The sequence below is a fragment of the Corynebacterium sp. KPL3927 genome (assembly GCF_040225835.1).
Taxonomy (GTDB): Bacteria; Actinomycetota; Actinomycetes; order Mycobacteriales; family Mycobacteriaceae; genus Corynebacterium.
Genome location: NZ_JBEHGD010000010.1, coordinates 1 through 57,120, shown reverse-complemented (window position 1 = coordinate 57,120; position 57,120 = coordinate 1). Strand labels below are relative to the sequence as shown.

Genomic DNA, 57,120 nt, shown 5'->3' with positions numbered 1-57,120 from the left:
AACGCTGTCGGCTACTTTAGCGCATGAGCGCCCCAAAACGAAAATAGGGAACACGCGCAGTGGGTAGGCCGTTAAAATAGGTAGGACCAATTCCAGTAAAGAAAGCGATGATTGTTGTGGAACTCCTACTTCTTGTAGTCGTACTCGGTGGCGGCGCGTGGTACCTATCCTCGCGCAGCTCAAAAAAGAGCCGGGAGGAGCGAGAGGCGCAGCAGTTAGCGGATGCCCAGGCGGATGCGCGTCGGTGGATTGAGCGCCTGGGTGGCCAGGTCATGCAGATTTCCGGTACGGATACCGCCTCGCAGCAGGCGATGGCAGACGCATCGGAGCGCTTTACCGCGGCCAATTCCGCTATTTCGCGGGCCACTACGGTCAAGCAGGCCAACTTGGCCCGCGAATCGGCGCTTGAGGGCATGCATTACGTCAATGCTGCCCGCGAGATTATGGATATGAATCCGGGGCCGGAATTGCCACCGCTAGAAGGCCAGCGCGCCGCGGGCAAGGTCACCGAGAAGCGCACGGTGGATGCGAATGGCGAGCAGCTGACTGCGTCCCCATACGCCTCTGAGGAAACCCCGAACTATTACCCAGGCGGAACCGTGGCTGGGCGCCCCGTTCCGGCCGGTTGGTACTCCCGCCCGTGGTGGGCAGATGCCCTGCAAACGGGCGTGTGGATGATGGGTTATTCCATGATGTTTAACGCCATGTTTGCCGGCATGTCCGGCGTGGGCTATTCCGCAGCCGCCGCAGAAAACGGCGACTGGGGCGGCGCCGAGGGCAGCGAAGGCATGGACGGTGCTGATGGCGGCGGAGATGCAGGAGACGCAGGAGATGCCGGCGATATGGGCGGCGATGCCGGAGGAGGAGACGCCGGTGATGGTGGCGGATTCTTCGATGGATTATCTGACGGCGATGGTGGCGGATTTTTTGATGGCATGTTTGATTTCGATTTCTAAGTCAAGCGGCCAGAAATTATGCCGGTAACCTGCGTCTACGCCCTTAACAGGGGGTTGATTTAGGAGATTTAAATCCAACACGCTAAACTGTCTCAGGTATGCAACGCAGCCAAGGTAACTTGGTGGCCTACATACGGGGCGTGGCGCAGTTTGGTAGCGCACCTGCTTTGGGAGCAGGGGGTCGCAGGTTCAAATCCTGTCGCCCCGACGTATGGGGGTCTGAAAATGCCCTAATAAGGTTTTTCAGACCCCCTTTAATTTTTATGTACGTAGAAAAACAATGAAGCCAGGGAGATTCACTCGTGAAGACCACCGTAGACAAGCTGAGCGATACCCGCGTTAAGCTCACCGTCAACGTTCCGTTTGCGGAGCTAGACCAGGAAATCGATCAAGCTTACGCGGCAATCGCGCAGCAGGTTTCTATTCCAGGTTTCCGTAAGGGCAAGGCCCCGCGCCAGCTGATCGACGCTCGCTTCGGCCGCGGCCCGATTCTGGAGCAGGTAGTCAATGACATGCTGCCTTCCCGCTACGAGCAGGCCGTTCAGTCCGAGGACCTGAAGGTCATCGGCCAGCCGGACGTAGATATTTCCAAGATCGAGGACAAGGACTTCGTCGAGTTCACCGCCGAAGTTGACGTCCGCCCTGAGTTCGAGGTTCCGGACTTCTCCGAAATCTCCATCACCGTCCCAGCCATCAAGGCCGGCGAGGAAGACGTGGACAAGGCCCTCGAGGACCTTGCAGAGCGCTTCGGTGAGCTGAAGGACACCAAGCGCAAGATGAAGACCGGTGACTACGCCATCATCGACATCACCGCAGAGGTTGACGGTGAGAAGATCGAGGAGGCTTCCACCGAAGGCCTGTCCTACTCCATCGGTGATGACAACCTCATCAAGGGTCTGGACACCGCACTGCGTGGCATGAAGACCGGCGAGGATAACGAGTTCACCTCCACCATTCAGTCCGGTGAGCACAAGGACGAAGAGGCTACCTTCAAGGTCCACGTGCAGCAGACCAAGGAGCGCAAGCTGCCGGACATGGATGATGAGTTTGCCCAGATGGCCTCCGAGTACGACACCATCGAGGAGCTGCGCGAAGCCACCAAGACCGAGGTTGAGGAGTCCAAGAAGGCTGAGCAGGCCGGCCAGATCCGCGATGAGGTTCTGAAGGCTGCGCTTGCCGGTGTCGAATTTGAACTGCCCCAGTCCGTCGTCGACGAGCAGGCTCACGCCCAGCTGCACCAGATCCTGGGCCAGCTGGCACACGATGAGAAGGCGCTGGCACAGCTGCTCGAGGCACAGGGCACCTCCCGCGAAGAGTTTGATCAGCAGACCCGCGAGCAGGCCGAAGAGTCCGTGCGCACGCAGATCTTCTTGGATGCCGTGGCAGAAAAGGAAGAGCCGGAAGTATCCCAGCAGGAGCTCTCGGACCACATCCTGTTCACCGCGCAGTCCTACGGCATGGACCCGAACCAGTTCATCCAGCAGCTGCAGTCCAACGGGCAGATTGCCAACCTGTTCTCTGACGTACGCCGCGGCAAGGCACTGGCTGCCGCCATTTGCCGTACCACCGTAAAGGACGAAGAAGGCAACGACGTTGACGTTGAGCAGTACTTCGGTGAGGTAGAAGAAGACGAGAACGAAGCTACCGACGCGGAGTAAATCTTCTCCTTAAAAGCCCAGCTTGGCCCCTCGCACCGGCGAGGAAGTCTGGCTGGGCTTTTCTCATCGCCGGGTCGAAAAAGCAGACAAAGATCGGTGCAAACGCTGATAGCGAACAGACCCCACAATTATCGCCACATTAAGTAGTGTGGTGGCATTAGAGATTAACCGTCCTCAAGGAGACTTTTCGAATGTCTAAGAAATCTGACCAGCTTCAGATGACCACCCCAGCAGGCTCCGGCCTGAACTTGGGTGACAGCGTCTACGAGCGCCTGCTGCACGAGCGCATTATCTTTTTGGGCACCCAGGTAGACGATGAAATTGCCAATAAGTTGTGCGCGCAGATCCTGCTGCTTTCCGCAGAGGATCCCACGCGCGATATTTCGCTCTACATCAATTCCCCGGGTGGCTCCGTGACCGCGGGCATGGCCATTTATGACACGATGAAGTACTCGCCCTGCGATATCTCCACCTACGGCATGGGCTTGGCTGCTTCCATGGGCCAGTTCCTGCTCTCCGGTGGCACGAAGGGCAAGCGCTATGCGCTGCCACACGCTCGCATCATGATGCACCAGCCTTCCGCTGGCGTGGGCGGTACCGCTGCCGATATCGCCATCCAGGCGGAGCAATTCGCACAGACCAAGCGCGAGATGGCCGAGCTCATTGCAGAGCACACCGGCCAAACCTTCGAGCAGATCACCAAGGACTCTGACCGCGACCGCTGGATGACTGCGCAGCAAGCCAAGGACTACGGCATTGTTGACCACGTTATCGAGTCCGTGAACGGCCCACTGAGCAACTAGGGAATAAGGAGAAAATCATTATGAATAAGTCGCAGATGCCAAGTTCCCGTTACGTACTGCCTTCCTTTATTGAGCAGTCCGCTCAGGGGACGAAGGAAACCAACCCGTACTCCAAGCTCTTTGAAGAGCGCATCATCTTCTTGGGCACCCAGGTCGATGACACCTCTGCCAATGACATCATGGCCCAGTTGCTGGTTCTTGAGAGCCAGGACCCAGACCGTGACATCACCATGTACATCAACTCGCCTGGTGGTTCCTTTACTGCCTTGATGGCAATTTATGACACCATGCGCTACGTGCGTCCTGATGTGCAGACCGTGTGCCTGGGCCAGGCGGCTTCTGCTGCCGCAGTGCTGTTGGCTGCTGGTGCTCCGGGCAAGCGTGCGGCGCTGCCGAACTCCCGCGTATTGATCCACCAGCCTGCAACCCAGGGCACCCAGGGTCAGGTCTCGGACTTGGAAATCCAGGCCGCAGAGATTGAGCGTATGCGCACCTTGATGGAAAACACCCTGGCGGAGCACACCGGCCGTACGGCCGAGCAAATCCGCATCGACACCGACCGCGATAAGATCCTGACCGCGGAAGATGCCGTGGAATACGGAATCATCGATACCGTCTTTGAGTACCGCAAGCTCAATTCTTAATACGGTCCTGATGGACTGAATCCATCAGTGGAGGCCCTGCGAGGCCGCTTCGAGAGGAGCGCTCGCAGGGCTTTTATTATTTGCGCATAAGTGACTGCAGTATATTCCTATGAGGGGTATGTCAGGGGAGCAACGGAGGGCGAACATCTACCCCAAACGGGGTGAATCTTTCAGAGAAATATCTGCAGGTCGTTAGGCAGATTAATATAGTGCGATGTTTCACGTATAATGGCCGATTTGTGAATTAGGCCTCTGAGTGGTCGTATTATGTTATGACAAATAAGGAACCAGAGGCGGAGGATCGAACCTCCGCACCCGCTGCTTCGAGCGGGGAGCGTACATTTTTCGGCCACCCGTGGGGGCTGGCTAACCTGTTCGGTGTGGAAATGTGGGAGCGCTTCAGCTTCTACGGCATGCAGTCCATCGTGCTGCTGTACATGTACTACGCCACCACCGATGGCGGCCTAGGCCTCGACCGCGGCGACGCGACGTCGATCGTCGGTGCCTACGGCGGCTTGGTGTACATGGCATGCCTGTTGGCATCGTTGGTAGCTGACCGCATCCTCGGTGCGGAGCGCACCCTGTTCTACTCCGCAATCATGGTGATGGCTGGTCACCTCGTCTTGGCCTTCATTCCTGCCGTAACCGGCCTGGCTATCGGCCTGATCCTCATCGCCGTTGGTTCCGGCGGTGTAAAGACTACCGCTTCGGTGGTGCTGGGCTCGCTGTATAGCCGCGACGATCCTCGCCGTGACGGCGGCTTCTCCGTCTTCTACATGGGCGTTAATATAGGTGCCCTCTTCGGACCGCTTCTTACCACCGCAATGTGGGGCTGGAAGGGCTTCCACTGGGGCTTCGGTATCGCTGCCGTCGGTATGGCCCTAGGCCTTATCCAGTACACTGCCATGCGTAAGACCACGATTAAGGACGCTGGCCACGAAATTCCTAATCCTGCAGATTTTAAACAGCGCATGCTGGGCTTGGGCGCGATTGTCGTCGCTGTCCTCGTCATGGTTATCGGCCTGGGTACTGGGATCATCAAGGTAGAGTGGCTGTCTAATATCGTCACCGCCGTTGCCCTGATCGCCGCCGTGTACTTCTGGATTCAGATGTACACCTCTGATTTGGTGACCCGGAAAGAAAAGAACCGCCTCTTGGGCTTTATTCCAATGTTCATCTCCGGTGTGCTGTTCTTCGGTATCTTCCAGCAGCAATTTACAGTGATGACCATCTACGCCGATGTGCGCCTGGACCGCCACATCTTTGGTATCGAGATTCCGCCGTCATTGGTGCAGTCCATTAACCCGATTTTCATCGTTATCTTCTCTGCAATCTTCGCGGCTATGTGGACGAAGCTCGGTGACCGTCAGTGGTCCACGCCGGTGAAGTTCGGCGTGGCCAATATCATCATCGGTATCTCGCTGTTCTTCTTCCTGCCATTCTCCGGCTCGGGCGCAAACTCCACGCCAATGTATGTCATTATCTGGATCCTCTTCCTATTCACCATGGGTGAGCTGATGTTGTCCCCAGTGGGCAACTCTCTGGCCACCAAGGTGGCACCTGAGGCGTTCCCATCGCGCATGATGGCCGTGTGGATGATGGCCGTGGCCATGGGTACCGCACTTGCCGGTTCGCTGGCTAGCTTCTACAACCCAGAGGATGCGGGTGCGGAAAACACCTTCTTTATTTCCTTAGGTGTCGTCTCCATCGCACTGGGCATCGTCCTACTCGTGCTGAGCCGCTGGGTGGTCAAGAAGTTTGCTACCTTCCGCTAAAAAGGGAAGCTAAAACCTTTATTTCGAGAGGTGTGTTGGTGTTAAGCCGGCGCACCTCTCTAAGTGTTTTCTGCCACGCTATTAAAGGGTGAAAATAGATTAGGTGTCTTAAAAATTGCTGGTAAACCGCAGATCTTTGGCAGGTGCCTAGCGCTCAGGCATATGTGGAAGGTTAACACTAGGCAAAGTGCAGTTTACTTCTTAGAAAAGCTATTGGCTCAACTTATTGTTGCGGAGTACGCTGCACTTCGTACGCGACGCGTGATGGCGCCGCAATAACACTTTCTTCTCATTTGTTAATTGCTTACAAGGGGCCAATGCTGTGACAGCGACTCTGATTATCTTGGGCATTGTGGTGTTTACCGCCTTAGCCTTCGACTTCACCAATGGTTTTCACGACACAGCCAATGCGATGGCAACCTCCATTGCTACTGGCGCGCTGAAGCCATTTACTGCGGTGGCGATTTCTGCCGTACTTAACCTCGTTGGCGCGTTCTTGTCCGTGAATGTCGCGGCAACGGTGGCCAAAGGCATCGTCAACCTCGATTCCTATGACCTTTCGGGTGCAGCCGCCGACTCGGATGGCCAAGCCCTGTTGATGGTGGTCTTTACCGGCCTTATCGGCGGTATTTTGTGGAACCTTTTCACTTGGTTGCTCGGGCTGCCGTCCAGCTCTTCCCACGCCCTTTTCGGCGGCCTTATCGGTGCAGGCTTTGCAGCGATGGGCACTGGGGGAGTGGAGTGGACCTCCATTATGGCCAAGATCATCATTCCGGCGGTGGCGTCCCCGATTATCGCCGCCTTGGTATCTGCGTGCGCCACCTTCCTCGTTTATTGGGTGACCAACACCATTCCGAATAAGGAAAAGAACGAGCACTTCCGCCATGGCCAGATTGTGACCGCCTGCTTGGTATCGCTGGCACACGGTGCCGGTGACGCTCAGAAAACCATGGGCGTTATCTTCCTCGCCCTCGTGGCTTCGGGCCACGCGGCTGCCGATGCCCGCATTCCAACCTGGGTCATCTTCGGCTGTGCGATTGCCATTGCGGCCGGTACCTTGTCCGGCGGTTGGCGCGTTATCCGCACCCTGGGTAAGGGCTTGGTGGAGATCGAATCCCCGCAAGGTATGGCAGCCGAGGCTACCTCCGCGGCCATCATCTTGACTTCCTCAGCCGGTGGTATGGCTCTGTCTACGACCCACGTGTCCACCGGCTCTATCCTTGGTACTGGTTTGGGCCGCCGTGGCGCGGAAGTGCGCTGGGGTGTTGCAATGCGCATGGTGGCTGCCTGGCTCATTACGCTGCCCTGTGCCGCCTTTGTTGGCTTCGCATCGTGGTGGTTGGCGCACGGCGTCTCTTCCGCTACCAATGTGGCAACCGGCGCTATCGTGGACTTCGTTCTACTCTTGGCCATGACGGCGCTCATCGTCATCCGCTCCCGTATGAACCCAGTTGATGCATCCAACGTTAATAATGACTGGGATGAGAACGCTGAGTCCGTGGATTCGTCCTTGGAGCCACGCGTTGGTGCGAAAGAGTCTGTCGCAGCTTCAGGGGGCATGACCCCGGTAGCGGCGGTCAACGGGGACAACGACTCCACCTCATCTACTCCACAAGAGGAGCGCTAAAACATGACTGTTGCAGAAATCTTCGAATCTATACTCCGCGTCGCTGGCCTGGCCCTCGTCTTCGGTGCTGGTATCCCGTTGCTCTTCGCCTTGGGCATGCGTTCCATGACGGGTGATCCCATTCGGGATGACAATGGTGTGGTGGTAGGAGATACTCCCGCTAGCCGCCAAATGAAGCTGCTGGGTTGGACCGTTTATGCCGTACTGGGTGTCATTATCGTGGTGGCAATCGCGTGGATCGCGCGCGATTCCCTGGACCACTACTTTGGTTTCGCACCATTTGGCGACCTTTAAGAATAACTCGCGGACTATATAGCAAGCCCGTGACCATGGAATATTCCTCAGAGCCACTTAAAGTTAACAAGAGATAAACTTTAAGTGGCTTAGGGGTTGCTTAGTGGGTAAGTACCAAGTATATTTGTAGCTATCAACAAAGCAACATTGAGAGGTGAGAGAGATGAACACGATGCGGACCTTCATTGGTGGCATTAGCGATATGTTCAAGGACTCCACCACGGGTACGGGTTTGGATACCGTGTCTCAGGCACCGGTTTCTGCCCGCGTAGCGGAAAATCTCGTTGTCGCGGGGCTTACCCCCGCGACGACCAAGGACGTCGCTGAGTCCTTCGCATTCGTTGTCGGCCATGCGCCAGATGAGCTGGAAATGCTCGATGTCGAGGCATTCTTGCTCGACTTTGACTGGCTGCAATAAAAACCGTACGAGATAACCCCGCCGCGCACCATAACGGTGTCGGCGGGGTTATCTGTGTCTTAGGGCAGGGCATCGGCAAGCGCTAGCCGGGCAGGCGCAGGCTAACGCGGCGGCAGGATGGCCTCGGGGGTTTCGGGCAAGAGCTGGCCCCCGTCAATAATGAGCGTTTGTCCGGTGATGTATCCGGCCTCGGTGGAAGCGAGGAAGGCCGCGGCATTGCCAATATCGCGGGGGCTGCCAAGCCGGTGCAGGGGAATGGAGCGCGTCATCTCATCCAGGTACTCCTGGCCCTGCGCCTCGAGGCCCTCGGTGAGGATATTTCCGGGCAATACGCCATTGATGGTGATGCCATCGCGGGCGATTTCCAGGGCTGCGGAGCGGATAAAGCCTTGTTGGGCCGCCTTGGAGGCGCCGTAATGCGCCCAGCCGGGAAAGCCGGTGTGCGAGCCAGTAATGGAGGTGGTGATGACGATGCGCCCATAGCCGCGCTCCTTCATATACGGCAGGGCTTCTTGCACGACCTTGAACGTGCCGTGGGTATTGATTTCAAACATGGTTTCCCACTGCTTATCCGTCATCTCTTCCAGTGGGCAGTTAGGAAAGACCCCGGCATTGGAACAGACGATGTCGATCGCCCCGTGCTCGGCGTGGACCTTGGCAAACATTTCTTTGATGGAGGCCCTATCGGTGACATCGACGGGGTAGGCGGTCGCGCCGAGCTCCGCGGCGGTGGCTTCGGCCTTATCGGTATCGATATCGGCAATGACGACGCTGGCGCCGGCTTCGCGCAGGGAGGCAACGATGCCCTTGCCGATGCCCGCAGCCCCGCCCGTGACAATCGCGGTACGGTTGGTGAGGTCAAACATGAATTGGCTCCTTCGACGGTGGTGGAGGAAGTAGAGGATCCAATCCCAAGTTTAGTGGTGTGGGCGGATAAAGATCTGCGAATTTCGCCACGCGGAGGGAATGAATAGGAGCCGTGTCGGGTTGATTTACTAAGGTAGATTTTTGAACAACCAACCGCGGGGACGGAAGTGAGCGAGCCTTCCTACCCACCTTTAAAAGCGGTAAACAAGAGCGAGTGTGAAAGTACTGAATGGCACGTATGCAAGAAAGCGCTGATCTCCTGAAGTGTTCCTTCTGCGGAAAGAGCCAAAAGCAGGTGAAAAAGCTCATCGCCGGTGGCGGGGTCTACATCTGCGATGAGTGCATCGAGCTCTGCAATGAGATTATTGAAGAAGAGCTCGGCCACGAGCAGGCCGAGGAGTCTTCCGAGGCGGAGGTGCGCCTGCCCAAGCCTTCGCAGATTTCTTCCTTTTTGGATAAGTACGTCATTGGCCAGGACAAGGCCAAGCGCGTGCTGTCGGTAGCGGTGTATAACCACTACAAGCGCATTAAGGCCGAAGAATCCGCCGCGCTAGATGCGCGCCGGAAGAAGGCCGAGGGCGAAGAGGTAGAGATCTCTAAATCCAATATTTTGATGCTGGGGCCCACCGGTTCCGGTAAGACCTACCTGGCGCAGACCTTGGCGCGCCTGCTGGATGTGCCTTTCGCAATCGCGGATGCCACCAGCTTGACCGAGGCCGGTTATGTGGGCGAAGACGTAGAAAACATCCTCTTGAAGCTGCTGCAGGCAGCGGACTTTGACGTGGAGCGTGCCCAGCGCGGCATCATCTACGTCGACGAGGTGGATAAGATTTCCCGCAAATCCGAAAACCCCTCCATTACCCGCGATGTCTCTGGCGAGGGTGTGCAGCAGGCGCTGCTGAAGATCCTGGAGGGAACCGTGGCCGCCATCCCGCCGCAAGGCGGGCGCAAGCACCCGAACCAGGAATTTATCCAGCTAGATACCTCCAATATCCTCTTCATCGTCGCCGGCGCGTTTGCCGGCCTCGATCAGGTAATCGCGGATCGCGTGGGCAAGAAGGGCGTTGGCTTTGGCGCGAAGCTGGGCACCGAAGACGAGCGGGAAAAGGTGGACCTATTCTCTCAGGTGCGCCCGGAAGACCTCGTGAAGTTCGGCTTGATCCCAGAATTTATCGGCCGCCTGCCCGTGGTGGCGACGGTGGATAACTTGGACCGCGAGGCCCTAGTTAAGGTGCTCACTGAGCCCAAGAACTCGCTGCTCAAGCAGTACAGCCGCCTATTTGAGATGGATGACTGCGAGCTGCACATGGAGGACGGGGCGCTGGATGCTATCGCGGAGCTCGCCCTCGAGCGCAAAACCGGCGCGCGCGGCCTGCGCGCGATCCTGGAAGAGCTGCTCGTTCCAGTGATGTTTGAGCTGCCGGACAGGGAAGATATTTCCGCCGTGCACATCACAGCGGAGTGCGTTACCCAAGGCGCAGAGCCCGAATTCACCTACAAGGATGAGGCGAAGGAATCGGCTTAGTGAGAAGGGGCATCGGCAAGCAGCCGGTGCCCCTACTTTTATGCCTCGCCGTAGATATCTTGCGGGGAGGCCTCATCGCCCTCGTCGGCATCAGAAGGTACCAAATAAGACTCGTGGCCGGAATCGGGGATATTGGCGGTGAGGAATGCCAGCACGGTATCGACGGTGAGCCGGTGCATGCCGTCGGTATTTGCCTGGCTGGACATATCCACGCCCAGCAGGTTGTCCATCATCGCCCGGTTGGTCACGCGGTACGAGGTGAGCGAGGCGATGATGGTGAAAATATCGTTGGTGGAAATGCCCGGGCGGAAGGCACCGGCGTCCTGGCCCAGCATGAGCAGGCGATCGAGGTGAAGGGCGACGCCGCTAAAATCCGCCACGGGATTGGTGGAAGAGCCCACGATGGACTGGGCGGTTTCCCAGGTCATCATGCGGATGGCCTCGGGGTGGTTGACGTACTGCCAAAAGATCCAGTCCACCAGCTTGCGCACGCCCTCGACCGGGACCGCGGAATCGAGCTCCAAGTCCTCTTCGTTGGGGCGGAGGCGCTCGGCGGCGGTGCTTAAAGCGCTCAAGTACAGGCCCTGCTTATCGCCAAAGTGGTAGTGAATCATGCGCTTAGACATGCCGGATTCCGCGGCGATGGTATCTAGCTTGGTTTCAGAAAAACCCCACGCGGAAAACTGGGAAATGGCGATATCCACCACGGCATCGGTGCTGATGGAATCCGCAGCGTGAGCGTCGGAGTCCTCCGCCTGCTCCGCAGCGTGCAGCGGTTCGGTGTGCTCAGTGCTCATAGCATGTGTCCTATCTCTGCTTCGCGGCGCCGATGTGGCGATGGTGGGTAGTGTCTTGGGAACTGCACGGCCGGCCTCATGCTGGTCCGGTGCGGTAGCGAGGTGACCAATATGTTGCCGCCCAAAAGCAGGGAATGTATCCCTGCACGCGCACTCCCCGGTGGGGCTGTGCCGCTTCCATCATGCCCGATTATTCCCACGTCGCGGGAGGAATGTGCACATTGGGGGCGTTAATTTGGAGGTAAACGGGGGTAATATCCGGAAATTCAGCGGCGTTTTCCCTCCGAAAGAGGGGGATAAATTTCACAACACGCTACCTCCGGATAGCGCTAAGCTAGGGGTTGATACATCCCGTGGAGGGTGGCGTGCATGAGGGGCGCTTACAACTCCACGACATACGAGGAGGAATGAGCATGACCCAGCCAGTAAAAGTAACCGTCACCGGCGCCGCCGGAAATATCGCCTACTCGCTGCTGTGGCGGATTGCCGCAGGCGACGTATTTGGCAAGGACACCCCGGTAGACCTTGCCCTATTGGAAATCCCAGCGGTAGTAGAAAAGGCCGAGGGCGTGGCCATGGAGCTGCGCGATTCCGCCCTGCCACTGGTTAACTCGATTACGGTGGCAGATGACCTCAAGGTCGCCTTCGAGGATGCCACCGCCGCATTCCTCGTCGGCTCCCGCCCGCGCAGCAAGGGCATGGAGCGCGCAGATCTACTCGAGGCCAATGGCGCCATCTTTACTGAGCAGGGCAAGGCCATCAATGACTATGCGGCGCGCGATGTTCGCGTGCTGGTGGTGGGCAACCCAGCCAATACCAACGCGCTGATTGCCGCGCATAGCGCGCCGGATCTGGATAACTCCCAGTTCAACGCACTCATGCGCCTAGACCACAACCGCGCCTTGGGCCAGCTGGCGGCCAAGACGGGCAAGGCCACCAAGGACTTTTCCAAGATTGCGGTCTGGGGCAACCACTCCGCCACCCAGTTCCCGGATATCGCTTTCTCCAACGCGGAGGTAGATGAGCAGTGGTACCGCGAGGAGATGATCCCCAAGGTGGCCAAGCGCGGCGCGGAGATCATTGAGGTGCGCGGCAGCTCGTCCGCGGCGTCGGCGGCATCTGCCGCCGTGGACCACATGCACGATTGGGTCCACGGCACCGAGGATTGGCGCACCGCCGCCGTGCCTTCGGATGGCTCCTATGGCGTGGACGAGGGCCTCGTCGCAGGTTTCCCCACCGTCTCCCGCGACGGCAAGTGGGAAATCGTCCAAGGCCTGGAGCTCAGCGATTTCCAGAAGGAGCGCATCGAGGCCTCCGTGCAGGAGCTGCGTGAGGAGCGCGAGGCCGTAGCCCACCTGCTGAAAGGTTAAGCCTCCAGCACCAAGTTATCGATGAGCCGCACCGGCCCCACATGCGCTGCTACCAGCGCCAAGGCGGGCCGGTGTTGTGCATCTACGGGCTCGAGCGTGGCCGGGTCCACCACGGTGAGGTAATCCACCGTCACGCCGGGGGAGGAAGCGAGCTGGGCCTCAGCTTCTTCACGTGAGGCGCCATCCTGCAGCGCGAAGAGTGCCTGGGATAAGGCGACCGCCTGCTCACGCTCGGCGGCACTGAGGCGCGCATTGCGGCTGGACTCGGCCACGCCGTCCGTTGCGCGCACGATGGGCACGCTGATGATGTCCAGCGGCAGGTCGAGGTCCGCCACCAGGCGGCGGATGATCGCTACTTGCTGCGCATCCTTTTGCCCAAAATAAGCGCGGTCTGGTGTGACAAGGTGAAACAGCTTGCTCACCACGGTGGCCACGCCGTCAAAGTGGCCGGGGCGCGAGGCACCTTCCAAGACCGAGCCCATCTCACCCGTGCGCACCCACACCCGCGGGGTGCCACCCGGGTACATTTCCTCCACGCTGGGGGCGAAGACCGCATCGACTCCCAACGAGTCCAGCAGTGCGGCATCCGCGTCGAGGGTGCGCGGGTAGGCGCGGTAGTCTTCGCAGTCGCCCAGGTCCGTGAACTGGAGGGGATTGACAAAGACCGAGCACACCACGGTGTCGTTGTCTTCGCGGGCGCGGCGAATGAGGGAAGCGTGGCCGTCGTGAAGCGCGCCCATCGTGGGCACCAAACCCACGGAACCGGACGCTGCCGCGCGGAAGGCACGGAGTTCGGATTTAGTTGTGAGGATCTGCATGGCTTAAGACCTTAGTCCTCGAAAGACTCCTCGGCGTTGGGGAAGGAACGTTCACCCACATCTGCGACATAGTCCTTCGCTCCTTCCAGCAGCGCGCCGCGCAGATTCGCGTAGCGGCGCACAAAACGCGGCGCCTTGGGACCTCCCAGGCCGAAGGCATCGGTCCACACCAGAATCTGACCGTCGGTCTGCGCGCCGGCGCCGATGCCGATGGTGGGGATGGGCAGCTCCTTGGTCACCTGCTCAGCAAGGGCTGCCGGTACCATCTCCAGCACCACGGCGAAGGCGCCGGCCTCGGCGAGGGCGCGGGCGTCGTCGTGAAGCTTCTCCGCACCGGCACCCCGGCCTTGGACCACGAAGCCGCCCAAGGCGTGGACCTGCTGGGGTGTAAAGCCAATGTGGGCGCAGACCGGGATGCCGGCGGCGACAAGCGCGGCAACAATGGGAGCGCGCTCCGCACCGCCCTCCAGCTTCACGGCCTGCGCGCCGGTTTCCTTCATGACGCGCACCGCGGTCTCCAGCGCCTGGGAGGGGCCGTCCTCATAGGAGCCGAAGGGAAGGTCCACCACCACGAAGGCGCGGGAGGTCGAAGCAACCACCGCGCGGGCCAGCGGGATCATCTCATCGAGGGTGAGCGAGAGCGTGGTTTCGCGGCCCAGCACCACGTTGGCCAGGGAATCGCCGACGAGCAGGAGATCGACCCCGGCTTCATCGAAGATTTCGGCGGTCAAGCAGTCGTAGCTCGTCAGGCACGCGAAGGCCTGAGAGTTGTCTTTGGCTTGGGTGAAGTAACGGGTGCGGAGGCGGGCGCGGTGGCCAGGGTTGTGAGACATGCCCTTACTCTAGACAGGCCGGTGGTGCCAGTTGACGCACAGGGTAGAGTTGGCCAGGTGACTGATCAGAATAAAGAGCAACTCGTTGGCACCAACCGCGCGGACCAGCTTCCCAAGTCCTGGGAGCCGCAGGCAGTAGAAAAAGACCTCTACGAAGGCTGGGTAAGCGCCGGTTACTTCACCCCGGATGCATCCTCGGAGGCGGAGCCCTATTCCATCGTGCTGCCGCCGCCGAACGTCACCGGCCAGCTGCACATGGGCCACGCCTTGGACCACACTCTGATCGACTCCATCATTCGCCGCAAGCGCATGCAGGGCTATGCCACCCTGTGGCTGCCGGGCGCTGACCACGCAGGCATCGCCACCCAGACCAAGGTGGAGGCCCGTCTGCGTGAGCAGGAGGGAAAGAAGCGCTGGGACTATGAGCGCGAGGAATTCATCAACAAGGTCTGGGAATGGAAGGAAGAATTCGGTGGCACCATCCAGAACCAGATGCGCGCCATCGGTGACTCCGTGGACTGGACCCGCGAGCGCTTTACCCTGGATGAGGGCCTGTCGCGCGCGGTGCAGACCATCTTTAAGAACCTCTACGATGAGGGCATGATTTACCGGGCTAATCGCCTGGTCAACTGGTCGCCGGTGCTGGAGACCGCCGTTTCTGATATCGAGGTCGTCTACAAGGACGTCGAGGGCGAGCTGGTCTCCATCCGCTATGGCTCGCTCAATGACGATGAGCCGCACCTCATTGTTGCCACTACGCGTGTGGAAACCATGCTTGGCGATGTCGCCATTGCCGTCCACCCCGACGATGAGCGCTACGCCCACCTCGTGGGCCAAGAATTGGATCACCCTTTCCGCGATGACCTGAAGCTGAAGATCATCGCCGATGATTACGTGGACATGGATTTTGGTACCGGTGCGGTAAAGATCACCCCGGCCCACGATCCCAATGACTACGCCATGGGTACCCGCCATAACTTGGATATGCCGACGGTCATGGATACCACCGGCCACATCGCGCATACCGGCACCCGTTTTGATGGCATGACGCGCGAAGAAGCGCGCGTGGAAATCCGCGAGGCGCTGCGGGAGCAGGGGCGCATCGTCAAAGAAATACGCCCCTATGTCCACTCCGTGGGCCACTCGGAGCGCTCCGGCGAGCCCATCGAGCCGCGCCTGTCGCTGCAGTGGTTCGTCGATGTAGCGCAGATGGCGAAGGCCTCTGGCGATGCCGTGCGCGAGGGCGATACCGTCTTGCACCCGCAGTCGCTGGAGCCGCGCTACTTCGAATGGGTCGATGACATGCACGATTGGTGCATCTCCCGCCAGCTGTGGTGGGGCCACCGCATCCCCATTTGGTACGGTCCGGAGCGCACGAACGAGTCTGGTGAGATTGAGCGGGACATCGTGTGCGTCGGCCCCGATGAGGAGCCGCCGGCAGGCTACGAGCAGGATCCGGATGTCCTCGATACCTGGTTCTCTTCGGCGCTGTGGCCATTTTCCACCCTGGGCTGGCCCGATAAGACCCCGGATCTGGAGAAGTTCTATCCCACCAACGTGCTGGTCACGGCCTATGACATCTTGTTCTTCTGGGTCGCGCGCATGATGATGTTCGGCACCTTTGCCGGCACCAAGACCCCAGAGCTTTTGGGTAAGGGCACCGATGGCCGCCCGCAGATTCCTTTCAAGGACCTCTACCTGCACGGCCTCGTGCGCGATGAGCAGGGCCGCAAGATGTCCAAGTCCCTGGGCAATGGCATTGACCCGATGGACTGGGTGCGCGATTACGGCGCCGATGCGCTGCGCTTTACCCTGGCCCGCGGCGCTAACCCGGGCGTGGATTTGCCGCTGGGCTCTGACGCCGCCGCGGCATCGCGCAACTTTGCCACCAAGCTCTTTAACGCCACCAAGTTCGCGCTGATGAACGGCGCCGGCGTGGCACCGCTGCCAAAACGCACGGAGCTTTCCGATGCCGACCGCTGGATCCTCGACCGCGCCGAAGAGGTGCGCACCCAGGTCGATGCCTACTTGGACGATTATCAATTTGCCAAGGCCAACGAGCTGCTCTACCACTTCACCTGGGACGAGCTCTGTGACTGGTACCTGGAGATTGCCAAGACGCAGATCCCGCGCGATGGCGAAACGGTAGAAGGCCGCAATACCCAGATCGTCCTGGGCCGCGTCATCGACGTCGTGCTGCGCCTTTTGCACCCCACCATGCCGTATGTGACCGAGGTGCTGTGGAAGGCATTGACCGGCGGGGAATCCATCGTCATCGCCCCATGGCCCACGGTGGCCGATACCAACGGCGGCGCCACCAAGGACGCGGTGGCCGCCCGCCGCATCGACGATGCCGATAAGCTCATCACCGAGCTGCGCCGCTTCCGCTCTGATCAGGGCGTTAAGCCTTCGCAAAAGGTACCGGGCCGCCTCGACTTCGCTGCGGCAGACCTGCAGGGCCAGGAGGAATTGGTGCGCAACCTGGCCAATACCACCGCGCCGGGCGAGGAGTTTAACCCCTCGGCCTCCATTGAGGTGCGCCTGTCCCAGGCCACCGTGGAGGTCACGCTGGATACCCACGGCGCGGTAGACGTCGAAGCCGAGCGCAAGCGCCTGGAAAAGGATTTGGCCAAGGCCAATAAGGAATTGGAACAGACCGGCAAGAAGCTGGGCAATGAGAACTTCCTGGCCAAGGCGCCGGAAGAGGTGGTCACTAAGATTCGGGCGCGCCAAGACATCGCGCGCGAGGAAGTCGAGCGCATTACCAGCCGTTTGGAGGGCCTTAAGTAGTGTCAGATCAGCGCTTCAATCACGACGCCAACGGCAATGGCGAGGCCACCGGGGAAGAGGACGATTTTGAGATCGTCGATGCCCTCAAGGAGGGTACCGAGGGCACCCCGGTGGAGATTACGGAATCGGGCCTGACCCTCAACCTGGGCATGGGCGAGGACGAAGAATATAACGACGCCGCGCCCCAAGAGGTATCCCCGGAGGAGCTGCAGGCGCTCGGCGAGGTGGAAGACGAGCTCAACCAGCGCTGGCCGGAGACCAAGATCGAGCCCACCCTGGAGCGCATCGAGATGCTCATGGATTTGCTGGGCCACCCCGAGCAGTCCTTTGACGTCATCCACATTGCGGGCACCAATGGCAAGTCTTCTACCGCCCGCATGGTCGATTCGCTGCTGCGTTCCTTCCACCGCCGCGTGGGTCTGGTCACCAGCCCGCACCTGCAGCGGGTTACCGAGCGCATCGGCATCGATGGTCGGCCCATCCACCCGCGCGACTACGTGCGCCTGTGGCACGAAATCAAGCCGTATGTGGAGATGGTGGATGCGCACTCAGACGTTCCCATGTCCAAGTTCGAGGTCCTAGTGGGCCTGTCCTATGCAGCGTTTGCCGATGCCCCCGTTGACGTCGCCGTCGTCGAGGTCGGCCTCGGCGGGTCGTGGGATGCCACGAACGTGGTCAATGCGGACGTCTCCGTAATTACCCCAGTGGGCCTGGACCACACGGATTACCTGGGCAGCGATATTCGGGAGATTGCGGGGGAGAAGGCGGGCATCATCAAGCGCCGCGCCGATGCCGAAAACCCGCTGACACCGAATGAAAACATCGCCATCATCGCCGAGCAAGACCCCGAGGCCATGCAGGTCATCCTGCAGCGCGCGGTGGATATGGATGCCGGCGTGGCGCGCTCCGGAGCGGAGTTCGCGGCCTTAGAATCCCGCATCGCGGTCGGTGGCCAGCAGGTCAATATCCAGGGCCTCGGCGGCATGTACGAGGATATTTTCTTGCCGCTGCACGGCGAGCACCAGGCCAAGAATGCGGCCGTTGCCCTTGCCGCGGTGGAAGCCTTCTTCGGTGCCTCTTCCGGGCATCCATTGGATATTGCCTCTGTGCGCAACGGTTTTGCCAAGACGATTTCCCCCGGCCGCCTCGAGCGCGTGCGTACTTCGCCTACGACGTTTATCGATGCCGCCCACAATCCCCACGGCGCCAAGGCACTCGGCGCGGCGCTCGACCGCGACTTCGATTTCGCCCGGCTTATCGGCGTGGTCTCCATCTTTGGTGATAAGGATGCCCAGGGCATCCTCGCCGCGCTGGAGCCGTATTTGAGCGAGGTAGTCATCTCCCAGAACTCCTCGCCGCGCGCGCTCGATGCCTATGAACTGGCGGAAACCGCCCGCGATATTTATGGCGAAGAACGCGTCTATGTGGCCGATGATCTGCCCGGCGCCTACGCGCAAGCCGTGGAGCTAGCCGAGGAATCCGAGGTGCAATCCGGCTCCGGTATTGTCATTACCGGTTCGGTGGTTACCGCCGGCGAAGCCCGCGCGATGTTTGGAAAGGAGCCCGCATGACCAGCCCCAATCCTAGGTCCCGCCCGCATCGTCCGCCTCGGCCGCCGCGCCGCGGTGATGAAGTCGCGGATAATGAAATCGGCCCATTGGGCTTGGGGCAGGATCCCGTCAAGGATCCGCTCAAGAGCTTTAATGGCATGGTCATCGCCAGCTCGCTCATCATGGAGTCGATCACGCTCGTATTGGCGCTGCCACTGTTGTACAAGCTGTATGACGGCACGCTGTGGACGCCGTTTAACTACGGCGTGGTCATAGGTGCCCTGATATTCCACCTGGGCATGATCGCGTTTATGAATAAGAAGTGGGCGCTGACCGTCATCGTGTGGGCGCAGCTATTGGGCCTCATCCTTGGCTTCATGGCGCACTGGTCCATCGCCGCGATCTTCATCATCTTTGGCATGGAGTGGCTCCTTGCGGCGTATTTGCGCAGTAACTTAATCGCCCGCATGAAGCGCGGTTACTTAACTACCCAGCACCTCAACCAGAAGTAGTGGCCATGCGCACCGTCTATCTCGTCCTCGCGGCCCTAGCCTGCATTGCCGCGGTCGCTGCCCGCGCAGCCACGGGCGCGCCGTGGCTGCCGCTGGTAGCACTCATCATCGCCGCCGTATTTTTGGCCCTGGCACTGCGCGCTAATTTTCAGCGGGCAGAAGAAGCCACTCTTGATGATTTGGATAAAAAGCAGCGCGCAGAGATTAAGCGCTTGCTGGGCAACGGCCAGTTCGGCACGGCGGTTAACCAAGTGCGCCTGTGGTTTAGGGGGACCTCGCATGAGCGCGCGACGGAGATAGTCCAGCAGCTTACTTAGTGTTTATTAAATGCCGCCCACTGCGCTGCCCCCGCTTATAGCCCTCGGGCGTGGACGAATTGTGGGTATTCGGTACAGTATGGGGCATGACTGAACGTACATTGATCCTCATTAAGCCGGACGGCGTAAAGAACGGCCACGTGGGCGAGATTATTGCCCGCATCGAGCGCAAGGGCCTCAAGCTGGCCGAGCTGGACCTGCGCGTGGCTGACCGTGAGACCGCAGAAAAGCACTACGAAGAGCACAAGGACAAGCCATTTTTCGGCGAGCTGGTGGACTTCATCACCTCCGCACCGTTGATTGCCGGCGTTGTTGAAGGCGAGCGCGCCATCGAGGCATGGCGCCAGCTGGCCGGTGGCACCGACCCAGTCTCCAAGGCTGCACCGGGTTCCATCCGCGGTGACTTCGCACTCAGCGTGGGCGAGAACATCGTGCACGGCTCCGACTCCCCAGAGTCCGCAGAGCGCGAGATCGGAATTTGGTTCCCCAACCTCTAAGCACTGACTCTACCTAGATTCCAAGGAAGCCCGAGCGTTAAGCTCGGGTCTTTTCCATTATGAGGGGGGATATATTGCGGAGTGAAATACTTTGATTGGCTCACAGTGTTGCAGACATATCAGGTCCAGATTTCATTGCTAGTGGCTGTTTAGTCGAAAGAGAGTAGCTCGCGAAGTGCAGTGAAAGCTTGCTTTTGCACTTCATGGGTGACGGTGCGGCCAGTCTGTCGTTTGGCTAAGAGGCCAGCATCCCGCAGTTTTGCAAGATGGTGAGACACCGTCGGCTGGGTGAGGCCGGATAATGTGGTCAATTCGGAAACGCTCATCGGGCCGCAGCCTTCATCGCACAAGATGGATAAAAGACGAAGTCGGGCGGGATCTGCAAGTACCTTGAATTGCTGGGCAAAGTGCACGGAATCGTCCTGGTCTAGGGGGCCGTTGTTGAGTGAACAACATTCGTTGATGTGAGGATTTTTGGTCATGCCGTGCGAAGAAACCATGCCTTTAGTATATGGGCGTTTGACATACCCTTTCATATTGACATCTATCGATATGAATGGTTACAGTGCTGCACGGTACGGTGCGACTTGGGTCAATGAAGGAGACAGGTATGGCTACCTCACAGAAGCCGCGTTTGGCTTTTCTCGATCGCTTTCTACCCCTGTGGATCATCCTAGCTATGGTCCTTGGCCTGCTCATAGGTCATTTCCTTCCAGGAATAGGGAACGCGCTCTCAGCTTTGGAAATTGGAGGTATTTCCCTCCCAATCGCTTTAGGACTGCTGGTGATGATGTATCCACCGCTTGCTAAAGTGCGCTATGAAAAGACTCGGGAGATTGCCACTGACAGACGGCTGATGACCGTGTCGATCGTTTTAAATTGGCTTGTAGGGCCAGCATTCATGTTCGTACTGGCTTGGCTATTCTTGGCGGATCAACCCGAGTTGCGCACGGGTCTTATTATTGTCGGCCTTGCCCGCTGCATCGCAATGGTCTTGGTATGGTCAGACCTATCCTGCGGTGACCGGGAAGCCACGGCAGTACTAGTAGCAATCAACTCCGTTTTCCAAGTTGCGATGTTCGGAGTCCTGGGTTGGTTCTATTTGCAGATACTACCGGGGTGGCTGGGCCTTGATACCACCTCTGTCGAATTTTCTTTCTGGTCCATTGTTACTTCGGTACTCGTATTCTTAGGAATTCCGCTTTTGCTTGGGATCATCTCCCGAGTATGGGCAGAGAAAACTAAAGGGCGTGAGTGGTTTGAAAACCGTTACCTTCCCGCCGTGTCTCCTTTGGCAATGATCGGTTTGCTGTACACAATTGTCTTACTGTTCTCCCTGCAGGGAGAACAGCTCGTGGAGCAGCCGATAGCGGTAGTTAGGGTAGCGGTGCCTCTGATGCTGTACTTTGTCGGGATGTTCTTTTTGGCTTTGGGCGTAGCTAAGGCTGTCGGAATGAACTATGCACAATCTGCCTCAGTGGCCTTTACCGCAGCGGGAAATAATTTTGAGTTAGCCATCGCGGTGTCCATTGGTACCTTTGGAGCTACCTCTGCTCAAGCATTGGCCGGTACTATCGGACCCCTTGTCGAAATTCCGGTTTTGGTTGGCCTGGTATACGTAATGCTCTGGATTGGTCCCAAGTTATTTCCTGGAGACCGGACTCTGCCGAATTAGCGCCTGCCAAGTTGATATAAGCACCGCACGCCAGTAGGGGAGAGGGTGATGCGCCAGCTTTCTACTTTGGAGCGCAGCCCAATATTTTCTACCTCCACTAGCCCATGCTTTTTTAATTCCTGGATCGCATCGGACAGAGGATCTAGCTCCACCTGCATCAGGCGGGACAAGGCCTTGGTGGTGGTCGTATTGCCCTGGACTGCCCCGGCGGTGACGAGGGCGGTGAGGGTATCGAGGTGGGCATCGGCAAGCTCCATGGCACTATCCGTGACCCCTTCTAGTGGATCTTCAGCCACGATGCGCTGCATGCGGCGGCGGCCAATGCGGAAGGACTGGGAAAACATGGCCCACAAGCCCAGTGGAAATGCGAACGCCGACACCGCGCCGGTTAAGATACCTTCTACGGGTGGGGCCAGGGAAATGTCCGGCAACCAGCCAGCCGCGGATAGCGGGGCCATGGCCAGCGGTAGGGCAATTGGAATTACTGGTGCCCAATAAGCAATGGCGGGGTAATCGCCCTCGAGGTAGACATCCTGGCTAGCCCCAATGGAGCGGGGATAGTGGCGGATGAGGGGCACTAATCCGATGACCGCAAAGACCGCAAAAACGGCGGCGCCCATCAGCATGTAGCTGGCCCCCGTTTGGGCAAAACCGAGAGCAAAGCCGGCCGGAACGCCGCATAAGCACGCCTCTTTCGGCGTAATCTCATTGCGCTGCCGGTACTGCGATAATGTCCGTGCGGGACGCGGTGCCAGTTCTGCCATAATTTCAAACGTAGCATCGCCCACAGCCTGCTCGCCGCGCCAGGATTGTGTGACACAATGGAACTCACGCGCAGCGCGCGCATAATTTCATAACCCCACAAGCTTTAACGCAGTGCGTTTATCGCGGCTATTCGTGCGGCAGCGGCACAGCTCCTCTAGGGCTGTGCCTGCGCCCGAGTAGCTGGCGCACCATACAATCGAAGTACAGGAGTAAGCCCAACTAATGGTGGCACAGAACTCTCAAGAAACAACTGAAAACCTACAGGCAGCTGCGGCTTTGGCCCAGCGGATAGATCCGAGCGAGCTGAAAGATAAAACTCGCGTGTATGCGATGGCCAAAAAGCTCGGCCTATCATCACGCCAGCTGGTGGCCCAGCTGAAGGACATGGGCCTGAATAAGACCGCGCAGAGCTCTATTACCCGCGCGGAAGCAGGCGACCTCTTTGCCGCTTTGGCGCGCCACGCAGGGGCTGCGGAGGCGGGGCAGCCGGCAGCCGCGGACGAGAACCCAGAGGATGCAAAGCCTGAGAACAAGGCCAAGACCACCAAGCGTGCTCGCCGCACCCGCAAGGCCACGAAGAAGTCCGCGCCCGCGGCAAAGAAAGAACCGGCGCAGGCCGATGCCGGGGAAGAAGCTGGCACCCCGGCTGACAACACCGCAGCCAATGCGGAAGAGGAAAAGAACCTGCGCTACCGCGTGCGCAAGAACGTGGACAATGAAATCTCCCAGATTGAGGAAAAAGTCGATGCTTCGCTGGTAAAAAACGCATTGCCGGATGTAAAGCAGGCACCGGACCGTCTGCCGGATCCTGAGCCGGCGAAAGCACCCGCGCGCGCTGAAGACGTTACAGACGCTGAAGATGCCGATGCTACCGATGCGGGCGCTGCGGATGCCGGTGAGGGTGACACGACGGGGACCGTGGATCCAGCCAAGTTGCATGAGGTGCTGGCAGAGGCCGGCGAGGATTTCGACGATGATTACTATGCACCGCGCATAGTCCCGCGCGCGGAGACGGACGACGATTCCGCCGCGTATGACTTCGCACCGCTATTTATGCCACCGCAGCAGCAGGAAACCGCCGATCTCGGTGAGGACGCGGCCGCGGACATGGCGGCGATCGCTGAAGCCGCAGATGCGGCGGATCCTGCCAAAGACGCCGAGCCCGCTGAGGCCGACGAGGCCGAGGCAGGCAATAAGGCAGCGCGTGGGGGTTCTGACAAGCGCCGCCGCGGCCGCCGCGGTACCTCCCGCGGGCGCGGCGGGAACGAGAATTCCAAGAAGGATGCGGCGGATAAGGAGCCGGAGCTTATCGATGAGCCCAAGGCCATCCGCGGCTCCACCCGCATCGAGGCGCAGAAGCGCCGCCGCGCAGAATTGCGCGAAAAGGGCCGCGAGCGCCAGCACATCGTGTCCCAGGCGGAATTTTTGGCGCGGCGCGAGGCCGTGGAACGCACCATGGTAGTGCGCGATAAGCAGCGCGAGGACGGCGCGGGCATCGTCACGCAGGTGGGCGTGCTTGAAGATGACCTCTTGGTCGAGCACTTCGTTACCACTGAGGCCCAGGCTTCCCTCATCGGCAATATCTACTTGGGCCGCGTGCAAAACGTCTTGCCGTCCATGGAGGCGGCGTTCGTGGACATCGGCCAGGGCCGCAATGGCGTGCTCTACGCCGGCGAGATTGATTGGCGCAAGACCAAATTGCATGGGCGCTCCCGGAAGGTAGAAAATACCCTGAAATCCGGCGACCAAATCTTGGTGCAGGTGGCAAAGGACCCGATTGGCCACAAGGGCGCGCGCCTGACCACCCGGATCTCCTTGGCCGGCCGCTACCTCGTCTACGTTCCAGGTGGGCGCAGCGCCGGAATTTCGCGCAAGCTGCCGGCACCAGAGCGCAAGCGCTTAAAGGACATCCTGGGCCGCGTGGTGCCAGGCGATGGCGGCGCCATCATCCGCACCGCTGCCGAAAACGTTCCCGAAGAGGCCATCGCAACCGATGTGCAGCGCCTGCATAACCGGTGGGAAGATATTTCCGCCCAGGCCAAGAAGGAAAAATCCTCCAAGGGTGCTAAGCCGGTCACGCTGTATGAAGAGCCGAATATGCTCATCAAGGTTGTCCGCGATCTCTTCAATGAAGACTTCCACCGCCTGATCGTGGATGGGAAGCGGTCCTTTAATACGGTCAATGCCTACGTGGAATCCATGGCCCCGGATCTTGCAGACCGCGTGGTGCGCTATAAGCCGAAGGACCACGGTGGCCAGGACGCCTTTGCCGCCTACCGCATTGATGAGCAGCTACATAAGGCACTCTCGCGCAAGGTGTGGCTGCCATCTGGCGGCACCTTGGTCATCGACCGCACTGAGGCCATGACCGTCATCGACGTCAACACCGGCAAGTTCACCGGCTCCGGCGGCAACCTGGAAGAGACCGTGACCCGCAATAACCTGGAGGCGGCCGAAGAAATCGTGCGCCAGATGCGCCTGCGCGATTTGGGCGGCATGATCGTGGTGGACTTTATTGACATGGTCCTGCCGGAAAACCAGGACCTGGTTTTGCGCCGCCTGAAGGAGGCTTTGGGCCGCGACCGCACGCGCCACCAGGTATCCGAGGTCACTTCCTTGGGCTTGGTACAAATGACGCGCAAGCGTTTGGGCACCGGCCTGGTAGAGACCTTTTCTACCGAATGCGAGCACTGCCATGGCCGCGGCATCATTATTCACGAGTACCCGGTCGATGAAGCCGAAGACAACCACTCCGGCCACCATTCGCACGGTTCCTCTAAGTCGCACAAGAAGCCTGACCACGATCCCCAGCAGCACCCTACTGCCGTGGCCATGCACGAGCACGACGATGAGGACGAGCGCGCGGAGAAGAAGGGGCAGAAGGGCCGCAAGGGCCGCAGGAATGCCACGTCCCAGCCGCAAAAGTACCGGAAGACGGATGCCCCGCTCTACGGCAACGAGGATGAGCAGTCACCGTCCCTGGAGGAGCTCGTGGCCAATGTCGTCGTAGACGATGAGTCCGCCGACTCCACGCAGAAGGCCCCACAGAAGCGCGGCGACGACGCGCGCGGACACCGTGACGAGCGCAGCCGTGGCCGCAGCGAAGACAAGCAGAAGAAGCGCCGCCGAGTGCAGAAGAAGTCTGAGGTCTCTGAAATCGAGGCCATCGCCTATGCCGCGGCGGACAACGCCGCCGAAAGCGATGAGGTCCAGGAATTTAATTCCTATGTACCCGATGGCCAAGAAGCACCGGCGAAGGAGAAAAAGCGCACCCAGCGGGGCAAGAAGCCGCGCCGGGCAACGCGGACCTCGCCCGCGTCCCGTCGCACGCAGGAGCAGCCGAACCAGCGCCAGCAGGCCGCTGAAGAAAAGGCTGAAGAGAAGAAGGCAGAAGCTTCCGATGCCCCGGAGAAGACTTCTTACGAGGAGGCAGTCGCCGAGTATGAGGCTTCTCCGCGCCGCAAGCGCCGCACGCGCGGGAATTCGCGTTCCGATAATCGCCCGCGCCCAGAGGATTTTGCCCAGCAGCAACAGGCGGAATCTGCGGAGTCCTCGGATGAGGCACGGCGTGACGATGCGCCCCAGCAGGAAGGCGAGCAGCAAAATCCCCGTAGCAAGTCGCGCGGGCGCGGTAGGCGTCGTAGCGTTCGCACCCAGCCGAACTCCCGCCGGGCAAATGTGCAGGCCTCGCACCGGGCTAACGTGCAAGATGTAAAGCAGAACAACAAGCGCGGGGACACCTCGCGGACGGCGGAGCAACGCCACGAGAATATCAGTGGCGGGAGGAAGAATTCCTCGGTACAGGGAGGTCGTCGCGGCAAGCGCCGCGTGGTACGCACCAACCCAAGGGATAAGGCCACCTCGCACAACGCGGGTACGCCTACAGCTACACCTGTTCAAGGGGAGAAGGATTCCCAGAAGGCTAGTGCTCCGCAGGCCGAAACGAAGGTTATTCGCCGCGGGAAGAAGCGCGCGGTGAAAAAGACCGGGGCGCCGGCAGCAGCTGCGCGACAGGAACGTGCTGGGGAAAAGGTGCCCACTAACGTGCCTGAGACCCCGCAAACTGGTGCTAAGGACGCGGGTCGGCGGCGGCGCCGCGTAACACGGCGGGCTACTTCCTAGGGCATCGCCACGCGGGTGCGAAGTGCGTGGTTTGTATTTTGTACCCGCGGCGGGGTAGTCTTTGACAGTCGCTGTTTAGAACTCTCGGCGCTGGATCAGCCCACAATTGCCGCCCGGTGATTGCGGATATGTTCGCGCGAGGTCTGAACGCAATATGTAAGTGTCCATTCGGATGACGGCCTGGATGCCGTGTCCGAGCGAGTTTAGATAAGGGGTAACCCTCTATGTACGCGATCGTCAAGACCGGCGGCAAGCAGTACAAGGTTGCTGAAGGTGACCTCGTCAAGGTCGAGAAGATCGAGGGTGAGCCAGGCTCTGCCGTGGCTCTCACCCCGGTTCTGCTCGTCGATGGCGCCGCTGTGAAGTCCAAGGCTTCCGACTTGGAGAAGGTTTCCGTCGCTGCGGAAATCGTTGAACAAGGTAAAGGTCCAAAGATTGATATCCTGAAGTACAAGAACAAGACTGGTTACAAGAGGCGTTTGGGTCACCGCCAGCCTCAGACCACCTTGAAGATCACCGGTATCAAGTAAGCCTTAACCGGGCTGCAAATCATCCCCGAAGGAGGGAAACGACATGGCACACAAGAAGGGTGCTTCCAGCTCCAGCAACGGTCGCGATTCCGAGTCCAAGCGCCTCGGCGTCAAGCGCTTCGGTGGTCAGCAGGTTAACGCCGGCGAGATCATCGTGCGTCAGCGCGGCACCAAGTTCCACCCAGGTGAGAACGTTGGTCGCGGCGGCGACGACACCTTGTTCGCACTTGCTGCTGGCTCCGTGAAGTTCGGCATCAAGCGCGGCCGCCGGATGGTCAACATCATCCCGGCTGAAGAGGTTGCTGCAGAAGCTACTGCTTAAGCACGACCGCAGCGGTCAATCCTCGGGCAGCTTTCACTACGGGTGAGGGCGGCTCGAGGATTTTCTCGTTTTACCTCCCGCTGTGCTGGCAGGGCATGGGTTGGAGTCCGAGCTTGGCTACGCATTACACTGGCTAAGACAATAGATTTAAATAAGAAGGGTGTGGCACATCATGGCACGATTTATTGACCGCGTCGTCTTGCACTTGCAGGCTGGCGACGGTGGGCATGGCTGTGTGTCTGTCCACCGCGAGAAATTCAAGCCATTGGGTGGACCAGATGGCGGCAATGGTGGCCACGGTGGCGACATCATCTTGGAAGTCTCGGAGCAGATCCATACCTTGATGGACTTCCACTACCGCCCGCATATTAAGGCCGAGCGCGGTGGCAACGGCGCCGGCGATATGCGCAATGGCGCGCGCGGTGAGGACCTGATTCTGGAGGTTCCCGCGGGTACGGTTGTGCGTACGGAAAAGGGTGAGACCCTGGCTGATCTCACCGTGCCGGGCACGCGTTTTGTTGCGGCCGAGGGCGGTTTCGGTGGCCTGGGCAACGCGGCGCTGGCGTCTAAGAACCGCAAGGCACCGGGCTTTGCGCTGCAGGGCGAGCCGGGCCAAGCTCATGATTTGGTGCTCGAGCTGAAGTCCATGGCGGATGTGGGGCTCGTGGGCTTTCCTTCGGCGGGCAAGTCCTCGTTGATCTCTGTGCTCTCTGCAGCCAAGCCGAAGATTGGTGACTACCCGTTTACCACCCTGCAGCCCAACTTGGGTGTGGTGGATATGGGCGATAGCTCCTTTACCATTGCCGATGTCCCCGGCCTTATCCCTGGCGCCGCCGATGGCAAAGGCTTGGGTCTAGACTTCTTGCGCCACATCGAGCGCACGGCCGTGCTGGCCCACGTGGTTGATACCGCATCCATCGAGCCGGGCCGCGATCCGGAATCCGATATTGAAGCGCTGGAAAATGAGCTGGCTAAGTACCAGGAGGCGCTAGAAAGCGATACCGGTTTGGGTGACCTGCGCGAGCGCCCGCGCGTCATCATTTTGAATAAGGCCGATGTGCCGGAAGCAGAAGAGCTTGCGGAGTTCGTCAAGGATGACCTCAAGGAAAAGTTCGGCTGGCCGGTGTTCATCATTTCTGCGGCAGCGCGTAAGGGCTTGGACCCGCTGAAATTCAAGCTCATGGAAATGGTCACTGAGCACCACAAGGCACAGCCTAAGCCGAAGCGGGATCCTTCCCATACCGTTATTCACCCCAAGGCCCAGGCGCATAAGAAAAACACCGGCAGCTTCGCAGACTTTAGCGTGCGACCGGATCCAGAAGTGCAGGGCGGTTTCATCGTGGAAGGCGAAAAGATCGAGCGCTGGATTAGCCAGACCGACTTTGAAAACGATGAGGCCGTGGGCTACTTGGCGGACCGCCTGGCCAAGGCCGGAGTGGAAGACGAGTTGCACAAGCAGGGCGCGGTGGAAGGCTGCCCCGTGACCATCGGCGGCATTACCTTCGAGTGGGAGCCGATGACAGGCGGCGATCCCACTATGGCTAGCCGCGGCGAGGATGCCCGCCTCAAGGGCACCAACCGTGTGTCGGCGGCGGAGCGCAAGCGTGCCTCCCAAGCCCGGCGTGGCTTGGTCGATGAACTCGACTACGGGGACGAGGAAGAGATCACCCGCGAAGGCGCTAACCGTGACCGGTGGCAGGGTTAGTCGTTAACTCCTGAGGCAGGGAAGTGGGGGCAATTCCACCGGATGATTGCCCCCAGTTCAGACGCATTATACTGCGCACATGGGGGAAATGTGCCCCAATGAAGGGGGCGGGCGGCATAAGCTTTGTACACTATTGAGTTATGTCTGCTGATCAACAGAAAGAGCCCATTCTTCCGCTCCCCGTAGAGCCGTTTGATGGCCCTACCGCTGATACTCCGTTCCCCGAAGCCCTAGATGAAAACCCGATAGCCTCCGGGTTTGAATCCGAATTGCGCAACTCTATCGCTGAGGCGAAGCGCGTCGTTGTCAAGATTGGTTCCTCGTCGCTGACGGATGAGAATTTCCGCGTGGCGCAGGAAAAGATCGACCACATCGTTGATGCTGTCCACGCACGCATGGGACGCTCCGATGTCATCATCGTTTCCTCCGGTGCGGTTGCCGCCGGTATGGGTCCGCTCGGCCTGCACCAGCGCCCCACCGACCTGGCTACGAAGCAGGCCTCGGCGTCTGTGGGTCAGGTTCACCTCGCCTATGAGTGGGGCCGGTCCTTCGCGCGCTACCAGCGCACCATCGGTCAGGTGCTGCTTACGGCGTCTGATGCCGGGCACCGCGACCGCGCCCGCAACGCGCAGCGCACCATTGACCGTCTGCGCCAGCTGCGCACCATTCCCATCGTGAACGAAAACGACGCCGTTGCTACCTCGGAGATGCACTTTGGCGATAACGACCGCTTATCGGCCTTGGTCGCCAACTTGGTGGGCGCAGACGCGCTCTTCCTGTTCTCTGACGTTGATGGCCTCTATGACAAGAACCCGGCCGAGCCGGATGCGAAGTTCATCGACGAGGTGCGCACCGGTAAGGACCTCAAGGGCGTTGTTGCCGGCGATGGCGGCAAGGTCGGCACCGGCGGCATGGCCACGAAGGTCTCCGCCGCCCGCCTGGCCACCCGCGGCGGCATTCCAGTGCTGTTGACCTCCACCGATAATATTGGCCCCGCGCTTTCCGATGCCTCCGTGGGTACCGTCTTCCACACCCGCGAGGAACGCCAGCTTTCGGCCTGGAAGTTCTGGGCGCTCTACTGCGCCGATACCGGCGGAGCCGTCCGCCTGGATGAGGGTGCGAAGGAAGCCGTGACCAAGGGCGGTACCTCTTTGCTCGCCGTGGGTATTACTGATGTCCGCGGTGAATTCAACAAGGGCGAGATCATCGATATCTTGGGCCCGAAGGGCGAGGTTATCGGCCGCGGTGAGGTCCGCTTCGATTCCGAGGAATTGAACGCCATCAAGGGCATGCAGATGAGTGAGCTGCCAGAAGATAAGCGCCGCTCCGTCGTGCACGCGGATTACCTGTCCAACTTCGCCTCTCGCATCTAGCTAAGTGCCGTACGCTGGTCCCATGAAGTATTTTATGGGACCAGAAACGTGGCAGCCGATGGTCGATGACTTAAGCGCTGCCGGCCACGAACGCGTAGAAAACCTCGAAGACGCAGAGGTTTATGTCAATAACACACCCAGCCCACGCCGCATCCCAGAGATGCCGGACAATATCGGCTGGGTGCAGCATTGTTTTACCGGTGTAAACCAACTCATTGATGCTGGATTGATTACCCCTGAGGGCTTGCCGTGGTGCAATTCCGCCGGCGCCTTTGCCAAGCCGGTGGCCGAATGCGCCTTGGGCCTACTGCTCTCCCAAGCTCATCAGCACAAGGCCTTTGTGCAGGCCGGCACCTGGTCGGTGGCCAAGGAGCTGGATGAAGCGCAGGAGTGGATCTATGACCAGCAGGGGCCGAAGAAGGTAGCGATTTTGGGTGCTGGTGGCATCGGCAAGCAGCTCATTGCCCTGCTCAAGCCCTTTGGGGTGTACATCACCGCCGTGAATCGCTCTGGGCGCCCCGTGGAGGGCGCCGATGAGGTGGTTGCCATGGCTGATGCCGCACACGTGTGGGGCGAGGCCGATGTTATTTTCTGCATCCTGCCCGCCACGCAGGAAACGGAGGGGCTTATCGATGCCGCCAAGTTCCGCGCCATGAAGCCGTCCGCGCTGTTTATCAACGTCGGGCGCGGCAGCACCGTGGTTACCGATGATTTGGTGGATGCCCTGCGCGAGGGCGAGATTACCGGCGCCGGCCTGGAGGTCGTGGACCCAGAGCCGCTTCCCGATGACCACCCGCTGCTCTCCTTGTCCAATTGCACCATGACCCCGCATATCGGGGCGACAAAGCACGTGGCGCAGTACCACATGGGCGATATTTTCAACGCCAATGCCGCCGCGTGGGAGATGGGCGAGCCCATGCCTACCCAGGTAGATCCGGAGGCGGGATACTAGAAAGCTTAAGAGCCACGGACAGCGAAGCCTGGGTGCGTCGTGTGTGTACCGAAGAAAGGACGTACCGCCCACTGTCCGTGGCAAGTGAAATTAAAAGTTCAATGTGTTGAACTACTGCTAATTTAACACTTATCCAAGGGCAACACAAGCACGATTATTAAGATGGTGGACATGCACCTAGAAGAACTCCCTACCCGCAGCCAGGACTACCTCAAAGTTCTGTGGGACTTATCGGAGCATTCCGGCGGCGCCCCAGTGGGGCTGAAGGATGTGGCGGGGCGCCTGGATCAAAAGGTGCCTACTGCCTCAGAGGCGATTAAAAAGCTCGCCGCTCAAGGGCTGGTGGAGCATGAGCGCTATCAGGGCGTCTCATTGAGCCCTGCGGGCCGCGAGCTGGCGATGCAGATGGTGCGCCGCCACCGGCTTTTAGAAACCTTCTTGGTAGAGACCCTGGACTATTCCTGGGACGAGGTGCACGAGGACGCTGATCGCCTCGAGCACGCCTGCTCCGATCGCTTTATTGGCCGCATCGATGCGCTGCTGGGATCCCCCGACCGCGATCCGCACGGCGATCCCATTCCCGATATTGGCGGCGGGATCGAGGATCTTGGCACGCTCACGCTCGCCAGCGCCCCGCTCGATGCGCCCGTGACCGTGGAGCGCGTCTGCGATGAGGATCCTGGCCTATTGCGCTACCTCGACCGCTTTGGGGTGGAGCTGGGCAATGAGCTGCGCGTAAGCGATAGCGTGGCCGGCTTATTGACGGTGCAGACCAAAGGCGGCGAGATGTCGCTGGCGGAGGTGGCCGCCCGCGAGATCACAGTCCGCCTGTCCTCGTCTAATTAACGCGCGGCGCAGCAACGCAGTGCTGCGCCGCGCCGTGCGACGCCATGCCGCGCCGCACGTTAGGAAATCGCCTTATAGGCCGTCATGCTGGCGAGGTAAAAGACGCCGGCCACAATGGCGGTGGTGCCGCCGGCCGAAAGGCTTAAGTGCGCGGCGATAAAAAGCCCGGCGACCGCGATGGTGATACCAATGATGCCCGCCCCGATAAGCAGCGCCTCTGGGCGCGATACCCACGGGCGCAGGCCCGCGGCCGGGGCCACGAGTAGGGCAATGGACAAGATGGTGCCGACGGCGGGGATGACGGCGGCCATCGTCAAGCAGATAAGGCCGAGCGTCAGGGCATCGTAAAGCCCGCTATGCGGGGACGTGCTGGGGTCGAAATAGGCCTGGAAGAGGCGGCGCCGGCAGGCCAATACCGCCAGCAAACAGATAATGACAAGGCCAGCCGCGACGGCGACATCGCGGTGGTTGACCGTGGTGAGCGAGCCCACCAGGAAGCTATCGACGTGCAGCGGCAGCGGCTGAAACCAGCGCAGTAGCAAAATGCCCAGCGCAAAGCCCAGGGTGAGCGTGGTGCCCGCCGCAGCGGTAGAGGATACGCCATGCACCTTACCCAGGTAATGCATGAAAATCGCCAGCGGAATGCAGACCGCCACGGAGCCGAGCATGAGCCCATCGCTTAAGTTGGCGCCCACCGCATTGGCCACGACGACGCCGATGACCGCGCCGGGAAAGGTGCCGTGGGAGAGGCTTTCGGCAAAAAAGACGCGGTTGCCTAGCACCATGAGCGTGCCCACCAGCCCGGAGAGGCAACCCACCGCGATGGCTTCGAAGAATGGCAATGTTAAGACACCCATATGCGCCTGCCTAAAAGTGCGAGCGGAACGGTCAGGGAAAGCGACAGCGCGACGATGGCCTGCGGGGAAATCTGGTGGGAGGTTACCGAAAGCATGAGCCACAGGCCTACGCATACGGCTAGCACCGCGCCGACCAGCGCCCACAGGAGCATCTGCACCGGGGTACTGGCTAAGACGCGCCCGACCAGGCCTGGTACCACGACGAAACCCAAGACGAGCAACACGCCGATGGCGGAGCTTGCGGCGACGACGATAAGGCCCACCGCTACGTTGGCGATGACATCGACTAGCCCCACGCGGATGCCGGTGGCGTGCGCTGATTCGCGGTCAAAGGCTACGGCGACTTGCGAGCGCCAGGTGGCCAGGATGAGCAGGGCGGCAACCGCACACAAGATGATCGAGGGGATCATGCGGTCAGTGGTGATATCGAGCAGGCGGCCAAACATAAGGGCCTCCAGCTGGCCGGAGCGATCCCCCACGGCGAGGCTGATGACCACGCCGATGCCATACATCAAGGTCAGCACCACCGCGGTGCCGGACTCATGATCGTGGCCATCGCCGCCGGAATTAAGGCGCGCCAAAATAAGCACCGCGATGCCTGCAGCAGCGGCGGCACCGGGCAAGATGCCGGGAAACCCCGCCACGGCCAGGCCAATGACGATGCCCGGGAATACCGAGTGGACCAGCGCCTCGACGCTAAATTCCATGCGGCGCAGGTTGACCACCACGCTGACTATCGCGCCGGTCAAGGCCACGCACAGCAAAAAGAGGGCCGCGCGCTGCATATAAGGAGCAGTAAGCAGAAGCGTCACATCTCCCCCTGAAATACCGACGTGGCCTCCAGGTAGCGCTCGACGGCATCCTCGGTATCAAGGACCTCGCTGTGGCCGTCCACGATGAGCATTCCGGCATCGCAGGCGCGCTGCGCCAAAATGGGATCGTGGGTGGAAATGAGCAGGGCAACCCCGCTTTCCTTAAGCTTGGCGATGATCCCTAAAAGCACCTGCCTGCTATCCTGATCAAGGCCATTGAAAGGCTCGTCCATGAGCACGAGGTCAGGGTGCGAGGCGAGCGCGCGGGCGATGAATATGCGTTGGCGCTGCCCGCCCGATAGCTTGTCCCAGCGCGTCTTCGCCTTATCCGTCATGCCGACGAGTTCCAGCGCTTGCGTTATCTGCGGGTGCAGGCGGCGCATGCTGCCCATGCGCTCCCACCACGAGGCCTTATTGAGCAGGCCCATTTCCACGACCCGGCCAGCGGTGACGGGGAAAGTGGGATCGCAGGTGTGGTGCTGGGGAACATATCCCAGCGTCGCCGTGCGCTCGTGCTCGCCGCGCAGCGTCGCAAGGCCAGCGATGGCCTTTAAGAGCGTGGACTTACCGGCACCATTAGCCCCCAGCAGCGCGATGGCCTCACCTTCGTGGATGGTCAAGGAGACATTGTCCACGATGGTGGTGGTGCCATAGCCGCAAGAGGCATGGGAAAGCTTTAGAAGCGGTGCACTCATTATGCGTTATCCAGGCTGTCTGGCAGATCGGCCGCTTCACCGTCCCAGGCATCTACCAAGGTGGTGACGTTGTGGATGATGGAGCCGATGTAGGTGGCGCCGTCGCTATTTGGCACGCCCAAGGAGTCGCCGTACAGGGCGTCATCATCCATAATGGCCTTGACGCCTGCGGCGCGGGCGATGGCCTCGATGGACTTAGAGTTATTGGAGTTTTCCGCAAAGATGGCCTTCGCGCGGGAATCGCGGACCTCCTTGGCGGCGTCCTCGATGTGCGAGGAGGTGGCGTCCTGCTGGTTATTGAAGTCCGTGAGCGCAGAGCCGATGAACTTCACATCATAGTCATTGGAGAAGTAGCCAAAGGCATCGTGCGAGGTAAACAGCACGCGGTCCTGCTCAGGGACGGTCTCTAGGGACTCGGTGACCCACTTATCCAGCTCGTCGAGCTGCTTGGTGTACTTTTCACCGACCTCCTCCACTGATGGCTCCTTATCGGCCAAGGCATCCACGATGTTTTCTACCTGGATCTTGGCGTTCTTGGGGGAGGTCCAGACGTGCGGGTCATGGGTGAATTCTGGTTCCTCGCCGTCCTCGCCGGGGAAGGGCCACTCGCGCAGGTCTACCTTGTGCTTGGAGTTGTCATCGCCGGCGGTGACGATGGTCTCGCCATCAAAACCGGAGGACTCTACGGCGTTATCGAGAAAGTGCTCGAGGTCGACGCCGTTTTTGAAGAGGAAGTCCGCATCTGCCATGGCACTCATCTGCTGCGGGGTCATCTCGTGCTCGTGCGCGCTGGCATTCGGTGCCAACAGGCAGGTGAGATCGAGGGTGGTATCACCATCGCCCTCGGTGGTCTCCTTGCCGCTGGAATCCACCTTGTGCAGCGTCATGCCGCCCTGGGCAATCTGGGTGAGGTAATCGCAGATCTGCGTGGTGGTGGCAACTGCCTTGATGGTCTGATCGTCGCCCGAACCGGAGTCCGCGTCGGAACCATTGCCGCCGTCGTTCGTGCTGCAGGCGGCGAGGGCAACCCCGCTCAGGGTCAGCATCAGGCCCAGCTTGGCCACGTTCTTTTTCATGAATGCTCCTTTTTGCAGTGAAACCTATCAAGCAAAGAATAAACATACCCAAGTAGATTTTTCAAGGTATTGAACTATAAGATTTAAACTTGTGATCTTTACTGCACTTTCAGGCACGGGGAGAGGGGGAGTTTTCACTGAGCAGCCCGCCCAATTTAGGAAAAGTGTGAGGTAAAAGGCGGGTGGCTGAAAAACTTGGGCAGGTACGTTACTCTGGTATGACATGAGCAACACTGAACGCGAAGAAGTTCTGTCCAAAGCCCGTGCTGCTAAGGACGTTGCGCCCGTCGTGGCGCAGCTGTCCACGCCGCGCAAGAATGAAATCTTGCAGCGCGCAGCCGAAAATCTTATTGCCCACACCGATGACATCCTTGCTGCCAACCAGCAGGATATTGAGGCAGGCCGCGAGCGCGGCATGTCCGATTCCCTGATTGACCGCCTGACCTTGGACGCTGCCCGCGTCGAAGGCATTGCCGATGGCCTGCGTCAGGTCGCTGGCCTGCAAGATCCAGTAGGCGAGATCCTGCAGGGCCGCACCATGGATAACGGCATCCAGATGAAGCAGGTGCGCGTCCCGCTCGGCGTGATGGGCATGGTGTACGAGGCACGCCCTAATGTCACCGTCGATGCCTTTGGCCTGGCGCTGAAGTCCGGCAATGTGCCGCTGCTGCGCGGTTCTAAGTCCGCGCGCAACTCCAATACCAAGCTAGTAGAGCTCCTGCAGGACACCCTCGCAGAGTTCGATCTGCCGCGCGAGGTAGTCCAGCTCCTGCCGTGCGAGACCCACGATTCCGTCCAGGACTTGATTACCGCCCGTGGCCTAGTGGACCTAGTCATCCCTCGCGGCGGCGCCAAGCTCATCGAGGCCGTGGTTACCGGCGCTACCGTCCCGGCCATCGAGACCGGTACCGGCAATTGCCACTTCTACATCGATGCCTCGGCAGACATGGACAAGGCCATCGACATGGTCATCAACGGCAAGACCCGCCGCACCTCGGTCTGCAACTCTACGGAGTGCGTGCTTATCGATGCCGCGCTTGATGATGCCACCAAGCTGCGCATCGTCCGCGCCCTCCAGGACGCAGACGTCACCGTCCACGGTGACGTAGACGAGCTCGAGGGCTTCGGTGCCACGGACGTCGTCCAGGCTACCGAGGAGGACTGGCGCGAAGAGTCGCTGTCCATGGACATCTGTGCCAAGGTGGTTGACGGCGTCGACGGTGCCATCGCGCACATCGCGGAATTTACCACCGGCCACACCGAGGGTATCGCGGCCCAGGATGCGGACGTCTTGGTTAAGTTCGGCAACGAGGTCGATGCTGCGGCCGTCATGCTGAACGCCTCCACTGCCTTTACCGATGGCGAGGTCTACGGCATGGGTGCAGAAATCGGTATTTCCACCCAGAAGCTGCACGCCCGTGGCCCAATGGCCCTGCCGGAGCTGACCTCTTCCAAGTGGGTTCTCCAGGGCACCGGTCACGTACGCCCATAAGAACGTGCGTCTTTTTCCTCGCTCTCGCGCCGCCGCTGGTTGTGTAGCTATTGCCGCCACGGCGGCGCTTGGCATGCCTGTGCTTATACCTGTCGCGGCAGCGGGGGAGCCCCATCCGGAGACCGAGACCTGCCCCGACTACGTCTTCCTTGCCGCGCGCGCGGCTCGGACCAAAACGAGGAACACGGGGAGTACTTTGGCCCGCAGCGCTATTCGGAACAGGGCGCGGAATCCAATGGTTATGAAGGCCCTAACCTTGCCGCGCTCTTCCACTTGGTAGAACAACGCCACCCCGGCACCATAGATAATGCCTACGTGCTGGCGCTGAATGCGGATGCTTATCCCGCCTCGATGAACCTGCCACCGCTGGCCCAAGAGGGCGAAAACCTGCGCCCGCTGCAGCTGATGCGTCGCCTCGGTGGGGTGTTGCTGGAACACCCCTTGCACGATCTGGTCTTTCAGGTCACCGTCGGCTTTGTGCGGAGCCTGCGCAGCGGCATGAACAACGCGCCAGGAGTGGTGGAGAGGTACGAAGAGGAAACGGGCTGCAGCCCGCGCTATATCACCGCTGGGTATTCGCAAGGAGCCATTATCGCCACCAGCGCGGAGCGCTACCTCGCGTCCCAGGACAAGCTCGCCGGGGCGATCTACCTGGGCAATCCCCTGCGGCGCCCCGGCGGCATGGCCGGGCCGATTCCGCGGATCCTCGTGCCCCACAGCGCCGCACTGCCGGCCGATCGCCGCATCGATTACTGCCTCGCCGGCGACTTTGTCTGCGACCTCAACCTGCGCAATGCCAAAGACGCCTTGGCCACTAAGGCCGCCCACCACGCTTCGTATTTCCGCGATAGCGAGGGCGATGCGGCAGTGGAACAGGACAATGCCCGCGTGGCCGATACCGTGGCTGGCTGGCTTAACTCCCCAGCAGGGTAGCGGCTATACTCTCCAGCCATGACCAATTCCCAGCGCATTGGGATCATGGGCGGCACCTTTGATCCAATCCACAATGGCCACCTGGTCGCCGCCAGCGAGGCGGCGCACCGCTTTGCCCTCGATACCGTAGTCTTTGTGCCCACCGGTCAGCCGTGGCAGAAATCCTCCCGCGAGGTCACCGCCGCGGAGCATCGGTATTTGATGACGATGGTTGCCACGGCCTCCAACCCCCGCTTTACCGTCTCCCGCGTGGACATCGACCGCAAGGGCCCTACCTATACCATCGATACCCTGCGCGATCTGCGTGAGCTTTTTCCGGGTGCCGAGTTTTACTTCATTACCGGTGCGGATTCCCTGCAATCCATCATGAGCTGGCATAACTGGGAAGAGATGCTGGACATGGCGCACTTCGTGGGCGTCACGCGCCCGGGCTACGAGCTGAGCACGGACATGCTGCCGGCCGGCTCGCGGGAAGATATCAACCTCATCGATATCCCTGCCATGGCTATTTCTTCCACAGACTGCCGCGAGCGCGCCGCTCAAAACAGGCCGGTGTGGTACCTAGTTCCGGATGGGGTGGTGCAATACATCACCAAAAATAACCTGTACTCGGCGCAGCCGGATAAACCTTTATAGTTCAAGTTTGGGCACAATCGCACCGAACGTGCAAGAATAGACAGCTAAAAGAGACTTCCTCACCAGACGCGAAAAGGGAATTTTTATACATTGTCTATTTCTGATCTCGCCCGCCGCATGGCGGCAACCGCGGCGCACGCCGCACAGGATAAGCTAGCAAGCAATATCGCAGCAATTGATGTCTCCGATGTCCTCGCCATCACCGAGGTCTTTGTGCTGGCTTCTGCCGATAATGAGCGCCAGGTCGGCTCTATCGTGGATGAGGTGGAGGACCAGATGACGGCCCAGGGCTTCGAGCCGCAGCGCCGCGAGGGCAACCGCGAAAACCGCTGGGTGCTTCTGGATTATGGCAATATCGTCATCCACGTGCAGCGCACGGACCAGCGCGAGCACTACGGGCTCGACCGCCTCTACCACGATTGCCCCTTGGTGGAGATCGAGGGCATTGAGCCGCCCGAACGCCCCGGCGATTGGACCAATGGCGTTAATCCGCGCACCGTGGATTCCATTGATGAGCTGCCATTGGCGCAAAAGGCCCCTGGCGAGGACGAGGAGCTTTAACCCCACCATGAGCCGCCGCCTGATTCTGATCCGCCACGGACAAACCACCTACAATGCCTCCGGGCGCATGCAGGGCCACTTGGATACTGAGCTTTCCGATGTCGGCTATGAACAGGCCCGCGCCGCCGCGCGCCTGCTCCGGGATCAGGGCGTGGTAAAAATCGTCGCCTCCGATTTGCAGCGCGCGCGGGAAACCGCGCGGGTGGTGGCAGAATCGCTCGGCTTGGACTTTTCTACGGACCCTCGCCTGCGCGAGACCAACCTGGGGCAGTGGCAGGGCAAGAGCTCTGCCGAAGTGGATGCCGAATTTCCCGGCGCCCGCGCCATCTGGCGCCACGATCCGACCTGGGCCCCGCCAAAAGGCGAGTCCCGCGTGGACGTGGCGCGGCGCGCCCGCCCGGTCATCGACGAGCTCATGCAGGAATTTTCCGGCTGGGATGACGGCGCCGTGCTCATCGTCGCCCACGGGGGCGCAATTTCCGCGCTCACCTGCCACCTGTTGGGCTTGGATCACGGCCAGTACGGCATTTTATCCGGTCTGAAAAACACCCACTGGTCGCAGCTGACCGCCCGCCCGGATTTCAATCCAGAAACCCCCGTGACCTCCCTGGAATTCACGCCGGAGACGGTGGCGAGCGCGCAGTGGTACTTCGACGGCTGGAATATGGGTGGCGAGGTCACCGGTGATGGAGGGGCAGATACCTAGTGACCGTTCGCGTCATTACTGACTCCGCGGCCAGCCTGCCCCCAGAGATCGCTGAAGAACTCGATATCACCGTCATTGACCTGCACGTGATGGATAGCGAGGACAAGGGCGGAAAACTGCGCACCACCTCGGGCCTGTCTTCACTCGAATTGGCCGCGGCCTACGGCCGGGAGATGGAAAAGGCGCAGGATGATGGCGTTATCGCCATCCACCTGTCCAAGGAGCTTTCATCCACCTGGTCGGCGGCGGTGGCCGCGGCTGGGGTTTTCCCCGATACGGTGCGCGTTATCGATTCCGGCTCGGCCGGCATGGTCATGGGCGCGGCGGCGATGGCGGCTGCCACTAAGGCGACACAGGGCGCGGCGCTGGAAGAATGCCACGCGGCGGCGCTAGATAGCATTGAGCGCGCGGCTACCTGGGTGTACCTGCATTCCACGGAGGATATGCGCCGCTCGGGCCGCATGTCCGCGGCCACCGCCATGTTGTCCACCGCGCTTTTAGCCACCAAGCCGATTATGTCCATCGTGGACGGCAAGCTGGAGCTGGTGGGAAAAACCCGCACGCAGACCAAGGCCTTTACCAAGGTGGTAGAGATCATCGCCGCCCGCGCCGCCGGAGAGCCCGCCTTCATCGCCATTCAGCACAACCAGGCCGGCGAAGCGGCAGACAAGCTGCAGGGCCTCTTGCGCGATGCCCTGCCAGAAGGCACGTCCTTTATCACCACGCCCCTAACCGAGGTGCTCGCCGTGCACGCCGGCCCCTCCGCCATTGGGGTCTCAGCCGTATTTAGCTCCTAGACCCTCGCACGCACGGGCGAAGCAGGACGGCCTGTGCGCCCCCGATTGTGGATAACCACCCCGCACAGTCCGCCTAGTTGGCCCCATCAACGACTTATCCACAGCGCCTTCCTCCATAGCCTCGCAGCGCCCAGCGCCGCTTTCTAGCCTGTGAGCCATGGCGGCACCCAAAATTAGCGAACGACTCCGCGAATTTACCCAACCCACCGGCGAGGAAGAACTCCTCCACGTCGATTACCCGCGCCCGCGCGTGCGCATCAGCCGCTGGCAGGCCTGCGCGGTAGCCATCCTCGTGGTGGTGGGCGTCATTATCTGGCTGGGCCTTAGCTCCCGCAACTCGGATGAGTCCGGCATGCCCGAACCCGCGGCGATGGAAAGCACTACCGCCGAGCCCAGCGAGATCGTCGTATCCGTCGTCGGCGAGGTTGCAGCGCCTGGCCTGAAGACCCTCGAGCCCGGTGCCCGCGTCGCCGATGCCCTCGCCGCGGCCGCACCCTTGCCGGAGGCGGAGACCATGACGCTCAACCAAGCGCAGCGGCTTGCCGATGGCCAGCAGCTCCACGTCCTGCCCCAAGGTGCCCCGCTTGCCGATGCCCCCAGCGCAGCACCCGCCGGCGGCGATAAGGTCAGCCTGAATTCCGCCACGGCCGCCGAACTCACGGATCTCAGCGGGGTAGGGGAGGTGACCGCGGAAGCCATCGTCTCCTTCCGCGAGGAGCGCGGGGGATTTCAGGACGTCGAAGAACTCCTCGAGGTCAGCGGGATTGGCCCGGCCAAGTTTGCCAAGCTCAAAGACAACGTGCAGCTGTAGGCTTAAGGGGCCACGCCGCGATGAAAGAACTCCGCCTGCTGCCTGGCGCCTTGACCGCGTGGGCGGCGGTCATAGCGGTCCTGGTTTTCGGGCAAGGATGGGCCGTTATGTGCATCGGCAGCGTCGTAGCGATATGCCTGCTCGCCCGGCACTGGGGCCAAGCCATTTTTTGCAGCGTGCTCGCCAGCGCCGCCGCCTTCGTTGCCGCGGTGCGGCAGGCGCGTGCGGCCGCCTTCGACTTCGGCCGCGAGATCACCGGCCGCGTGGTCACCGCGCCGACCCAAACGAGCACTGGTGGCTGGCTCATCCGGCTCGATGTCCCGGGCTATCCCGCGCAGCTTCCGGTCTTTAGCCCCGAACCGCTCAGCGCCCCAGCCGGAACGCAGGTCACGGCCGCGGTACAGCTTTCCGAGTCCGACCAACCCGGAGTGGGAACCGTGATAGCCAACGCCTCCCACCTGCGTATCGACGCGCCCCCTTCGGGCCTGGCCGGCTGGGCCGCACGGGTGGCCGATAACTTCCGCGTGGTCGTACTAGAGGCGGTAGGCCCGAGCAGCCAGGGGCTTATCCCAGGCATGGTGCTTGGCGATACCTCCCTGCAAAGCCCCGCCGAGCGCGATCTCTACATCGATACCGGGCTATCGCACCTTAGCGCAGTGTCTGGTGCCAATGTGGCCATCGTCTGTTCCTTTGCCGCCATCGTCTGCGCCGCGTGTGCGCCCGGACCGCGCACTAGGGTGGCGGTGTCCTTGGCCGCGCTAGCCACCTATGTCGTCTTGGTGGGCCTTGAACCATCGGTACAGCGCGCGGCCGTCGCCGGGGTAGTAGGTCTGCTCGCGGTGCTGCACTCTTCCACCATGGAACCCATCCACGCGCTCAGCCTCGGCATCCTCACCCTCCTTTTTGTGGATTCGGACCTCGCGGTGCACTTTGGCTTCGCGCTATCGTGCGCGGCGACTTTCGGCATCGTCATGCTGAGCCCGCTCATCTATTCCCAGCTCGCGGTCACCGGCTGGCCCGCCATCTTCCTGCGCGCTATCGCGGTGGCGATTGCCGCCGATGTCCTCACCCTGCCGCTTATCGCGCTAATGTCCGGCGAGGTATCCGTTGTCTCGGTTCTCGCCAATGTCTTAGTAGCGCCCGTCACCGCACCCATTACCGTGGTGGGGCTGCTTGCGGCCATCGCCGCGCAGCTAGGCCCCTTGAGCATCGTCGCCGCGGGGCTATTGAAACTCATCGAACCCGCGTCGTGGTGGATCAATACCATCGCCCACGGCGTGGCCAGCCTGCCCGTGGTCACCATCACCGCCCACCCGCTCTTTACGCTCCTGGGATACGGATGGGTCATCGCCGGGCTGCTCTATCACCGGCCATGGCTGACCTTGGTGGGGGTTATCGCTTGTCTGGGTGTGCTTGCCGCCTAGCGCTAAAATGATGGGCATGCCTCCTGTACACCTCATTCTCGGCGACGATGAATTCCTCACCGAACGCGCCCGCCACACCATCCACAAGGCCGCGGCCGAAGGCGAGGCCACCCGCCCCGAATTGATGACGCTCAAGGCCTCCGAGGTATCCGAGGGCGAAATCTTAGAGGCCACCAGCCCGTCGCTGTTTGGCGATAACCGCGTCATCGTCATCACGGATTGCGAACGCGCCGGGAAAGAAGTAGTCGATATCATCCTGCGCGCCTGCGCCAATCCCGCGCCGGGCATGACCATGGTGGTGGTCTATTCCGTGGCCGCGAAGACGCTGAAGAAAAAGAAGAAGGCGCCCGAGCTGGTGGCGAAGCTGCGCAAGATTGCAGAGGTGCACGAGGTCTTTTCGCTTTACCCCAATGAGCTGGGCCAGTGGGCCACCCGCGAGTTCGCCTCCCACGGCGTGCGCCCCACCCCGGATGTCGTGCACGCTGTACTCGACGGCGTCGGTTCCGACCTCCGCGAGCTTGCCTCCGCCATCTCCCAGCTCGTAGCCGATACGGGCGGCAACGTCACGCAGGAAGCGGTGCGCAATTACTACGTTGGCGTGGCCGAGGTAGCTAACTGGGACATTGCCGATGCCGCCGTCGCCGGCCGCGTCGAGGCCGCCGTCTCCACCTGCCGTCGTGCCCTTCAGCTCGGTGCTAGCCCCGTGGCCATCGCCGCGGCCTTGGCCAATAAGGTTGGCGCCGTCGCGCGCCTGTATTCCACCCGCGGGGACCATTACGCACTTGCCAGGCAAACCGGGCTTGCCCCGTATGTGGTGAAAATGACCCAGTCGGTGGCTAGGCGCTGGACCGCCGATGACATCACCGCCGCCGTCATCCTCGTTTCCGAACTGGACGCCGCCGTTAAAGGCCAAGGTGGTGAGCCCGAATTCGCCGTTGAGGCGGCCGTAAAACGAATCGCAGAATTGGCACGTTAAGCTAGAGACCATGTCTGAGGAACAAGTGCAAGAATTCGCTGGTCGGCTCTTTGACATGGCGCGGGAGGGAAACCTGGATCTCCTGAGCTACATTGACCAAGGCGTCAATATCAATCTGGCCAACCAAGAAGGCCAGTCTTTTCTCATGCTTGCCGCCTATCACGGCCACGCTGATCTCGTCACAGCGCTGGCAGGTGCCGGGGCCGACGTGAACTTGCCCAATGATCGCGGCCAATCGCCCCTGGCAGGGGCGATATTCAAAAAAGAAGACGCGGTTATCGATGCCCTCCTCAACGCCGGCGCTTCCGCTACCGCCGGTCAGCCAACCGCCATTGATTCGGCCCGCATGTTTGGCCGCGAGGACCTCCTCGGCCGCTTGGAAGGCGAGTCCGCGCAGTGAGCTGGACTTCCTTTTTTACCATTCTCCTGATGAACCTGGTGGGCGTGGCCTCGCCAGGCCCGGATATCATCCTGGTCACCCGCTATGCCACCAAGTCGCGCCGCCATGCCATCGCCGCGGCCGCGGGCATTCAAATCGGCGTGTTGTTCTGGTGCGGTGCCACAGTCTTTGGCGCGGCCGCCCTCCTGACCGCCTTTCCCGGGATTTTGGGCGCCGTCCAGGCCATCGGCGGCAGCTTCCTCGTCTTCATGGGATGGCGGGCGCTGCGCAGCGGCCTCGAACAGCGCACCAACCCGCCCGTTGATTTGGAGGACGCCGAGGCCAAGTTGGGACGGCTGCGCCACTCCTTCAAGATGGGGCTGGCAACGAACCTGTCGAACCCGAAGATCGTGCTCTTCCTCGCCGCCATGATCGCCCCGCAGCTGCCGGCATCCCCACCGTTGTGGCTGGCCATCGCGCTGACCCTGGCCCTAGCGCTATCGGCCTTCGCCTTCTTCCTCGTGGTGGCCACGGTGATTTCCACGAATGCGGTGCGCCGAAAGCTCATCGCCGCGGGCCCGTGGATCGATATCGGATCGGGCTTGTTCTTCATCATCGCCGGCCTCGCGCTCGTCGTCGCCGGCGTGCAGCAGCTCGTGGCTTAAAGCCCGGGCAGGGTTTCAGATTCGCCCTCTGCCACCACATCCAGCGCCCACTGGATCCACCGCGCCACCGTCGAGGCCCGCCGCCTCGCCGTGCCAGCGCCCAGGCCGAGTCCTTCTATCGACGCCGCGATCTCGTGAGTCTCGGCCACCTTCCCGCGCCCCAGGCTTATCTCCAGTGCCTGCCGGAAAACCCGCCGCGCCGCCAACGCGCGCAGCAGGGCAGCATTGCGCCCATCGCGCCGCGGCTGTGCGACGGCCTTTTCGCCGCGAGGGGTGAGCTGATAGTGGCCATCGGCAAGCGCCAGCAGCCCGAGGTAGCAGGCCGCATTGGCGTAATAGTCCGCCTGGCGCAGATGGAAATCGTACTGCTCGGCGATGTCCTCCTTGCTCATCGGCTGCTGCGCAATGAGCTCCACCAGGTTGACCACGCGCTCGAAGCTATTGGCCTGTGGGAAGGGAATCCCTGCCGGCTCCGGCTCAGCATCGACGGAGCCAATAATGCCCAGCGCATCATCCACGCTGAGGTGCGAAGCGCTCAGGGCGTAGCGGGCGTGGTCTACCAGCGCGATGCTGCGAAAATCCGCGGGATCGCTGAAATCGTACCGATACAGGTGGAAAATCCCATTCGAGTAGACCAAAAACACGGGCACCACGGCTTTAGTTAGCCGCTGCTGGAAGCGCCGGTACGGAAAATACAATTGCCGGATATTGAAGTCTTCGGAGATGTGGTTTTTCGCCTCCACCAGCACCAAATGCTCGAGCGATTCGAAGCCGCCGTCGATTTCCATCTGCGCGCGCTCGACCTTGACTTCCAGCCCCAGATCCGGCACCGGAATCGTCATTTCCAGCGACGACATGCGCCCGGCGACGGTGGCCTGCAATGGTTCGCATCTCAAAAAGTGCTCAAGCATGCCGCTTGCCGATGCCACATTCAACGCCATCGATTCCGAGTTCACGCTTTCGATATCGAGGGTGTCAAGGCCCGCTGGCATGTCCAACGTGCGCACAGAACCTGGCCCGGCGTGGGTGGGGTCCGGGAACCGTTCGTACAGGTCCAACGGCCCGACGAAGTATTCGCTGCGGCTAACCGGAAGAATCCCCAGGCCCAGTTCCTTGAAAATCCACGGTCGAGAGGTAGAAAAATCGTGCTTGGCCATCAGCCGCGGTTCCCGGCCGGAAAGCTCCTTTAGCTCTTTGGCCGTTAGGTAGAAGTATCCGTTTTCTTCTAGCTCCTCGCCACACCCCGAGGCCATGATGCGCAGCCATCCCCAATCATCGAGGCCAAGCTTTTCGCCTTCTGGGACATCAAAAAGCGCGCGAAGTTCCCGCTGCTCTTGTGCGCCCGGTACTTTACTCATCGCCCACCTCGTAGTTGCGCACGAGCACTTCATCTACCTTGCCGCGGCGCGAACCCACGGAGTTGATGGCGCGGGTAGCCGCAACGGTGTCGATGGAAAAATCCGCGTAGAGGTCGCGGATGAACTCCGTGGCGGAATTAGAGAGGAGGAACTTCACCCCGCGGGCATCGAGGTCATCGCACACCGCCTTCAAGCGCTCTTGTTCCGCGCGGTCAAAACCGCCCTTTTGATAACCGGTAAAGGAACTGGTGACGTTGACCGGGTCATAAGGCGGATCGAAATAGACAAAGTCTCCTTCACTGGCACCTGCCACCGCCGCAGCGAAATCACCCTGCGTGAAGGTAACGTCATTGTCCCGAAAATACTGGTGGACCCCGCGCAGCGTTTCTGCATCACAAATTGTGGGGTTCTTATAACGGCCAAAAGGCGCATTGAATTGCCCCGCGGAATTTACCCGGTACAGGCCGTTATAGCAGGTCTTATTCAGATACAGCGTCCGCGCGGCGCGCTCTGTAGCAGATAGCGCCGCGAACCGTTCTGCATCGCGGTCTACCGCGCGCAGCTGGTAGAAAAAGTCCGCGTCGTTCGGATACGTCGATACCAGGTTGATGAGCTCGTCGACGCCTTCGCGCACTACCTCATATAAATTAATCAGCTCCGAGTTGAGGTCATTGACCCGCGCTGAGGACGGGGTGAGCGAAAATAAAACCGCGCCACCGCCGATGAAGGGTTCATAATAACGCCGCGGGGCCCCAGCGGGCAGGGCGGCGTGAATATGCGGCAAGAGCTGGCGTTTCCCGCCGGCCCATTTCACCAGAGGTTTGACGTTGTTCATTGGTCACTTATCTTAGCCGCCCCCGGCGACACGAACACCATCACCCTTTCGAACGTATAAGCCCATAAACTGGTTGCTACAGCGTAAAATGTCCCGGCGATCAAGCGTCTGCTTCAGTAGCTGTCTTAGCGTTTGAGTAGGCGCCTGCTTTGCCGGCGTGGGCTGGGAACGTCGCGTTGACATGCTGTAACTTCGGCGATTTAAGACGGTTAGGCAAGCCTACCAGGGTCGGTTTTTCGTGGTGGGCAGAAAGACTATAAGGTGAAGAAAAATACCATATTTATGGGGTTGAATAGTTGGGTTTCCACGGGTTGAATATCGTGAGGAAGAGGGGAGAGAGTATGCCGCGCATTTCAGAGATCCGCGTCGCAGCACTGCGGCTCGTCATTGACCACGGGTATGACGGGTTCACCATGGAAGAGCTTGCGCACCACGTGGGGATATCGCGGCGTACCCTTTTTAACTACGTCAAAGATAAGGAGTCAGCGGTACTCGGCCCGGAAGTTTCGGAAAAGTTCGACCAGCAATTGCAAAACTTCGCCGCTGGCCTGCCCAGCGGTAGCCTGCGGGAGGATTCTGCAATCATGGCGAACGCGGAATTTGAGCATGCAGTGGGCAACGAATATTTCCCGGAGATTTCCCAATTGACCGCCCAAGCGCTCTCCCAGGATGGGAAATTACTGTCCATGTATTGGCGCCGAAACGAGCGCGTCATGATGCACATCCGCCGGGCATTGCAGGCGCGTGAAGGATGGAAGGCCTCGGATCCTCGGCTCATCCCGGCGGTCAATATCATCCACACGCAGTTTCAAACCGCTATCCAGACTTTTGTGGAATCCCATGGCCGCACATCATTGTCGGTGGCCTATGCAGATGCAGGCAAGATCTTCGAGGCCTACTTTGCCGATGAACTAGCCTAGGTCCATCTGCCGCAACAAAACCGGCGCAATAAAAATCCCCCGAACAAGTCGCTGCATGAAGCGGTGCTTTGTTCGGGGGAGACAAGAAGGCTAGTTACTAGTCCATCTTGTTGAAGGCGGTGGCCAAACCGGACTTCTTGTTGGCAGCAGCGTTGCGGTGGAAGACGCCTTTGGAAACGGACTTATCCAGCGCACGAGAAGCAACGCGCAGCTGCTTTTCAGCTGCAGCCTTGTCACCAGTCTCTACGGCTGCGTGGAACTTGCGGATCTCGGTGCGAACCGCGGAACGCACGCTCTTGTTGCGCTGACGAGACTTCTCGTTGGTCAGAACGCGCTTCTGCTTGGACTTGATATTAGCCATGAAAATACCTCTTGATAATCGAAGGTGATTGATTCAGAAACAAACCCGCCGGACGTGTCCCGCGATCCCCACTAAGCGTGGAGAAGCGCTCGGCGTTGGTATTCGAAGAGCGAACCCAAGGTCCTGCCCGCCCCGACCAACGCGCCCGGAAAGTAAGTAACTTGCAAATAATAGCAGCACAACCCCGCGTCAGCCAAGTCCGCGGCTGCCACACCGCCGAACTACGCCCAGTGGTAGCGCGAGCGCAAGCGGTTGGCAATCCGTTCGAACCTGCGTTCTGGAAAAAGGATACCCTGGCGGCGCACCTGTTCCTCGGAGACCTCCAATAAACGGTCCAAGCGCACCCAACAGTTGCGCCCAGAGGCGTCCCACTCGCCGCAGCCGATTTCAAGCCAGGCATCGTCAAGCGCATGCTCCGGGTTGGCGGAAATGAGCAGGCCCGTCACCGTGGTGCGGGTGCGCCCGACCACCAAGATGGCGCGCTCGCGGGGAGGGGCTTGCTTGCCCTCTGAAGGCGTCCACACCCACACCACCTCGCCGGAATCGGCCTGGCCATCCATATCGGGGGAGAAGAAGATGGAACGGGGGTGCGCCGCGGTGGCCTCGACCTGGATGGAGGCGGCCTTGCGCGGTTCGTGGCTGTGGGTGGACCTATCCAGCCCTAACTGGGAGTTGATGCGGTTGAGGCCGGAGTCCACGGGCTCGCGCTCGCTGATTCCGAGCGCCTCGCGCAGACGGGTGAGCATGCCGGAATTCATGTCGACTATTGTAGACGTATGTCTGAAAACTTTGCGGCCACGACGTTTACGGATCCCGCCCGGATCCGTAACTTCTGCATTATTGCTCACATCGACCACGGAAAGTCGACGCTGGCAGACCGCATCCTGCAACTATCTAAGGTGGTTGCGGAGCGCGATATGCGTGACCAGTTCCTCGATAATATGGATATCGAGCGCGAACGCGGCATTACTATTAAGGCGCAGAACGTGCGCCTGCCGTGGGTGCCGCAATCGGGGGCATCGGCAGGCGAGCAGATCGTCATGCAGATGATCGATACGCCCGGCCACGTGGACTTTACCTACGAGGTCTCCCGCGCGCTCGAGGCGTGTGAGGGAGCCATCCTGCTTGTCGATGCCGCCCAGGGCATCGAAGCCCAAACCCTCGCCAACCTGTACCTGGCGATGGAAAATGACCTGGAAATCATCCCGGTGCTCAATAAAATCGACCTGCCCGCGGCGGACCCGGATAAGTATGCGCTGGAAATCGCCAATATCATCGGCTGCGAGCCCGAGGAGGTGCTGAAGGTATCGGGCAAGACCGGCGAAGGCGTGGTTGAGCTGCTCGATAAGGTCTGCGAATTGGTGCCGCCGCCGTCCTCGGAGTACGAGCCCGATGCGCCCGCACGCGCGATGATTTTTGACTCCGTCTATGACACCTACCGCGGCGTGGTGACCTATATCCGCATGGTGGACGGCAAGCTCACCCCGCGTCAGAAGGTGACGATGATGTCCACCAATGCCAACCACGAGCTGCTGGAAATCGGCATCGTCTCTCCCACGATGCAAAAGTGCGAGGGCCTGGGTCCCGGCGAGGTGGGTTACCTCATTACCGGCGTGAAGGACGTGCGCGAGACCAAGGTGGGTGATACCGTCACCTGGTCCCACGGCGGCGCCGAGACCCCGCTGCAGGGGTACAAGGACCCTGACCCGATGGTTTATTCCGGGCTTTTCCCCATCTCCCAAGCCGATTTCCCCGACCTGCGCGATGCGTTGGAAAAGCTGCAGCTTAACGATGCCTCCTTGACCTTCGAGCCCGAGACCTCCGTCGCCCTCGGCTTCGGCTTCCGCTGCGGTTTCTTGGGCCTGCTGCACATGGAGATCACCCGCGACCGCCTGGAGCGCGAGTTCGGACTCGACCTGATTTCTACCGCTCCGTCCGTGACCTACCGCGTGGTGGCAGAAGACGGCGAGGAAAGCTGGGTTCACAACCCTTCAGATTGGCCGGAGGGCAAGCTCAACGAGGTCTACGAGCCCATTGTCTCCATGACCGTCATCGTGCCCGAGCAGTTCGTCGGCCCGACGATGGAGCTATGCCAATCCAAGCGCGGCCAGATGGGTGGGATGGATTATCTGTCCGAAGACCGCGTGGAGCTGCGCTACACCATGCCTTTGGGCGAAATCATCTTTGACTTCTTCGACATGTTGAAATCCCGTACCAAGGGCTATGCTTCGCTCAACTATGAGGAGGCCGGTGAGCAGCAGTCCGACCTCGTAAAGGTGGATATCCTCCTTAACGGCGACCCGGTCGATGCCTTCTCCGCCATCATCCACCGCGATTCGGCCCAGTGGTACGGCAATAAGATGACCAAGAAGCTCAAGGAGCTCATCCCGCGCCAGCAATTCGAGGTCCCCGTCCAGGCGGCCATTGGTACCAAGGTCATCGCCCGCGAAAACATCCGCGCTATGCGCAAGGACGTGCTGGCCAAGTGCTACGGCGGCGATATCTCGCGTAAGCGCAAGCTGCTGGAAAAGCAGAAAGCGGGTAAAAAGCGCATGAAGACCTTGGGCTCTGTGTCGGTACCGCAGGAGGCCTTCGTGGCGGCGCTGTCGACGGACGCGGACGACTAGGCACTGGAAAGCGCAGCGTAATAGTACCTTAATTTTCAGTTAACAATCTCCGCGGCGTCGGCCGCCTAAAAGCGAGGTTGAACTGCACCTATAGGGCATTCCTGAGACTGGGAATGCCCATTTTGAGTGTTTGCGGTTTATGGTTTCGCGGCGTTTAATTTCGATTCGAAAGCGACCGATGACTCTTCGGCGAGCCACAGCCACTTTCTCCCTCTTTGTTTCACTCGTTTAACTTAAGGCGGAAAATAAGATGAAGCTTCGCTCTCGCGCTGTGGCAGTGTGCGCCGCAGCCGCTGCCACAACTTTCTTGGCCCCCGGTATCGCACAGGCCGAAACCAAGACCCCTATCGATCACGTCGTGGTCATTTACTCCGAAAACATTTCCTTCGACCACTACTTCGGTACCTATCCGAATGCGCTCAATGACGAGACCGAAAAGCTGCAGGGAAGCGAGAAACCTGCCCCTAAGTTCACCGCCAAGGCCAACACCCCTAAAGCGGATAATCTCGAAAACAGCGGCAAGCTGAAGGACAATCCGAATTCCATCAATCCTTTTCGCATCTCGCCTGAACACTCCGTGACCACGGACCAGAACCACCACTACGCCGATGAGCAGGAAGCCTACAACGGCGGCAAGATGGACAAGTTCCCGGAGACGGTGTCCACGGACATCGATAAGAGCAATGAGGGTGCCTACGCCACCCCGGGCATGACCATGGGATACTACGACGGCAATACCGTGACCGGTATGTGGAACTACGCGCAGAACTTCGCGCTGAATGACAACAGCTTCTCCACCATCTTCGGTCCCTCCACCCCGGGCGCGCTGAACCTGATTTCCGGCACCGTCGCCGATGCCACCATGCACGACCCAGCCACGGGCGACCAGCAGAAAATCGAAGATGGCAAGAACCACGCCCTGGCCGGCGTATCCGAGGACGGGTCTAACGCCACCGTGGTGGGCGACCCAGACCCGCTTTTCGATGACTGCTCCAATAAGTCCTCCGCCGGTACCAACCAAGTCACCGCGATGCACTCCAAGAACATTGGTGACCAGCTCAACGATAAGGACGTGACCTGGGGTTGGTTCCAGGGCGGATTCCGCCCCACCGATAAGGCAACCAAGGACTCCCGCGCCCGCTGCGGTTCTTCGCACACCACGCTGACCGGCCAGAATCAGACCGACTACAACCCGCACCACGAGCCGTTCCAGTACTATGCGTCTACCGCCAACCCGCACCACTTGGCCCCGTCCAGCGATGACATGATTGGCAAGACCGACCAGGCAAACCACCAGTACGATCTCGCGGACTTCGATACCGCCATCGAGCAGGGCAACCTGCCCTCCGTGTCCTTCCTCAAGGCCGCTAACTACCAAGATGGCCACGCCGGCTACTCCAACCCGCTGGATGAGCAGGCGTTTATCACCCACTACATCAATGAGCTGCAAAACTCCCCGGAGTGGGATTCCACCGCAGTCGTCATCGCCTACGACGATTCCGATGGTTGGTACGACCACAAGGCGCCGGAAATCCTCAACGGCTCCACCGACCCGCACCAGGACAAGGAAATTTGCACCGCCGCTGCTGCAAAGGTAGGCATCAAGGGCGATAAGAACGGCCAGTGTGGCCCCGGCACCCGCCAGCCGCTCTTGGTTGTGTCGCCTTATGCCAAGACCAACCACATCGATTCCACCTATACCGAGCAGACCTCGGTGACCAAGTTCATCCAGGACAACTGGGGCCTTGGCCGCTTGGGCGGGGATGCCTTCGATGACCGCGCAGGTGCGCTCACCGGCATGTTCGACTTTGGGGCTGCAGATAAGGCTCCGAAGCTCTTCCTCAATGAAACCGATGGCACTGTCGCAGAGGATTATGACTCCGTAGAGCGCGTGGATGACACCTCACGCGCTGGCACCAATCTGAAGCCGGTTGTCGATGGCATGAATGACACCAAGGTCACCGAGCAGGGCGTTCCCGCCGTGACCACGCTGGATAAGGCCCAGCAGCCGGATACCAACCACGCCGCATCCAGTTCCACCAAGGTGGGCATCATCGGCATCCTCGCCGCATTGGGCATAGCCGCTGGCATCATCGGCTGGGTCATGAGTGGTCACCCCGGCCTGGATTTGAAGAACCTGCCTTTCTAATTTATGAAGATTTCCCGTTTCGCCACCGCATTCGCGCTCGCAGTTGGGCTTTCCATCTCGCAAACGGGTGCCCAGGCGATGCTCAGCGGGCAGGGCAGCGAGCAACCCCCGCGCGAGCTCGCCGTGCGCGATGTGTATTCCTGCCCGGCGCCTGAGGACGTGCAGGGCGAGGCGAAATGGAAGATCAATAACACCACCGGGCTTGCCCTCACGGTCTATGTTTCAGATGACAAGGGCAATGCCTACCAGGTCCTCGAGCGCATCGGTACCCCCGCCATCCGCGAGTGGAACCCCCAGCTGGAGGACGGAACCTACCACCTGACCTGTGTATTTCACAACGATTCCGCGGTAGAGTCGGATGATTTCACGGTGGCGGGCTCCACCGTGGCTGATGCTCCCAAGATGGTTCCCATTACGGACCACGAGGTCGCCGCGGTATCCATCAAGCAGGCAGAAAACCAGAAAAAGCGCGTGCCGGAGCTGCAAAAGCGCGCCCATGCGCTTGCCGATGCCACTTCTTCCTCCCGCCCCGCCGCCCAAGCCGCCTACCTGGACTACCTGGAGTATTACCGCTCCTTCGACGATTCCAGCGCGGAGTGGCCGGGCCCGGATTTGGAGGCCTACGAAGGCATCGAGCGCATCCTGTGGTCCAACCGTCCACCCAGCGATGCCGCCCTGCCCGCCACCGCGCTTGCCGATGCCACCGACAAAACCGCCCACGCCCTCGATACCGCCCATTTTGCTATCCCCGCCCCGGATTATGGGCTGCGCGCGCATGAGGTGATGGAGGAATTCGAGCGCTTTGACCTGCGCGGCGAGCGCGATTTCGGCGCCCATGCCCTGCCTACCGCCCTGCGCGGAATCATTACGTCGACCCGAATGACACTGGATCCCGTGCGCTCTTTGGTCGAGGATCGCGGTTTAGACACCGCGCCCATCTACCATCAGCTCGCGGATTTGGACACCCTTGCTGAGGAATTCGAGGATAAATACGGTGGTGCGTCTAGCGCGGCTTTTGCGGACTGGACGCAGGAGGACCGCTTGCACTTACAGGCGGGCGTCGCCAAGGCGAATGAGCTGCTCGCCCCAGTTGCCACCATGACCGTTATCCGGAGGATGAACTAGTGCCGTGCCCGTTTAACTTTTCCCGCCGCTCCTTTTTGTCTGGCCTCGCCGCCTCCGCGGCCGTCGGCGCAGCCCCGGGAGCAGGAGCTGAGTCCCCCTCGCTTCCGCTGGAATCCACCGACTCACTGGATCGCCCGGGCGCGCTGGATTTTCACGGCGAACACCAGCAAGGCATTATCAATCCCCCACAGAAATACTCGGAAATAGTGGCGCTGGACGTGCAGGTTAAAACAAAAACCCGTTTGGACAAGCTCCTGCGCACGCTAAGTGAAAGGGCGCGCATCTTAACCGCAGGTGGCACGCCCGCGCCCGATGGCATTGCCTATCCGGCGATGGATTCGGGCGAGTTGGGCCCAGAGCTGCCGGCCGATCACTTATCCATCACCCTCGCGGTGGGCGATTCGCTTTTCGATGACCGCTTCGGCCTTGCCGCCCACAAGCCCGCACATTTGAGCGCGATGGAATCGTTTGCCGATGACACCCTGCAAGAAGAAATGTGCCACGGTGACTTAGCCTTGCAGATTTGCGCCGATGAACGCGATACCGTCCTCCACGCGCTGCGCGATATATTGCGCCATACCCGCGGCGATGTGGCGGTGCGCTGGCGGCAAAATGGTTATATGAATTCTCCGCGGCCATCGGGCACGCAGCGCAATCATTTGGGGTTTAAGGATGGCATCGTCAATCCTGGCCCCGATGACTACGATTCGCTCGTGTGGGCCGGTTCGGATGAGCCTGCCTGGGCCGCGGGCGGTAGCTATATGGCGGTGCGGCTTATTGCCATGTACACCGAGTTTTGGGATCGCATTTCCATTGCCGAGCAGGAGCAAATCTTCGGCCGCGACCGCGCAACGGGCGGCCCGCTATCGGGCGGCGACGAGCACGCCGAACCGGATTACCTCGACGATGCTACCGGCGATGTCATTCCCACCGATGCCCACATCCGCCTGGCTAATCCTCGCACCCCAGAAACCGCTGACCAACTTATGCTGCGCCGCGCTTATAACTACGACAACGGCGTGCGCGATAACGGCACCCTAGACGTGGGACTGGTGTTTATTTCCTTCCAGCAGGACTTGGAAAGACAGTTCATCACGGTGCAAAAACGCCTCGAAGGCGAACCGCTGGCTGACTATATCCGCCCCTACGGCGGCGGCTACTTCTTCGCGCTTCCCGGCATCGCCGATGAATCCGATTATTTCGGCCGCAGCCTCCTTGAAGCCTAAAACCTCCTACCCAGCTAACCACTGGTCGCTCGCGAACTTTTACCACCGCGCCAAGGTCGTGACTTAGCACCCAGCGATGGAGGCACACCACAACGCACCGTCGGCACAGGGTTTCCCGGTGCACCGTTTTCCCGGCACAAAGTTCCCAGGGCACCTAGATCCCACGGCGCCCGGATCCCAGGGTGCCCTGTCTCATGGCACACCCTTCCCACCGCGCACGAGCCTTACGGCGCACGGGTTTCAAAGCACACTGTTCCCCCGGCGCACGGGCCTTGGGGTAGAAGGCTTATGGCACGCCAAACCGGCAACCGCTAAACCAGCGGTTGCTATCGGCGGCAATAAGAAGAGCAACGGCAGGAAAGGCGCCACTTACTTAGGAACCCCAGAACTGTTCGGGCCCGGCTCAATCGCATCAAGTAAAGGCGGCACCTAGCTGGGTGGCGAGGCCCAGGGTGGTAGCCACTCGATGCGACCGCGATGGCGATGCAGGCGGCCGCGCACCGGTGGGGCGTGCGGGTCGTCGTCGTTGACGCCGTTGTGATAGGGGCAAGCAATGGTCAGGTTGTCCATATTCGTCTCGCCGCCGTGCTTCCACGCCTGGAGATGGTGGACCTGGCATTTATCTGCCGGATAATTGCACTCCGCCCACGGGCAGGAGGGGTTTTCGGCGGCGGCCATCAGCCGCTGCTTTTCGGAAGCGAACCGGGAGGTCCTATAGAGGTTGACTGGGCCCTCAAAAGGATGGATGAGGGTGATAAGGCCGACCTCGGCAAGCTTTTTCTCCACCAACTTGGCCCCGGAAATTTCGGCACCATTGGTCATCTGCAGCGTGACCTCTTCGCCGCCACCATTTAAGATCTTATCCAGCTCATCGAGGTGGATAACGATATTGGTGCTAGCCACCGGGCGCGTGGCACCACCGCGAAAGAAAATGCGATCGATGGCCTCGAGCGGGGAATCCTCCCCAATGGTGGAATGCAGGTCGGCGATGAAATCGGAATCACCGGTAATCGACAGCGTGGAGGGCCCACCCTTGCGCCGGGTCATGCGCACCCCGCGCTGGGGCTGACGGGGAGGATACATCTCCTTGAGACGGGTGCGCGCTAGCTTGTCGATGTCCCCCGAAGTCCCACACAACTCTGCCCGCAACGCCCACGCATCCCGCTTCGTCTTGGTGCGGGAGACGTATTTTTCAATCAACTTGAGCGTAGTTAAGCAGTGCTTCGTCGCCCGGCACGTGCGCTGGCGGCGGGTAAAGGAGGTGGGACCGAAGTAGGCATCGGTTGCGTCCTTTAGTGTGGTGTAACGCTTGCTGATGGTGAGCCCCGGAAATAGTGGGGCGGTCACCGTCAGTTAAC

General features: G+C 60.4%; 54 protein-coding genes and 1 tRNA gene. 40 read left to right on the top strand and 15 right to left on the bottom strand.

All coding sequences use genetic code 11. From position 1 onward, the window contains the following. The first annotated feature begins 107 nt into the window (after positions 1–107). The 9 genes from ABRP86_RS06675 to ABRP86_RS06635 all read left to right on the top strand — a co-directional run bounded on the left by ABRP86_RS06675 (position 108) and on the right by ABRP86_RS06635 (position 8,175). A complete protein-coding gene (locus tag ABRP86_RS06675) occupies positions 108–956 on the top strand; it encodes a DUF1542 domain-containing protein (RefSeq protein WP_237792424.1) in 849 nt (282 codons plus the stop codon). Between the two features lie 134 nt (positions 957–1,090). Beyond that, a tRNA-Pro gene (locus tag ABRP86_RS06670) sits at positions 1,091–1,164 on the top strand. A 94-nt stretch (positions 1,165–1,258) separates the two neighbouring features. Beyond that, a complete protein-coding gene (tig, locus tag ABRP86_RS06665; protein WP_302526993.1) occupies positions 1,259–2,614 on the top strand; it encodes a trigger factor in 1,356 nt (451 codons plus the stop codon). Between the two features lie 191 nt (positions 2,615–2,805). Then, positions 2,806–3,417: an ATP-dependent Clp protease proteolytic subunit gene (locus ABRP86_RS06660; protein WP_023023580.1), complete on the top strand. Its 612-nt coding sequence runs from the start codon at positions 2,806–2,808 to the stop codon at positions 3,415–3,417. Between the two features lie 17 nt (positions 3,418–3,434). After that, a complete protein-coding gene (locus tag ABRP86_RS06655) occupies positions 3,435–4,061 on the top strand; it encodes an ATP-dependent Clp protease proteolytic subunit (protein ID WP_198010484.1) in 627 nt (208 codons plus the stop codon). 272 nt (positions 4,062–4,333) lie between these two features. Continuing rightward, positions 4,334–5,836 carry a peptide MFS transporter gene (locus ABRP86_RS06650; RefSeq protein ID WP_349863242.1) on the top strand — a complete coding sequence of 501 codons (1,503 nt, stop codon included), beginning with the start codon at positions 4,334–4,336 and terminating at the stop codon, positions 5,834–5,836. Between the two features lie 322 nt (positions 5,837–6,158). Next, complete coding sequence (locus ABRP86_RS06645) at positions 6,159–7,463, top strand: inorganic phosphate transporter (protein WP_023023573.1); 1,305 nt, start codon at positions 6,159–6,161, stop codon at positions 7,461–7,463. A gap of 3 nt (positions 7,464–7,466) precedes the next feature. Next, complete coding sequence (locus ABRP86_RS06640; RefSeq protein ID WP_349863240.1) at positions 7,467–7,757, top strand: hypothetical protein; 291 nt, start codon at positions 7,467–7,469, stop codon at positions 7,755–7,757. 163 nt (positions 7,758–7,920) lie between these two features. Further along, positions 7,921–8,175, top strand: a complete 255-nt coding sequence (locus ABRP86_RS06635) for a hypothetical protein (RefSeq protein ID WP_349863237.1) — start codon at positions 7,921–7,923, stop codon at positions 8,173–8,175. 101 nt (positions 8,176–8,276) lie between these two features. Here the strand turns inward: ABRP86_RS06635 and fabG are convergent, their stop codons facing one another. After that, positions 8,277–9,041 (bottom strand): 3-oxoacyl-ACP reductase FabG, encoded by a 765-nt coding sequence (gene fabG / locus ABRP86_RS06630; protein WP_349863234.1) that lies wholly within the window; start codon positions 9,039–9,041, stop codon positions 8,277–8,279. 230 nt (positions 9,042–9,271) lie between these two features. Here fabG and clpX point away from each other — a divergent pair, with 230 nt between their 5' ends. Next, positions 9,272–10,567 carry an ATP-dependent Clp protease ATP-binding subunit ClpX gene (gene clpX / locus ABRP86_RS06625; RefSeq protein ID WP_349863232.1) on the top strand — a complete coding sequence of 432 codons (1,296 nt, stop codon included), beginning with the start codon at positions 9,272–9,274 and terminating at the stop codon, positions 10,565–10,567. 38 nt (positions 10,568–10,605) lie between these two features. Here the strand turns inward: clpX and ABRP86_RS06620 are convergent, their stop codons facing one another. Beyond that, positions 10,606–11,364, bottom strand: coding sequence for a TetR/AcrR family transcriptional regulator (locus ABRP86_RS06620; protein ID WP_239268719.1), 759 nt, complete (start codon positions 11,362–11,364; stop codon positions 10,606–10,608). A 413-nt stretch (positions 11,365–11,777) separates the two neighbouring features. Between ABRP86_RS06620 and ABRP86_RS06615 the strand changes: the two genes are divergently transcribed. Next, on the top strand, positions 11,778–12,734 hold the full coding sequence (locus ABRP86_RS06615) for a malate dehydrogenase (protein WP_349863230.1): 957 nt from the start codon (positions 11,778–11,780) through the stop codon (positions 12,732–12,734). Here the strand turns inward: ABRP86_RS06615 and panC are convergent. Both panC and panB read right to left on the bottom strand, forming a co-directional pair. Further along, on the bottom strand, positions 12,731–13,552 hold the full coding sequence (gene panC / locus ABRP86_RS06610; RefSeq protein ID WP_005284412.1) for a pantoate--beta-alanine ligase: 822 nt from the start codon (positions 13,550–13,552) through the stop codon (positions 12,731–12,733). The genes ABRP86_RS06615 and panC overlap by 4 nt on opposite strands. Before the next feature lie 11 nt (positions 13,553–13,563). Further along, the gene (gene panB, locus ABRP86_RS06605; RefSeq protein ID WP_005277923.1) at positions 13,564–14,385 is read right to left on the bottom strand and encodes a 3-methyl-2-oxobutanoate hydroxymethyltransferase; all 822 of its coding nucleotides are present in this window, start codon (positions 14,383–14,385) and stop codon (positions 13,564–13,566) included. A 57-nt stretch (positions 14,386–14,442) separates the two neighbouring features. Between panB and ABRP86_RS06600 the strand changes: the two genes are divergently transcribed. From ABRP86_RS06600 to ndk, 5 genes are all read left to right on the top strand, one after another. After that, positions 14,443–17,175, top strand: coding sequence for a valine--tRNA ligase (locus ABRP86_RS06600; RefSeq protein ID WP_349863228.1), 2,733 nt, complete (start codon positions 14,443–14,445; stop codon positions 17,173–17,175). Further along, on the top strand, positions 17,175–18,746 hold the full coding sequence (gene folC / locus ABRP86_RS06595) for a bifunctional tetrahydrofolate synthase/dihydrofolate synthase (RefSeq protein WP_502880307.1): 1,572 nt from the start codon (positions 17,175–17,177) through the stop codon (positions 18,744–18,746). The genes ABRP86_RS06600 and folC overlap by 1 nt, the downstream gene beginning before the upstream one ends. After that, on the top strand, positions 18,743–19,237 hold the full coding sequence (locus ABRP86_RS06590; protein WP_023023554.1) for a DUF4233 domain-containing protein: 495 nt from the start codon (positions 18,743–18,745) through the stop codon (positions 19,235–19,237). Before folC ends, ABRP86_RS06590 begins: the two co-directional genes overlap by 4 nt. Positions 19,238–19,242: 5 nt before the next feature. Further along, positions 19,243–19,554, top strand: a complete 312-nt coding sequence (locus tag ABRP86_RS06585) for a hypothetical protein (RefSeq protein ID WP_023029145.1) — start codon at positions 19,243–19,245, stop codon at positions 19,552–19,554. 86 nt (positions 19,555–19,640) lie between these two features. Next, positions 19,641–20,051, top strand: coding sequence for a nucleoside-diphosphate kinase (gene ndk, locus ABRP86_RS06580; protein WP_005277934.1), 411 nt, complete (start codon positions 19,641–19,643; stop codon positions 20,049–20,051). A gap of 149 nt (positions 20,052–20,200) precedes the next feature. Here the strand turns inward: ndk and ABRP86_RS06575 are convergent, their stop codons facing one another. Continuing rightward, positions 20,201–20,551, bottom strand: a complete 351-nt coding sequence (locus ABRP86_RS06575) for an ArsR/SmtB family transcription factor (protein WP_284853597.1) — start codon at positions 20,549–20,551, stop codon at positions 20,201–20,203. 110 nt (positions 20,552–20,661) lie between these two features. Between ABRP86_RS06575 and arsB the strand changes: the two genes are divergently transcribed. Then, positions 20,662–21,726: an ACR3 family arsenite efflux transporter gene (gene arsB / locus ABRP86_RS06570; protein ID WP_349863227.1), complete on the top strand. Its 1,065-nt coding sequence runs from the start codon at positions 20,662–20,664 to the stop codon at positions 21,724–21,726. On the opposite strand, the gene ABRP86_RS06565 is transcribed toward arsB, so the two are convergent. Next, on the bottom strand, positions 21,723–22,490 hold the full coding sequence (locus ABRP86_RS06565) for a hypothetical protein (RefSeq protein WP_349836117.1): 768 nt from the start codon (positions 22,488–22,490) through the stop codon (positions 21,723–21,725). The two genes, arsB and ABRP86_RS06565, sit on opposite strands and share 4 nt — an antisense overlap. 223 nt (positions 22,491–22,713) lie before the next feature. Between ABRP86_RS06565 and ABRP86_RS06560 the strand changes: the two genes are divergently transcribed. The 7 genes from ABRP86_RS06560 to ABRP86_RS06530 all read left to right on the top strand — a co-directional run bounded on the left by ABRP86_RS06560 (position 22,714) and on the right by ABRP86_RS06530 (position 32,341). Continuing rightward, the gene (locus ABRP86_RS06560) at positions 22,714–26,613 is read left to right on the top strand and encodes a translation initiation factor IF-2 N-terminal domain-containing protein (protein ID WP_349863225.1); all 3,900 of its coding nucleotides are present in this window, start codon (positions 22,714–22,716) and stop codon (positions 26,611–26,613) included. 224 nt (positions 26,614–26,837) lie between these two features. Next, positions 26,838–27,143, top strand: a complete 306-nt coding sequence (gene rplU / locus ABRP86_RS06555) for a 50S ribosomal protein L21 (protein ID WP_023023542.1) — start codon at positions 26,838–26,840, stop codon at positions 27,141–27,143. Between the two features lie 43 nt (positions 27,144–27,186). Further along, complete coding sequence (gene rpmA / locus ABRP86_RS06550; protein WP_005277951.1) at positions 27,187–27,465, top strand: 50S ribosomal protein L27; 279 nt, start codon at positions 27,187–27,189, stop codon at positions 27,463–27,465. Positions 27,466–27,637: 172 nt separating this feature from the next. Beyond that, positions 27,638–29,170, top strand: coding sequence for a GTPase ObgE (obgE, locus tag ABRP86_RS06545; RefSeq protein WP_349863224.1), 1,533 nt, complete (start codon positions 27,638–27,640; stop codon positions 29,168–29,170). Positions 29,171–29,310: 140 nt separating this feature from the next. Next, positions 29,311–30,543: a glutamate 5-kinase gene (proB, locus tag ABRP86_RS06540; RefSeq protein WP_284770221.1), complete on the top strand. Its 1,233-nt coding sequence runs from the start codon at positions 29,311–29,313 to the stop codon at positions 30,541–30,543. A gap of 22 nt (positions 30,544–30,565) precedes the next feature. Next, complete coding sequence (locus ABRP86_RS06535) at positions 30,566–31,495, top strand: D-isomer specific 2-hydroxyacid dehydrogenase family protein (protein WP_349863221.1); 930 nt, start codon at positions 30,566–30,568, stop codon at positions 31,493–31,495. 171 nt (positions 31,496–31,666) lie between these two features. Continuing rightward, positions 31,667–32,341 carry a metal-dependent transcriptional regulator gene (locus ABRP86_RS06530; protein WP_034659051.1) on the top strand — a complete coding sequence of 225 codons (675 nt, stop codon included), beginning with the start codon at positions 31,667–31,669 and terminating at the stop codon, positions 32,339–32,341. 59 nt (positions 32,342–32,400) lie between these two features. Here the strand turns inward: ABRP86_RS06530 and ABRP86_RS06525 are convergent, their stop codons facing one another. Genes ABRP86_RS06525 through ABRP86_RS06510 form a run of 4 tightly spaced genes read right to left on the bottom strand, consistent with a single transcriptional unit; the run spans position 32,401 to position 35,781 of the window. Next, positions 32,401–33,198, bottom strand: a complete 798-nt coding sequence (locus ABRP86_RS06525; protein WP_349863219.1) for a metal ABC transporter permease — start codon at positions 33,196–33,198, stop codon at positions 32,401–32,403. After that, a complete protein-coding gene (locus ABRP86_RS06520; RefSeq protein ID WP_023023529.1) occupies positions 33,186–34,010 on the bottom strand; it encodes a metal ABC transporter permease in 825 nt (274 codons plus the stop codon). Before ABRP86_RS06520 ends, ABRP86_RS06525 begins: the two co-directional genes overlap by 13 nt. Then, positions 34,007–34,705, bottom strand: coding sequence for a metal ABC transporter ATP-binding protein (locus tag ABRP86_RS06515; protein WP_284771602.1), 699 nt, complete (start codon positions 34,703–34,705; stop codon positions 34,007–34,009). The genes ABRP86_RS06520 and ABRP86_RS06515 overlap by 4 nt, the downstream gene beginning before the upstream one ends. Next, positions 34,705–35,781, bottom strand: a complete 1,077-nt coding sequence (locus ABRP86_RS06510) for a metal ABC transporter substrate-binding protein (RefSeq protein ID WP_349863216.1) — start codon at positions 35,779–35,781, stop codon at positions 34,705–34,707. The genes ABRP86_RS06515 and ABRP86_RS06510 overlap by 1 nt, the downstream gene beginning before the upstream one ends. 223 nt (positions 35,782–36,004) lie before the next feature. On the opposite strand from ABRP86_RS06510, the gene ABRP86_RS06505 reads away from it, so the two are divergent. The 11 genes from ABRP86_RS06505 (at position 36,005) to ABRP86_RS06455 (ending at position 45,161) form a co-directional block, all read left to right on the top strand. Then, a complete protein-coding gene (locus tag ABRP86_RS06505) occupies positions 36,005–37,273 on the top strand; it encodes a glutamate-5-semialdehyde dehydrogenase (protein ID WP_023029116.1) in 1,269 nt (422 codons plus the stop codon). Positions 37,274–37,312: 39 nt separating this feature from the next. After that, positions 37,313–38,206 (top strand): cutinase family protein, encoded by an 894-nt coding sequence (locus ABRP86_RS06500; protein WP_349863213.1) that lies wholly within the window; start codon positions 37,313–37,315, stop codon positions 38,204–38,206. A gap of 18 nt (positions 38,207–38,224) precedes the next feature. Beyond that, on the top strand, positions 38,225–38,842 hold the full coding sequence (gene nadD / locus ABRP86_RS06495) for a nicotinate-nucleotide adenylyltransferase (protein WP_005284339.1): 618 nt from the start codon (positions 38,225–38,227) through the stop codon (positions 38,840–38,842). Positions 38,843–38,959: 117 nt separating this feature from the next. Continuing rightward, positions 38,960–39,403 carry a ribosome silencing factor gene (gene rsfS, locus ABRP86_RS06490; RefSeq protein ID WP_005277990.1) on the top strand — a complete coding sequence of 148 codons (444 nt, stop codon included), beginning with the start codon at positions 38,960–38,962 and terminating at the stop codon, positions 39,401–39,403. 7 nt (positions 39,404–39,410) lie between these two features. Beyond that, positions 39,411–40,109: a histidine phosphatase family protein gene (locus ABRP86_RS06485; protein ID WP_349852859.1), complete on the top strand. Its 699-nt coding sequence runs from the start codon at positions 39,411–39,413 to the stop codon at positions 40,107–40,109. Continuing rightward, entirely contained in the window at positions 40,109–40,906 is a 798-nt protein-coding gene (locus ABRP86_RS06480; RefSeq protein WP_349863209.1) for a DegV family protein, read from the top strand. Before ABRP86_RS06485 ends, ABRP86_RS06480 begins: the two co-directional genes overlap by 1 nt. A gap of 157 nt (positions 40,907–41,063) precedes the next feature. Beyond that, complete coding sequence (locus ABRP86_RS06475; RefSeq protein WP_349863207.1) at positions 41,064–41,717, top strand: ComEA family DNA-binding protein; 654 nt, start codon at positions 41,064–41,066, stop codon at positions 41,715–41,717. Positions 41,718–41,737: 20 nt separating this feature from the next. Next, positions 41,738–43,141, top strand: coding sequence for a ComEC/Rec2 family competence protein (locus tag ABRP86_RS06470; protein WP_349863205.1), 1,404 nt, complete (start codon positions 41,738–41,740; stop codon positions 43,139–43,141). Between the two features lie 7 nt (positions 43,142–43,148). Beyond that, on the top strand, positions 43,149–44,117 hold the full coding sequence (gene holA / locus ABRP86_RS06465) for a DNA polymerase III subunit delta (RefSeq protein WP_349863202.1): 969 nt from the start codon (positions 43,149–43,151) through the stop codon (positions 44,115–44,117). 10 nt (positions 44,118–44,127) lie between these two features. Further along, positions 44,128–44,517, top strand: a complete 390-nt coding sequence (locus tag ABRP86_RS06460) for an ankyrin repeat domain-containing protein (protein ID WP_349863198.1) — start codon at positions 44,128–44,130, stop codon at positions 44,515–44,517. Then, a complete protein-coding gene (locus ABRP86_RS06455) occupies positions 44,514–45,161 on the top strand; it encodes a LysE family translocator (RefSeq protein ID WP_239268680.1) in 648 nt (215 codons plus the stop codon). The genes ABRP86_RS06460 and ABRP86_RS06455 overlap by 4 nt, the downstream gene beginning before the upstream one ends. On the opposite strand, the gene ABRP86_RS06450 is transcribed toward ABRP86_RS06455, so the two are convergent. Beyond that, the gene (locus ABRP86_RS06450) at positions 45,158–46,519 is read right to left on the bottom strand and encodes a type II restriction enzyme (protein WP_349852865.1); all 1,362 of its coding nucleotides are present in this window, start codon (positions 46,517–46,519) and stop codon (positions 45,158–45,160) included. The genes ABRP86_RS06455 and ABRP86_RS06450 overlap by 4 nt on opposite strands. Continuing rightward, entirely contained in the window at positions 46,512–47,354 is an 843-nt protein-coding gene (locus tag ABRP86_RS06445) for a DNA adenine methylase (protein WP_349863196.1), read from the bottom strand. The genes ABRP86_RS06450 and ABRP86_RS06445 overlap by 8 nt, the downstream gene beginning before the upstream one ends. Positions 47,355–47,695: 341 nt before the next feature. On the opposite strand from ABRP86_RS06445, the gene ABRP86_RS06440 reads away from it, so the two are divergent. Next, positions 47,696–48,274: a TetR/AcrR family transcriptional regulator gene (locus ABRP86_RS06440; protein WP_349852867.1), complete on the top strand. Its 579-nt coding sequence runs from the start codon at positions 47,696–47,698 to the stop codon at positions 48,272–48,274. Between the two features lie 97 nt (positions 48,275–48,371). Here ABRP86_RS06440 and rpsT read toward each other — a convergent pair whose 3' ends face one another. Further along, positions 48,372–48,635: a 30S ribosomal protein S20 gene (rpsT, locus tag ABRP86_RS06435; protein WP_023023493.1), complete on the bottom strand. Its 264-nt coding sequence runs from the start codon at positions 48,633–48,635 to the stop codon at positions 48,372–48,374. A gap of 221 nt (positions 48,636–48,856) precedes the next feature. Continuing rightward, complete coding sequence (locus ABRP86_RS06430) at positions 48,857–49,393, bottom strand: type II toxin-antitoxin system PemK/MazF family toxin (protein ID WP_349863193.1); 537 nt, start codon at positions 49,391–49,393, stop codon at positions 48,857–48,859. 18 nt (positions 49,394–49,411) lie between these two features. Between ABRP86_RS06430 and lepA the strand changes: the two genes are divergently transcribed. The 4 genes from lepA (at position 49,412) to efeB (ending at position 55,762) form a co-directional block, all read left to right on the top strand. Then, entirely contained in the window at positions 49,412–51,262 is a 1,851-nt protein-coding gene (gene lepA / locus ABRP86_RS06425) for a translation elongation factor 4 (protein ID WP_349863191.1), read from the top strand. A gap of 250 nt (positions 51,263–51,512) precedes the next feature. Further along, on the top strand, positions 51,513–53,411 hold the full coding sequence (locus tag ABRP86_RS06420) for a phospholipase C (protein ID WP_349863188.1): 1,899 nt from the start codon (positions 51,513–51,515) through the stop codon (positions 53,409–53,411). Between the two features lie 3 nt (positions 53,412–53,414). Beyond that, entirely contained in the window at positions 53,415–54,536 is a 1,122-nt protein-coding gene (locus ABRP86_RS06415) for an EfeM/EfeO family lipoprotein (RefSeq protein ID WP_349863186.1), read from the top strand. Then, positions 54,536–55,762, top strand: coding sequence for an iron uptake transporter deferrochelatase/peroxidase subunit (gene efeB, locus ABRP86_RS06410; protein ID WP_349863184.1), 1,227 nt, complete (start codon positions 54,536–54,538; stop codon positions 55,760–55,762). Before ABRP86_RS06415 ends, efeB begins: the two co-directional genes overlap by 1 nt. A 429-nt stretch (positions 55,763–56,191) precedes the next feature. On the opposite strand, the gene ABRP86_RS06405 is transcribed toward efeB, so the two are convergent. After that, positions 56,192–57,079 (bottom strand): HNH endonuclease signature motif containing protein, encoded by an 888-nt coding sequence (locus tag ABRP86_RS06405; protein ID WP_349863267.1) that lies wholly within the window; start codon positions 57,077–57,079, stop codon positions 56,192–56,194. Positions 57,080–57,120 lie beyond the last annotated feature (41 nt).

Coding starts and splice junctions, on each gene's coding strand:
- ABRP86_RS06675 (WP_237792424.1), top strand. CDS start 108: ATGATTGTTGTGGAACTCCTACTTCTTGTAGTCGTACTCGGTGGCGGC.
- ABRP86_RS06660 (WP_023023580.1), top strand. CDS start 2,806: ATGTCTAAGAAATCTGACCAGCTTCAGATGACCACCCCAGCAGGCTCC.
- ABRP86_RS06650 (WP_349863242.1), top strand. CDS start 4,334: ATGACAAATAAGGAACCAGAGGCGGAGGATCGAACCTCCGCACCCGCT.
- ABRP86_RS06640 (WP_349863240.1), top strand. CDS start 7,467: ATGACTGTTGCAGAAATCTTCGAATCTATACTCCGCGTCGCTGGCCTG.
- ABRP86_RS06635 (WP_349863237.1), top strand. CDS start 7,921: ATGAACACGATGCGGACCTTCATTGGTGGCATTAGCGATATGTTCAAG.
- fabG (WP_349863234.1), bottom strand. CDS start 9,041: ATGTTTGACCTCACCAACCGTACCGCGATTGTCACGGGCGGGGCTGCG.
- clpX (WP_349863232.1), top strand. CDS start 9,272: ATGGCACGTATGCAAGAAAGCGCTGATCTCCTGAAGTGTTCCTTCTGC.
- ABRP86_RS06620 (WP_239268719.1), bottom strand. CDS start 11,364: ATGAGCACTGAGCACACCGAACCGCTGCACGCTGCGGAGCAGGCGGAG.
- ABRP86_RS06615 (WP_349863230.1), top strand. CDS start 11,778: ATGACCCAGCCAGTAAAAGTAACCGTCACCGGCGCCGCCGGAAATATC.
- panC (WP_005284412.1), bottom strand. CDS start 13,552: ATGCAGATCCTCACAACTAAATCCGAACTCCGTGCCTTCCGCGCGGCA.
- panB (WP_005277923.1), bottom strand. CDS start 14,385: ATGTCTCACAACCCTGGCCACCGCGCCCGCCTCCGCACCCGTTACTTC.
- ABRP86_RS06590 (WP_023023554.1), top strand. CDS start 18,743: ATGACCAGCCCCAATCCTAGGTCCCGCCCGCATCGTCCGCCTCGGCCG.
- ABRP86_RS06585 (WP_023029145.1), top strand. CDS start 19,243: ATGCGCACCGTCTATCTCGTCCTCGCGGCCCTAGCCTGCATTGCCGCG.
- ndk (WP_005277934.1), top strand. CDS start 19,641: ATGACTGAACGTACATTGATCCTCATTAAGCCGGACGGCGTAAAGAAC.
- ABRP86_RS06575 (WP_284853597.1), bottom strand. CDS start 20,551: ATGGTTTCTTCGCACGGCATGACCAAAAATCCTCACATCAACGAATGT.
- arsB (WP_349863227.1), top strand. CDS start 20,662: ATGGCTACCTCACAGAAGCCGCGTTTGGCTTTTCTCGATCGCTTTCTA.
- ABRP86_RS06565 (WP_349836117.1), bottom strand. CDS start 22,490: ATGGCAGAACTGGCACCGCGTCCCGCACGGACATTATCGCAGTACCGG.
- ABRP86_RS06560 (WP_349863225.1), top strand. CDS start 22,714: ATGGTGGCACAGAACTCTCAAGAAACAACTGAAAACCTACAGGCAGCT.
- rplU (WP_023023542.1), top strand. CDS start 26,838: ATGTACGCGATCGTCAAGACCGGCGGCAAGCAGTACAAGGTTGCTGAA.
- rpmA (WP_005277951.1), top strand. CDS start 27,187: ATGGCACACAAGAAGGGTGCTTCCAGCTCCAGCAACGGTCGCGATTCC.
- obgE (WP_349863224.1), top strand. CDS start 27,638: ATGGCACGATTTATTGACCGCGTCGTCTTGCACTTGCAGGCTGGCGAC.
- proB (WP_284770221.1), top strand. CDS start 29,311: ATGTCTGCTGATCAACAGAAAGAGCCCATTCTTCCGCTCCCCGTAGAG.
- ABRP86_RS06535 (WP_349863221.1), top strand. CDS start 30,566: ATGAAGTATTTTATGGGACCAGAAACGTGGCAGCCGATGGTCGATGAC.
- ABRP86_RS06530 (WP_034659051.1), top strand. CDS start 31,667: ATGCACCTAGAAGAACTCCCTACCCGCAGCCAGGACTACCTCAAAGTT.
- ABRP86_RS06525 (WP_349863219.1), bottom strand. CDS start 33,198: ATGGGTGTCTTAACATTGCCATTCTTCGAAGCCATCGCGGTGGGTTGC.
- ABRP86_RS06515 (WP_284771602.1), bottom strand. CDS start 34,705: ATGAGTGCACCGCTTCTAAAGCTTTCCCATGCCTCTTGCGGCTATGGC.
- ABRP86_RS06510 (WP_349863216.1), bottom strand. CDS start 35,781: ATGAAAAAGAACGTGGCCAAGCTGGGCCTGATGCTGACCCTGAGCGGG.
- ABRP86_RS06505 (WP_023029116.1), top strand. CDS start 36,005: ATGAGCAACACTGAACGCGAAGAAGTTCTGTCCAAAGCCCGTGCTGCT.
- nadD (WP_005284339.1), top strand. CDS start 38,225: ATGACCAATTCCCAGCGCATTGGGATCATGGGCGGCACCTTTGATCCA.
- rsfS (WP_005277990.1), top strand. CDS start 38,960: ATGGCGGCAACCGCGGCGCACGCCGCACAGGATAAGCTAGCAAGCAAT.
- ABRP86_RS06485 (WP_349852859.1), top strand. CDS start 39,411: ATGAGCCGCCGCCTGATTCTGATCCGCCACGGACAAACCACCTACAAT.
- ABRP86_RS06475 (WP_349863207.1), top strand. CDS start 41,064: ATGGCGGCACCCAAAATTAGCGAACGACTCCGCGAATTTACCCAACCC.
- ABRP86_RS06470 (WP_349863205.1), top strand. CDS start 41,738: ATGAAAGAACTCCGCCTGCTGCCTGGCGCCTTGACCGCGTGGGCGGCG.
- holA (WP_349863202.1), top strand. CDS start 43,149: ATGATGGGCATGCCTCCTGTACACCTCATTCTCGGCGACGATGAATTC.
- ABRP86_RS06460 (WP_349863198.1), top strand. CDS start 44,128: ATGTCTGAGGAACAAGTGCAAGAATTCGCTGGTCGGCTCTTTGACATG.
- ABRP86_RS06450 (WP_349852865.1), bottom strand. CDS start 46,519: ATGAGTAAAGTACCGGGCGCACAAGAGCAGCGGGAACTTCGCGCGCTT.
- ABRP86_RS06445 (WP_349863196.1), bottom strand. CDS start 47,354: ATGAACAACGTCAAACCTCTGGTGAAATGGGCCGGCGGGAAACGCCAG.
- ABRP86_RS06440 (WP_349852867.1), top strand. CDS start 47,696: ATGCCGCGCATTTCAGAGATCCGCGTCGCAGCACTGCGGCTCGTCATT.
- rpsT (WP_023023493.1), bottom strand. CDS start 48,635: ATGGCTAATATCAAGTCCAAGCAGAAGCGCGTTCTGACCAACGAGAAG.
- ABRP86_RS06430 (WP_349863193.1), bottom strand. CDS start 49,393: ATGAATTCCGGCATGCTCACCCGTCTGCGCGAGGCGCTCGGAATCAGC.
- lepA (WP_349863191.1), top strand. CDS start 49,412: ATGTCTGAAAACTTTGCGGCCACGACGTTTACGGATCCCGCCCGGATC.
- ABRP86_RS06420 (WP_349863188.1), top strand. CDS start 51,513: ATGAAGCTTCGCTCTCGCGCTGTGGCAGTGTGCGCCGCAGCCGCTGCC.
- ABRP86_RS06415 (WP_349863186.1), top strand. CDS start 53,415: ATGAAGATTTCCCGTTTCGCCACCGCATTCGCGCTCGCAGTTGGGCTT.